Origin of the sequence: Prevotella sp. P5-64 (assembly GCF_002251285.1) — a bacterium.
Classification (GTDB): Bacteria; Bacteroidota; Bacteroidia; order Bacteroidales; family Bacteroidaceae; genus Prevotella.
Window position 1 is genome coordinate 1 of the sequence record NZ_NPJK01000002.1, and the last position, 48664, is coordinate 48664.

Here is a 48664-nt window from a genome sequence, read left to right on the forward strand (position 1 = left end):
GTTTTGCTTGTTTTCTTTTTGCAACACTAAGATAAGTGAAAATTCTGACATGGCAAAATCCTGGGCAACTTTTTGTTGCTCAGGAACTTATAAATAAAGTTAAATTATAGTGTTGCGGAATTAAGGTATATTGTATTTATACAAGACCTTTTAATAGGTAGAAATGAAGAGTTTGATAATGCAGACAAAAAACGCATCAGACTTATTAGACATAAGGACAATAGAAAAGAGAAATTAATTGACGGAAAGAAATATTCCAACTCACTTTTCGATTTGTATCTTAATGAGCATGACGTGTTCCTTAGTTATCAAAGTGAGCAAGTTGAAAAACGTTTCAAGGATGTTGACTATATTGTTTCGTTTATTGGCGAAGAAGGTATATCGTCTCGATTTGTTGGAGTCTTTAAAAATAATGGCGTATTGAAAGAAATAGAAGACTATAATGGAGAAGTGCAAGCCAAGTTTGATTTCTCTGAACTTGATGGCTTCCAACTACTTAAAGAAAGAATCGTAATAGATTGGAATAATCCTGTAAGTTGGCTTCAAGGGTTTAACAATAAAATGAAAGTAATAAGAATCGATCGTGGGCTACAAGAGAATAATATTCCTGTCTTTACCAGTTTTGAGGATGTAGTTCTTAATTATAATCAACTTAAAATGATCTTTAAATCAAACAATAAGGAGTGGAAGGCCAAGTTGGAAAGTTGTAATTGTATCTATCTTATCCTTGACAAATTAACTGGTAAACAATATGTGGGTTCTACATATAATACTAAAGGCATTTGGGGACGTTGGGAGATATATGCTAATACAGGGCATGGGTTTGATAAAGATTTACAAGAGCTTATCAATAACGATGCCACTTATGCGCAAAAGTATTTTCAATGGTGTATATTAGAAACATTGCCATTGAAGATATTGGAAGAGCATGCTATAGATAGGGAGTCGCTCTATAAACGCAAGTTTGGAACACGTGAGTTTGGCTACAATAACAATTAAGCCTATGTCACTCATACAAAAGTATATTTGGGTAATTAAGACCATTCATCGTTCTGGGCGCATTACATTGAAAGATCTCAATGAAAAGTGGCGTCAGAATATAGATCTTAGCCGTGGTGAGAACTTGCCACGGCAAACATTTGATCGTTGGAAAGGCGGTATCCTTGATATGTTCGGCATTGTGATTGATTGTGAGCAACATGGCAGATACCATTATTATATAGCCAATCCCGAAGTATTAAATGAAGGGGAATTGCGTACATGGCTTCTTGAAACCTACGGCACGGCAGAAACATTATCAAGCAGCATATCTATCCATGATAGAATACTGACAGAAGATATTCCTTCAAGCCAAGACTTTCTTGCAACAATACTTGAAGCGATGAAGTCAAATGTAGTTCTACAGATGACGTTTCGTTCTTTTTCGATGCAAGAGGCAAAGACGTTTCTTGTTGAACCGTACTGTGTGAAAATGTCCGCACAGCGTTGGTATATGTTAGCAAGAAATATAGACTATAACTACTTGCGTTTGTATTCTCTTGATAGAATAGAAGGTGTTAACTTAACAGATGCTCATTTTGTTTTGCCAAAAGATTTTTGTGCAAAAGAATATTTTGCAGAATACTTTGGAATTGTATTGGATGAATCTGCTCCGCTTCAGAGAATAGTGTTAAGGGCAGATAAATATCATCAGCACTATATGCGCACATTGCCGTTGCATCACTCGCAAAAAGAAATCAATGCATGTGATGATTATGCCGATTTTGAATTAACATTGCGTCCAACCTACGACTTTTATATGAAACTAATGAGTTTCGGCAATATGATAAAAGTGTTAGAGCCCAAAAGTCTTCAGGAGAAGATATGTATATGGTTGGATAAAACAATAGAGGTTTACAAATAAAGATAGTTCTACAAGTATGGAATCAAGGTTATTTCAAGTCTTAAAGGCTTTCAAAGGCGCTGATGGTTGTGAAGCGAACCTGTTTAAAGAGTTTAAGAAAATAGCTGAAGCTGCATTCTTCTCGGGCTATTTTCTTATTAATGGCGGTTGTAAGGATGCGTATAGACTAAAGTTGACCTGCATCGAATTCTATTACCATGAGGATGATGGCAATATTAAAGATGAAAAAAAATATCTGAAAGGGAAAGATGAATTTGGTTATGCTTTAGGTGCTGTATGTCCAAATCCATCGGGCGTTGATGTTTTGTTTGATGACCCACAAAAGAAATATCATGCGTCTTTCTTGATTAGAGGATATAAAGCTATTGTGCCTGGGGGAAAAGAATGGGAGAATAATGAAAAAAGAAAAGATTGGGCTCCTCATGATCTTTGGTATGATTTATTTGGTGGAGCAAATATGCTAAGCAATGGTAAGTTTTGTATAGAATGGATAGATGAGCCTGATGAAACATCAGGCTATGCAGAACCTATGCAGCGAATCAATATAAACGACAACAGATTATGGGGATTTAAACGAGTTGAAAAGCTATGATAACAGAACAATATAAAGACAAAGTGTTTTTTTCACAGTTGCTACGTACTGATTATCCCAATATCTATAAGGATGTTTGTGAAATTCTGGATGCTAATAACGTAGCGCATGAAACACTTCCTTTAACTAAGGATTATTGGTGTCGTGATTATATGCCGATACCATTTGCATGTGATAGTTTCTCCCAATTTGTCTACAATCCCGACTATCTAAGAGGAAAGGAAAATTATATTACTGACGTAGATAAAGTAATGAAGAAGATTGATAGAACTAATTTAATCGTTAATCATTCTTCTTTGGTTATAGATGGTGGAAATATTGTTGTTGGCGAAATAGAACAACCAAATTTTTACACCACGAAATCTTTTATTGTAATGACAGACAAGGTGATGATAGAAAACGAAGGATTATCTCAAAACGAGATAGAATCTCAAATTCGGGATTCTTTCAAACCTAAAGAATCTAATTCAATTATTGATGATATAATTATAGTATGGCTACCATGGGATAAAAAGGATGTTTGTGGGCATACGGATGGAATATTAAGATTTGTCAGCCCACAAAAAAATGGCAAACCTGTAGTGTTAACTAATCTTTCTGTATATGATGATGGTATTGCGACTCAAATGCGTAATATCTTGATGGAACATTTTTATGTTATAGAGTTGAATCTTTCTGAATATAACGAATTAAGTTGGGCATATATCAACGCTCTTCAGACGCGTGATGTTATTATTGTTCCAGGAATTGGCAATACAAAACTTGATAATGAAGCAATGAGTCATTTTATTGCTTTATATCCAGATTATAGAGGAAGAATTTATCAAGTTCAGATGAAAGAATTTATCGAGAAATGGGGTGGAGCTTTGAATTGTTGTTCATGGACAATTAGTGAAGATATGTCCAAATTGCATCACGATATAGAGAATGACAAAAGATATAATTCTATTATAGAGAAGTATCAGAAAGACTCTAATAGTGTATGCTTTGATGAAATCCGATTCCTTGGTGACTATTATCCTAAAAAACTAGAGAATGATAATAGGGATTTGGATCGTTTGTATTATGGTTTTTAATCTGGGAGCTTTCGGAAGATGTATCGGCATAACATTCGTTGATTCCAAGCATATTGTTTCTTTGATAACAAGCCAAAGGCATTGCAAGGATACTGCATCGAAGACACGAAGCAACTTACATTGTTCTAAGGACAGAATAATCTCTTTCGATGCTTTTTATATAGCCCATGTCTGATGGCATGGGAAGAGAATTCATGTATCTGTCTTCACATGCAACTAATCGCTATTTTATCCCGAATTGGGGTATTCTTATAAAATATGCCGATGGCTTTGATAAACACAGACATAACAAAATATTACTAGTTTAAGAATATTGTGATTTTATACTCTCTCCTCCATGTATTTCTCCGGGTCGCGCAAAAAATCCATAAGATTTATAATATATACGCCGTCTTCATTCATGTAGGTAGGTTGTAGCCCATTTACAATTACGATTCTGCGAAATCCGTCGCGAAGTTTACGTAGTGAGGTCAGTTCTTGATTTCGTTTTTCTTCTGTTTCCATCGCATAGGCCGATTGGATGTATACTCGCTCATAGCCACGGTTGCAGACGAAATCGATTTCCAAAGTCTTGCGCTGACGGGATCCATCCTCGATTTTCACTTCGGTAAACACCTGTCCTACATCCACCTTCATTCCAATAGCACGAAGCTCGTTGTAGAGCATATTCTCCATCATATGCGTTGGTTCTACTTGCCGAAATCCTAATCGGGCATTTCTCAGTCCCAAATCCTCAAAGTAATACTTAAACGGCGAATCTATGTATTTTCTTCCTTTAATGTCATAACGAGTAACACGTTCCAACACGAACGCATCCTCCATATATTCCAAGTAGAGACGTATAGTATCCACCGAAATGCTACTATGCTTTACACTTTTAAAAGTGTCTGCAATCTTTGGAGGATTGGTCAGACCACCCACACATGATGCCATGATGTCCACTAGTTCTGACAAATCGCTATCTTGACGAACTTCATATCGCTCTTTTATGTCACGCAAATAAGTATGCTCCATCTGCTGTTCCAGATAACTCACCTTCTTGTTGACATCGTTTTCTAAAACGACCTGTGGCAATCCTCCATAGAGCATATATTCACGAATCATATCTTGCGAATAGTCATCACGGAAATCTGCTATTTCTCTAAAGGTCAATGGGCGCACGTGTATTTCATCTCCTCGTCCACGAAACTCAGTGATTACATCCTTAGACAGGAATTTTGCATTAGAGCCAGTAACAAACACATCCACATTGCTTATGCTTAGGAATGAGTTCAATACATCCTCAAACTCGCTGACCATCTGTACTTCATCCAGCATAACATAATATTGACCGTCTGGTGAAAGACGGCTATCTATGTATTGAAGTAATGCGTCGGGGTCTCTCAAACTTTTATTCAGTCGGTTCTCCAAATTTACCCCTATGATATGGTCTTCTTTCACTCCTTGTTTTATGAGGTAGTTCTTGAAAAGGGTGAACAACAGGTATGACTTGCCGCATCTGCGCATTCCTGTTATCACTTTTATCAACCCATTCCCACAACTGTGGATAAGTAGATCCAGATATTTATCTCTACGGATTTCCATATTTCTATTCGTTTATTTTGTGTAAATACACATTATTAGCGACCACAAAGTTAGCTTTATTCCTTTGTACACGCAAATTTCAAGGCAAGAAAATGAGTCAATGGTCACATTTTTAACTCTTACAAGGCAGTTTTTCCTTCATATAACGCCGATAGACATTATCAATAGTTGGGGCATCTCTAAGATGTATGCCACCCAAATTGTCAAGAATGTCAATGGCGAAAACTTCACTATGGCGGCACTTGTTATGCAAGTGAATGGCTTCCAATTTCAAGGCAAGGTATATATTGCTTTGGATGAAGGTTCTGACTACTATCGTATCTTTGGAGAGAAGGACGGAACGACTAAAGAATATCATCATAATATAGCTTTTGATGAACTTGGCGATGTACTTGACTCAATGATAGAGACTGGAGGTATGAGCAAAGAAGATACCAAGCAAAGGTAAAAGACTTTGTCTGTAGCCTCTGACATTAAATCTATTGGCGCAAAGTGGCTCAGCAGAAAAAGGTGGGGATTATTTTAATTTTTTAGTTTCTTGTCACAGTTATCGGTGGCCACTTATTGCTGTAACTGCCTGTAAAGTTATGATAAAAAACAATATTCTCCAATTTTTGACCTCACATGAAGGTGAAAATGACGGAATACTGTGGTATAGTCTTAGTTGCTGGTTTTTATCGTTGTCAAAGTTGATGATTGGTATGTCGTGGCGAGCCTTTTAATGGCATTCGCCACGACCATGACATGCATAGCTAATACTTACGACGGCGGTCGAAAATGTCTATCTTTATATCCTTGATGATATAGTCTTTCAAGAGATTGGCCACACCATATGGAGTGATGTCATCGGGCTGGTTATAGCAAAAATCATCGTCATCGACAGTGTATGGAGGTACAAATGTCACTACGATACTTGCTGTATTTACCGCACACGCTGTGTCAGACCTCACGGGGGTGCATTCCATACTGCGTAGCCAGGCTCCGCATAGGTAGGTTTTCCCCTTTGGGTCTATATAGGGGGATGTGCCCTGCGACTCACAATCTTTCAGGGGCATTTCCCATATATACTGATTAATTAGCACCTCAAACTTCTTGCCGATAAAATAGCTGCGCTGGTCGTAGAAATTCTGTTTTAGAAAGGCTATTGTATCTCCTCGAAACTCTTTCAATGGGTGGTAGGTATAACTCTGTGCGCATACCTTAGACAGCCCTGCTATGAAGGCTATGAGCAATAATAACTTTTTCATTCTTGGCATATTTTAGTGATTATGTATTTTGCATTGGCTTTCTTGTAAGCCCCGTATGAAGTATAATGAGTTTCAATATCTCCACCGGCATCTTTCTCATTTTTAATTTTCGTAAGGCAAACACCAGTATCAAAATATTGTAAGATAGCGGCAAGTCGGAATAAGTTTTTATCTTCTCCTTTGTATTTGCTAAATGATTTCTTTTCCGTGTTAAAAAAATAGAGAATGTCTTGCAATGTTTCCTTCTATATTTGTATCTATTGTTGGAATATCTCCCCATGGACTATAAGGTTTTCCCCAATATCCTCCTCTATTGGGGTGTGGGGCTGTAACCTCGTATTCTGGAATTTCGAGTTCCCAGTTATCAGAGCTATCTGCGTCGGCAAATCTGGTCAGAGACGATTTGAGACCCTGATAGAGCCTCTTTGATGAGATTAGAATCCGAAGATAGACATAGCAAAAATACAAATTAAATCTGAGGAACTCATTCCTTTTGGAGGAATATTTTCAATCATGGAGCAATTTGACTCCACATTGTCATCCGTAATCGACTCAACCCTCGGTCTAAGGTGTAGATTGTTCCATCTCATGGCACGTTTTCTCGCCATGACAGAGCTTAAGTAAACTTAGCTCTGCTCATCTGGCTTAACGAAAACGCTTTCGTTTCCATCAGAAGGACACGCTGAAGAGGTTCTTTGAGAGATTTGAACAGAACGGTCTTACTATCAATTATTTCAGAGCTGATTGCGGGTCATATTCCGAGGAAATCATAGTATACTACTTTAATGGGGACGTTTCTCGAATAGCACCCAAAATATGAACCGTCGTATGCGGAACCGCATGTACGGTGGTGTGAGAGGTCGGAAAACGAAAGTAGGAAGAAAACTACTTCGTTTTCCTCCTACTCGATTTATTGTTTCCATTACACTCCCGACGGTGGGGATGATAGATAGGACGGTGGAGATGATAGATAGGACGACGGAGATGACCCCGGCTTACTTGGTGACCACCTTGATGATACACTTGGGTTCACGCCCGGCTTCCTTGGCATACTTGACATAAGTCGCAGTACCCTTGTCCTTGATAATCGTCACCGAATCTATCTTGGAGGATGGCGTCTTCTTCATTTCCGAATAAGGCACTATCTTGCCATTGATGACGCAGAGCACATCCTCCTTCTTGTCTACACTTGTGCTCTGGGTTGTATTCACCGTGACGCTGTTGCCGTCGACTTTCGTTACAGTTGTAACCGTCTTCACGTCACTTATGGTTCTGCCTTTGGTCTTATAGTCAGAAGTGATGATGACGTGAATGTTGCGCACTGGCTCTATCGAGTATTTCACGATGGTCTTGCCATTGAGTTGCCTGCCGTCAAAGTTTTCCACCTGATGTCCATCTATCACATAGACCGGCTTTTTAATCTTCTGCGCACTCATGGTTGCGACAGAGAGTACTGCTACGAGCAGTAAGATAATCGTTCTTTTCATTTTGATATGATTTAGAAGTTTATGGATTGCGATATCAATTCTATGGATGACTCGCCCAAGCCCCGCCTGAGCATATACGAGTTGGAGTTACCGTTGTCTGACACGGTACTGACCTTGAACTCATCGTCGTGAGAAGAGATGACGATATCATCGGGCACCACATCGGCCAGCAGAGCCACCGCCTCCAGCAGTTCTGAGGTACTGATGCGCTCGGTCTGCTTCTCCTGCGGTCTGCCAGCAGACTTGGCGGGTTTGGGAGCCGTCTCTGCGCGAGGTTCTGCTGTCTGGGTCGGCATATCGGGCGTAGTCTCCACTACGCGCTTGACCTCAACCTGCCGCCTAACCTCAGCCACAGGCTTCTGAGCCATCTCCCCGCTATTCCTCATCATGGGGATAGCGATTACCATGACCGCTACGGCACAGGCAGCCACCGCCCAAATCCACAGAGTTGCGCTCTTGCCTTTCTTTCGGGGAACCCGAGCCAGCATGGCGTCCTTTTCATCCTCACTGAAGTCATAGACATCGGTAGAGAAGCTGTCAAACAGCTCCTTAAACACCATCCACTCTTCGGGGATAGCCTCAGCCGTGCAGAAGTAGTCCGACAGCAGCTGTTCTTCCGACTCCGTTGTCAGTCCTTGGACAAACCTTTCAAGAAGTTTTCCTATGTTTTCCTTAGTCTGTATCATAACTCTGTCCCTTTCATTAGTTGTACGAGCGCCATCCGAGCCTTGCTTATCATGCCCCGGACCGACGACTCCGACGTTCCCATTATCTTGGCGATATCCGCATACTGCATATTCTCCACATTGCGCATCCTGAGCATTGCCCGTTGCTTGTCTGTGAGCGCCTGAATATTACGTTGCAGCCGTTGCCGTCCCTCCCGTTCCTCCAGCTGTATCTCCGGATTGGCGTGCGAGGCCACCTCCCATGCCCCATCGATAGAGACAGTCTGCCGCTTGTCGCGCAGCATGTTGAGCGATACGTTCCGGCAAACCACGGCAGCCATATTCCTCATCTTCGAGGCTTCTGCCACACGGTCTCTGACCACCCACAGCTTCACAAGAGTCTCCTGGACGGCATCCTCTGCGTCGTCTGCGTCGTTCAGATAGTGCCTTGCCTGCTTCAGTAGATTGCTGCGCAGACCCTCTACACCATGTATGAACTCTTGTATATCCATCGTCGCTAAGATTTGTTACTACTATAATAACACAAAAAGCCTGGTTTCGCTACCAGAGCAACCAGACTTTTTCTTTATAGTTGTCTACTAAGCCAACCAGATGGTCAAGCATAGCATTATGGATGCAACGATAATCCGTAGAAAACGTCGCAAGATTTGCGACAAAGTTAATAAATAAATGTCGCAACCACAAACAAAAGCAGGGAATTTAGATATAAAAAGACAATAGTACGACTCAGACGATACGCAACCGATGACAGCGCTGCGGGCATTACCATTAGCGGCGCCGTGACCACCATGGGCGGTTCGTAACTTATGACACGAGACCTCGTGCCTTATGATACGTAGGCTCGTAACATATGATAAGTGGACTCGTATCATAAGGCACGAACCGGCAACCGCCATGAACACGCTTATTATCGACGGCTTACACGATATTCAACTACAACCCACAGCGATGCAGCACTACGCTCCATGACGGCATCTGCCTTTCCTACCGCTGCAAAGATGGACTAAGAAAAGGTGATTACGACTTTTTCCGCTGCAAGCATGGACCAAGCAAAGGCGCATACAACACTTATCGCTGCAAACATGGACAAAAAAAGATGCTTGCTGCCCTCTTGGCTGCAAACATCTATGCTAAAGTCTACGCCGCTACCCTGCTCCACAGCCTGCCTGACGGCGGAGAGGGCAGAGACGGTGGTTATCTCTTCATATACTCAGTGGGAGTGGTGCCATACGCCTTGGAGAAGCACTTGGAGAAGTAGCTGCTGTTGGAGAAGCCCACTGTATACATCACCTCCGACACGCTGAACTTGCCCTCCTTGAGCATGAGCGCCGCCTTGTGCATGCGTATGTCGCGGATATACTCCACGGGCGTCTTGCCGGTCATCGCCTTGAGCTTGCGGTAGAGCTGCTTGCCACCCATGCCCACGATTTCCTGCAGGGTGGTGACGTTGAAGTCTGAGTCTATCATGTGGGCTTCTATCGCCTCGGTGATTTCCTTGAGCAGACGCTGGTCCGCGGGGCTCAACTCGGGTTCCTCGATTTCCACCTTTTCTGCCTGGATGCCCAGATAGCTGTTGGTGAGGTCGAGTATCTCATCAAAAGAGCGATGACCCACCGCGCTCTTCAGGTCTTCAGCCAGTCGGTTGAAGAAACTCATACGTGCGTCGACCTGCTCGAGTATCTCCGCCTTCTGGCGGCGCTCCTCTGCCAGTCGCTTTCTGACCCACACAAACTTGAGGCTACCCCAGGCGATGGCGGCAGCCAGCAGGGTGTAGACGAGTTTGGCCCAGAGCGAGAGATACCATGGTGGCAGTATCGATATGTCGAGCCTGTAGACCTCGTCGCCGATATTGCCCTCGCCGTCAACGGCATGCACCGTGAGATGATAGCTGCCATGGGGCAAGCCGTTGTAACTTATGTCCAGATTGTGATGCGTCATATACTGCCAGTCGTGGTCGCTGCCCTCGAGGCGATAGGCATAGACCGCCGAGGGATGGTCTGAGAAGGGCAGGTCGGTAAGCTGCAGCGTGAAGTTGTTCTCGTCGCTCTCTATCACCAGTCTGTCCATGGTGCGCGGAGCCTGCTCGAGGGTCTTCACACGACTGTCGCCGCTGCCGGCTGCCCGACCGTCGGCCATAGCCCCCTGCAGCTGGCGGCCATTGACCATCACGCCAGCGAGCATGAGCCTCCGGGGATGGACGCTCGCTGTGGGCGCGTCGGCATTGAGCGTCACATAGCCGTCATTGCCACCCATCACCACCTGGCGCTGCGTGGGCGAATAGTAGATGGTCATGGGCGTGATGTCCTGGGGTATCTTGAATCTGAAACTCTTGCCGTCGAGGCCGATGACACAGCACTCCTGGCCGCTCACCACCCAGGTGTGCCCGTCGACATCGCTCATACATGCCACCTTGCCGCCTATCTGCCACTCGCGGGGCTTGACGGGCCATGTGGCTTTGCCCTCCATGACATAGCATCTCACCTTGCCATTGCTGCCCATCCACACATTGCCACGGGCATCGGCCATGAGATAGTTGACCACATCGTCCGCGGGCACAGCCTCGACCTTCATGGTCTTGGGATTGATGCGGTCTACGTGGTTGCCGGTCGAAGCCCACACCATACCCTGGGCATCGGTTACCAACTGGCCCACATGCAGCGCCGAGAGGGCATTGGCGCCGTGGTCGGCAAGATGCACATCGGCCACGAGCGTAGCCGTAGCCGACGGCGATGAAGCCGTGGCTGCAGTGACGGTCTGCACGAGCCGCTGGCGGTCTACGACGAAGATGCCGCCCATGTATGACGCCATCCACATGCGTCCCTGCCGGTCTTGGAGTATATCATAAGCCCACGCTGTGGAGTATCTGCGCGTGGGGTCGTAGACGATGAAGTTGCGCATCTGGCCCGAGCGGCTGTCATAGAGGTTGATGCCGTGGTCGGTACACACCCAGACGCCGCCCTCGCGGTCTTGATAGATTTTGCGCACGCGGTTGTGGCTCAGCGGGTGCTGGCTGTTGTTCTGCCGATACCATGCCTTGCCCTGTCTTATCACGCCATTGGTGCCACCCATCCACCATTCGCCGTCGCGCGTCTGGCAGAGAGCGTGCAGACAGTTGCCCTCATTAGACAGGGTAGCCTTGTAGAGCGGAGTATATATATAATAGGTATGGGACGACAGGCGCGACAGCCCGTTGTCGGTTCCTATCCACACATTCTGCCACTTGTCGACATAGCATGCCCACACGATGTTGTTGGGGATAGACGAGGCGTCGTGGGAGTCGTGCTGATAGTGGCTGATGGTACCACTGACAGCCATGGAGAAGAGTCCGTCGTCGGTGCCAATATACAGGGTGCCGTTGGCAGCAAGGGCAAAGCACTTGATGGAGTGACCGTTGAGGGCGTCGATACGGGTAAACGACTTCAACTGCAGGTCGGCGCGGTAGAGGGCGCCCTCGGTGCCTATCCAGTAGCAGCGGCGGTGGGCATCGTAGGCAAGGGCGTTGACCAGTGGCTGGGTGCCCTGGCAGAAGGCTATCTGCCTACGGCCGAGATAGAGTCCGGAGATGGTGCCCTTGAGCAGCCCTCTCCGCGTGGGAAGCAGGGCGTAGACATCGCTGCCATAGCCGTCGCTGCCATGACGCAGGTCGATGACGCGCAGCTCGGTGGGAGTCTTGCGGGTAGTGGTAGTGCCCGCAGCAGTGGCGGTACTGGGTCTATAGGCATAGGTGTCGAGGTCGAAGGCCTGCAGACCGTTGGCGGTGGCAAGATAGAGCATATTGGACTGCTGCGCCAGAGCATTTACGCGCGTATTGGCCACCGTACAGTCGCCGAAGTGGCGATAGCCGTGGTACCCGTCGTAGCTGAAGAGTCCGGCATCGGTACCTATCCACATCAGGCCCTGACTGTCCTGCATGATGGCGTAGATGGTCTGCGCTCCGTCGAGCGTGATGTTGGTAAACCGTTGTGCATGGAGCGCACAACAGATGATGTGCATGAATATAAACATGCCAATATGTCTGATAGTCTGCTTCATATACAACAAAAATACGCATTAAAAAGCACACTGGCAAACATATTGGCAAGAAAAAATCAACCGACTCTCAAAGTAACGGTTTTCTCGATATTGCGGGCAGCGCTTCTGACCCTCACGGTGACCTTGCCCGCCTGCTTCAGGCTCTGGACGATGAGCACCAGCTTGCCCGAGAAGAGCCGCATGCGGGGCTGGGTAAACGACTCGATCGAGGTGGCATCGCCGTTGCATGCCGCCTTGAACTCTCCGGCACCGCTGACCTCGAAGGTGAGCTCGTCGTCGGCAAGCGGACACTCGTTGCCATCGGCATCGAGCATGCTGACCGTGATGAAGGCCAGGTCGTGACCGTCGGCGTTGAGGGAGGCATCATGGTTGTGGTCGCAGCCCTCGACCAAGCACGCCACGGCGGTAGAAACGTGGTCGGGGCAGTCTACCTCGAGGCGTATCTGCGATGGCTCTCCGGCTGTACGGCGACAGTCTTCGCCCACCTTTTCTCCATACTGGTTGTAGGTGACCACGCGTATCTCGCCGGGTTCGTATCTCACGTCGTTCCATCTGAGGCGGTAACGGTCGAGACGGCTTGTCGGGTCCTTGCGCACACGCCCCTGGCTCTTGCCGTTGACGAAGAGCTCGCCCTCGACGCCGTCGGTGTAGCAGTATACGGGTGTCGGCTCTCCCTCACGCCCGCTCCAGTTCCAGTGGGGCAGCAGATGGGTGGTGTGTACACGACCATTCCAGTGGGCACGATACATGTAATAGCGGTCTTTGGGCAGTCCAGCCAGGTCGCAGATACCAAAATAGCTGCTGCGCGAAGGCCAGTAGGTGTCATAGGGCGTGGGCTCGCCCAGATAGTCGTAGCCTGTCCACACAAACTCGCCGATAACCCAGCTGTGGTCATCCTGCATCTGCCAGTCGTCGTCGGGCAGATTGCTCCACGAGCAATACTCGGTGTCGTAACTCGAACACTGGCCGTCGGGATAGGGATTGTTGTTGTGTGCCCCTACCCTTACCGGGAACTTGTATACTCCGCGCGAGCTCACGGTCGATGCCGTCTCAGACCCGAGCAGAAAACCCTGGGGCAACTGTGCCATATTGTTGTAATACTTGTGAACGCGGTAGTTGAAACCCGGCACATCCATCACCTGGGCGAAACCTGAGGCCAAGGATTCTTCGGCCCGGTCCATGCCCTGGGTGACAGGGCGCGAGGGGTCGTACTGGTGGCAGAGGTCCTGCAGACGGCGGGCGATGGCAACGCCCTCTTTGCTCCACTGCTCGGGTATCTCGTTGCCTATACTCCACATGATGATGCTGGGGTGGTTGCGGTGGTGCTTCACCAGATTGGTGATGTCTCTGTCGCCCCACTCCTCGAAGAAACGGGCGTAGCCGTTCTTGCACTTGGGATAGACCCACATGTCGAAGCTCTCGGCCATAACCATCATGCCGAGCGAGTCGCAGAGCTCCATCTGCATGGTAGAAGGCATGTTGTGGGCTGTGCGGATGGCGTCGCAACCCATGGCCTTCATCATCTTAATCTGGCGGATGAGGGCAGCCTTGTTTTCGGCAGCGCCGAGGGGGCCGAGGTCGTGGTGGAGACACACTCCCTTAATCTTACGGCTCACGCCATTGAGCTGGAAGCCGTGTTCGCGGCTCACCGAGATGGTGCGTATACCGGTCTTGACGGTCTGCACATCGACCAGGCGGCGCCCCTCATAGCGGGCGAGGCTGAGCCGATAGAGCGTGGGCGACTCGGGCGACCAGAGTCGGGGCTCGGCCACACGGAGCGTAGTCTGGAACTGGGGGGCGTTGCCCTGCAGCGTGTCGGCAGCCACCACCCTACCCTCGGCATCGGCCAGAGAGACCACGGTGTAGCCACGCTTGCCCATATTGCCTTGAAGCAGAGCGCTCACCTCGACCTGGGCCTCATCGCGGGTGGCACTGAGGGTGCGCACATAGGTGTCCCAGGGAGAGAAGGCGGCATCGCCATAGAGCTCGACATGGACCGGACGGTAGAGACCGCCACCAGGATACCAGCGCGAGCTCTCTTCGCGGTTGTTGAGATGCACCTCGACAAGATTGTCCTTGGAGCCAAACTTGACAAAGGGTGTGATGTCGATGCGGAAGGCATTGTAGCCATAGGCCCAGCGGCCTGCCTCACGCCCGTTGACGCTCACCACGGGTTCGCTCATAGCTCCGTCGAACACCAGTACGGCGCGCTTGTAGCCCTTGGGCAACGCCAGACGCATGCGGTAATATCCCTTACCTATCCAGGGCAGCGCGCCCGAGCGGCCCGACTTCTCGGTCTTCTCGGTCTCGCCGTTCTGCTCGATGGCGACCATCTGCAGGTCCCACTTCTTGTCGAAAGGCCCCGATATAGCCCAATCGTGGGGCACCCGGACGGGTTGCCACGACTGGCCGTCGCGTGAGAAATCCCAGTCGGGGAGGTCGATAACACGGCTTACCTGGGCCCGGCACCCCATAGAGAGGGCCAACATAAGTGTGGAAGCCAGCAGCAGGGCTTTTGCTATTATATTTTTCATTGTTGTCTGTAATTGTTAGTCGGTTGTTGTATTATTCGTATTTCCAGGTCATGGCATTGAGGTCGGCGGTGACGGTCACCTCGTTGCCGTTGACATCGTCCTTGAACCAGATGTTCCAGTTGCCGTCGGCTGTAGACAGCTTGAAGAGGTCTGAAGGGTCCGAACCGTAGTTGGTCTGTTGGTCATCCTTGCTCTCACCCACGTAGACAGTCACCACTACCGAGGCGCCGATGAGGGGGGAACCATTTTGTGCATCTGTCACTTTACCCTGGATGGTTCGAGTCTGTGCCAAGACTGGCAGACAGCCCATGAGCAACAATGCCACGAGAAGATAGCTTCTCTTCAGTTGTCTTAAGATTGCGTACATTTTAGTTACTATGTTAGGTTGTTGGTTTTTAACTGTGGCAAAATTAGCCAATAGGGTAAAAACAACAAGACATATATCAGACAAAGATAAAAATAAAACGGACACAAGTGGTCATTTCGCGCGTTTTTGTCCGTTTTATTGCCAATATGACCGATATGTTGCCAAGAAAGACGGCCTCTTTTATCCACAATCGGACAGATAAACGACTGGGGGTTATCTTTTTTCCGACTTCAAAGTATAAAATGACAAATTCAAGACGCCAATGATATAATTCGTGATGTGCATTACACGTATCGTGCCATGAATGACAAAAATATCATACGAAAAAAAACAGCGCGAAACCAACGCTATTATTGTAATAATGTGTAAATTTGTCGGCAAGCAGCTTACTGCCTACTCAGATAAAGCCATAATCATGACAGACATAAAGGATAAGAAGATTGCCATATTCGGCATCAGCCGGCTGCGCATGGGAACCGACGGCAAGGGCATCACCACCCTGGTCGCAATGATGGGCTGCCCGCTGAAGTGCAGGTATTGCCTCAACGACCGCTGCCACTACGATGTGGGCGGCAACGGCGACGGCAGCGACGGCCACACCCTGACGCCCGGCATACACTGGGTCACGCCACTGGAACTCTACGAGATGATGAAGATGGACAATATCTACTTCCAGACCACGGGCGGAGGCATCTGCTTCGGTGGCGGTGAGCCCACGACGCAGCACGCGTTCATCACAGCCTTCATCCCGCTCTGCCCCAGCCACTGGAGGTTCACGATAGAAAGTTCGCTGAGCTGCACCACCGATGCCATAGAGGCACTGGCGCCCCATATCGACGAGTGGATAGTCGATGTCAAGGATATGAACAGCTATATCTACAGGGAATACACCTCCGCCGAACCGGTAGTCAAGGAGCGGCTCGCCGAACTCATGAAACTGGTGCCCGAAGAGAAGATTAGAGTCAAGGTGCCGCTCATCACAGACTTCAACACCGATGCCGATGTAGAGCGGAGCGTCGACGAGCTACGGGCGATGGGCTTGAGGCATATAGAGAGGACCGAATACATCGTCAAGCCATCCTGATAGCATATATATAATAAGATATAGACAGAGGGAGGATAGCTCCGCATTGACCGGCAGCCCCTCTACACGCAGACCGCCGCTGAAGTTGGCCCTCGGGCTTGTCTTCAGCGGCGGTCTGATAGTATTTTTTGGCGAGAAGGTCATCTCGGCGGGCGTGGAGGCAATCTCGGCGGGCGCGGAGGCAATCTCGGCGGGCGTGGAGGTCATCTCGACGGGTGCGGAGACAATCTCGGCTGGTGCGGAGACATCACCCAGCGAAGCCGCGATGCAGCCCACCCTCGCTTCAGCGCTTCAGCGCCTCGAGGATATGGTCTCTACACTGCTCCATTATCCACTTGGGCGTGCTCGTAGCCCCACATATACCTATGGTCTTGACTCCGTCGAGCCAGTGCAGGTCTATCTCCGACGGCTGCTCGATGTGGTGGCTGTTGGCGTTGACGCGCAGACACTCATTGAAGAGCACCTTGCCGTTGCTGCTCTTGTGGCCGCTCACAAAGAGTATCATGTCGTGGCGGGCGGCAAAGGCGGCAATGTTGGGCATACGGTTGGCAACCTGGCGGCAGATGGTGTCAAAGCTGCGGAAGGTGGCTTGGGGAGAGATATGCGCCTGGATGTAGGCTATGAGGGCATGAAACTCGTCGAGCGACTTGGTTGTCTGCGAGTAGAGGTAAATGTCGCGGTCGAAACAGAGATGGCTGGCGTCGTCAAGGTTCTCTACCACGATGGCGTTGCCATCAGTCTGACCCACGAGACCCAAGACCTCGGCATGGCCGTTCTTGCCAAAGATGACAATCTGTGCCTGGGGATTGTCGTCATACTGGCGCTTGATGCGGCGTTGGAGCTGGAGCACCACAGGACAAGTGGCATCGATGATTTCTATATGGTTGCGCTCGGCGGTGGCATAAGTAGCCGGCGGCTCGCCATGCGCACGCAGCAGCACCTTGACATCGTGGAGCTGAGACAACTGGCTGTGGTCTATAGTCTGCAGTCCCTGCAGATGGAGACGCTCTACCTCCATGCCGTTGTGCACGATATCACCCAGGCAGTAGAGCGTATCGCTGCGTGAGAGTTCTTCTTCGGCTTTGCTGATGGCGGTAGTCACTCCGAAGCAAAATCCGCTACCGCTGTCTATTTCTATCTGTATCATCAGGATAAGGATCTATCGTTTTACATCTACGGCTATCACCACCTTGGCATTGTCGGGGTCGTTGGTAATCATCAGTATGCGTGGCCGAGTACGCACCTTGTGGAGCGCCGATGCCACGGCGGTCACGCGCAGACGAGCCGACGCGCCGGGAGCTATCTTGCGGGTCGAGAGCGACACCTCCAGTCCGGCGGTAAACATCTGTATGTTGCGTATCTCGAGGTCGGTGCGTCCGTTGTTGGTGATGATAATCTCGCCGCGCTTCTTCTTTTTACCGTCAAAGCTGCCCAGGTCGAGGTAGGTGGCAGAGAGGCTCATCTTGGGGGCATACTGACGGGTGGCGTCGGTGATATTCTTAAACGAGGGCAGCAGCACCGCCGACACCTCGATGGCCTTGTCGGCAGAGACGCGCTCACCGGGATTGCTGCCCAGGTAGATGGTGGTCTGGGTGAGTCCGAAGTCGCGCAACTTGTCTGACAGCAGCGTGAGGGTCACCACTCCGGGACGCCCGGCGGCTATCGTCGACGGCGACACTTGTGCCTCGAGGTAGTTGGGCAGGTGCATCACCTGCGGGCTCACTGCCTTGGAGGTGGGGTTGAGGATATTGATGCGGAAGAAGGGTCGCTCGCCACGGTTGACGTCATCATATTCCACGTCGGTCTTGTCGACACGCAGGTCGCCGAGCTCGAGGGGGAAGTCGCCGGTATAGTCGATGACCTCTTCCACGACCACGCCACGCAGGGTGAGATACACGGGCTTATTGCCGCCATCGACATAGAGCGCCAGCTCTTTCTGGAAGTGTCCCAACTGACGGGCGTCATAGACAGCGCTTACCTTGAAGGTCTTGCCGTTGGCTATGGCCTGACTGGGGTAACTTGCCACTGTGCATCCGCAACTGCTGCGCACCTTGGCGATGGTTATGGGACGCCCGCTCTGGTTGCGGGCCTCAAACTGTACGGTCACGGGGCGGCGATACTGCACCTGTCCGCAGTCGATGGTGGGTTGGGCTACTGTTATCTTCTGTGCCATAAGCGCCATCGGCGCCACGCACAGCGTGAAGAGGGTCATCACCAGACGGTGAGAGTGTGAGGATAGGTTCATTATGGTCATATTATGGATTTACGTGGATGATTTCACCGGCAGCACGACCGGCAAAGGATGGACTATAGGCACACTGCACGGTGCACTGACCTGCCCGGTAGTCGCCGGCACGGTCTACATAGTAGGAGGTCTCGATGACATGGGTGCCCTTGCCCATCCGGTCGAAATAATAGGATGTGCGGCTGTCGCGCGGGGCCTCATAACAACCCTGACGATAACCGCTCAACTGGACAACGGGCTCCAGACAGGCTGCGCGCTTGTCGGTGACTTCGACAAAGTCGTAATCGCGGTCGGCGCGGATGATGATACGCACGGTGACCTTGTCGCCCACGCCGAGGTGGGTGCCTCCGACAACCTGGCGCTCGATGCTGAAACCTTCACCAGCCTTCTCTACCTTGTCGGACGGCAGCATCATCGAGGCATAGACGGCACCCCAACTGGTGTGGGGCTGCTGCTTGGTGATGGCTATCGAGTTGACGGCGCCGTCGGCCTGCCAGGTCTGCGCGCCGATCATCGGCACGCTGGTGTCGGCTTCCATCGGCTTGCCGTCGATGGTGATGCGTGTGCCTGTGGCTGGCGCGAGGGCCGAGCCGTTGTCCTTGAGGAAGGCATAGATGGCGTTTACGCTGTTTATCGGTGTGTCCCAAGCCGTCGTACGCTTCTCCTGCAAGAGCCACTGCCGCATCTCGTCGATGCAGACGCTGTCTTGGGGAGCGAGCAGACCCATTGCCTCGATGGTGGCTACCTGTGTGGGGATGCGGTAGCTGCACCAAGAGTAGCCGGCAAGCGGAGTATCGTAGTAGCGACCCATGCCGTCCTTGTAGACGGTAAACTCGCGCGCACTCTTCAGGCACTCCTTGGCCTTGGCATCACGTCCGTAGAGGGCGAGCACCACGGCGCTCTGCGCCTTGTCGGCGATGGTGGCCACGTGCTTCTGCTTCTCCATGATATCGAGCAGATAGTCGATGGTGGGGGTAGCCTTGCGTCCGGCGAGTGCAGAGGCGTAGAGATAGCGTGTCTCGATATAGTCGAGGCGGTCGGTCGTATGGTTCTTGGGGTCACGTTTCTTCATTTCCTCCACGCGCTGTGCCATCACTCTGTCCAGTGCTGTCAGCGCGTTGTCCAGGATATTCTGCGTGGCGGTCTGCTTGCCGACGATGCGGTCGAGCCTTGCCAGCGTCTCTGCCACGGCGGCAGTCATATAGACGTTGCCTCTCATGCCTTTCCACCATGCCAACATACCGTCTTCGTCCTGCAGGTCACCGAGGCGACGCAGGATAGACGACTGCGAAGCAGCCAGCTGGTTGGCATCGAGGTATCGGGCCAGACTACGCATACGCTGGGTGTCGCGGGCGGCATCCATGAGCCACGGGGTTTCAGCCAGAACGGTCTGCTTCAGACTCTCGTTCTTTTCCAGCACGCCTGTGAGCGACTCATCGGGGCGCTGCTGCCAGAGGCTTATAGCCTGGGCGATGGCGGGCGAGCTGCCGATGATGTGCTGGGCTATGGCGTTGGCATAGTAGGCGGTGACGAGGCTCATGGCGTTGTCGCCCGAGGGGTTGGCCATCGACGGCAAAGCCTGTATCATGAGCCATGCGGGGTTGTCGGTATATTCTATAGTGGTATGCGTGCGTGTGGCGCCGGCGGAGTATAGGGATGTCAGGTCTATGGTGTGGGTGCCCGTGCCCGAGAGGGTAAACGGACGGGTGTTGACCACCTGTTCATGGTCGGGCAATACGGGCAGATAGTGCTGTTCGCCATCGGCAAAGTCGCTGCCGGTAGCCATAGCCTTGCACACCACAAGTGTCTCGTCGGTAGAGAGGTCGAAGGCGAAATAGAGGGTAGCCGCAGCCTTGGCGTCGACATCAAAGTTCTGCTGACGCGCCACGAGGGTGCGACTGCCGTCGGCGGTGGTGAGTTCCAGACGCAGTCGGCCGCTCTGGCGCTGGTCCGAGGCATTGGTCACACGCACGGCGATGGTGGCATGGTCACCATTGCGCACAAAGCGGGGCATATTGGGCTGCACCATCACCTTCTTCTGTGCCACGGCGAGGGCTTCGATGGTGGTAGCATTGAGGTTGCGGTCGTGTACGAGGCCCTTGAACTTCCACGTGGTCACCGACTCGGGCAGACGGAAGCTGATGGCGATGTCGCCCTTGGCATCGGTCTGCAGGGAGGGATAGAAGAAGACGGTCTCGTTGAAGTTCTCGCGCAGAGAGGCCCACTCGGGCTCCTTCTCTGTCTCGGTGACCGACGGCTCGGGCATCGCCGCATCAGACGCCAGTTTGTCCTTGACCCTATTGGCACGGGTCGACTCGGCGCTGGCTACTCCCCTCACAAAGAGCTCCCTGCCTGCAGATGCCGAACCGGCATACATGGGGCCTGCGGTGCGATCGAGGAACCGGCAGGGCCACGCCGTAAGTTGCGAGAGCGACAGGTCGGGCTCTACCAGCATCTTGGTCTCGAGATAACTGTACAGACCGATACTTCGGCTGTAGGGTATGCGCCAGTCGGCATTGTAGAGCCGGCTTGCGCCATACTCGTTGTAGAAGCGCCAGTCATGGGCATAAATGGCATCGAGCGAATGGTCGTAGAGCGAGGCTATGAGCTGGGCGTCGGCGGGCTTGCCGTCGGGGCGGCTCACGTGGAGGGTCCACGTTTCCTGCTGTCCAGGCACGAGGCGGTCGCGGAAGGTGGTCCAGCGTGCCACAAGCCGCTTGTCGGGCATAGGCCGCATGATGCGCTGGGTGTGTATGTAGCGGCGGCCGTCCTTGGCCCAAGCATAGGTGAGGGTGAGGGCGTCGCCATAGTCATCGCGGTAGGTGAAGTCGCGCAGATGGAGCTGGCCCTTGAGGTGGAGCGAGCCGCTCTCTATCACGCGGTCGTCGGCAAAGAGTGTGTAGACGACGTACTGTTCGGGGGCAGAAGAGCCAAGTTGCAGCCTTACCTTGTCCTTGCCCTTGAAGCGGGTGCCGCTCACATAGAACCAGTCGGGGGTATCGATGGGGGCACGGCTGTCGGTGGCGCTGAAGAGCACAAACGGGTGTACGAGGGTGTCGCTGTCGCACACGGCGGTGAGCACATGGCGGCCGCTCTTCAGCCCCTTGAGGATGGATCTCAGGTCTACCGCCTCGTTGGCCTTGGCGGTGTAGCTATGCTTGCCGATGGTGTAGCTTACGGTGCCGTCGATATTCTGACCGGCGCTGTTGCGGTAGTCAAAGCGTATGGAGCCGATGCTGTCGCGCTCTATCTGGTCTGCCATGTCGCAGCTGAGCATCGTAGGACGCGTGCCCAGGGCTACAGAGGTCTGGGCGTCGTGGCTCTCGCCGGCGGCATCGGTGACGGTGGCGCTGACATCAAAGGAGTAGAAGACCCGACGGTCGTAATCGGCATCATCGACCGTGAGAGGCAGACGCAGACCGAAGCGGCCCAGACTGTCGGTGACCGTGGTGGGCAACTGCTCGACATGGCTTTCACCGCGACCGAAGCGCCACCACCACAGTCCTATCCGGCGTGTAGACTTGGCTCTCACCTTGGCGTACTGCACAGGCACTCCGGCATAGGTCATCACCCTACCGGTGAGCAGGAGCGTGTCGCCAGCCTCGTAACAGGTGCGTATCGTGTCCCATTCTATCTTGAACGTAGGGCGCTTGTATTCCTCGACCCTGAAACTGGTGCGGAGCGAATAGGGCATGTCGCTGTCTATGTAGTATCTACCGGTGAGGCCGGTGGCGGGCAGCACAAACTGGCTGTGGGCGGTGCCATAGCTGTCGGTGGTCACCTTGCGCTCGGCTATCACCCGGCTGTTGGCGTCGTGCAGACGCAGGGTGAGGCCGCGACCTGTGATGGCGTCGCCTTGGGTAGCGCTGCTCCTGTAGGCTCCCACCACAGCCACCTGTACGGTCTGACCGGGACGATAGATGCTGCGGTCGGTGAAGAAGCTGAACCGCTCTTCTGCCTTGGACTTTAGGTATGAGAGCATCGACCATGTCTGACCAAACGGACTGTTGATGTCCATGCCCGAAGTAGCGCGCATATAGCTGTCTCCCCACTTGCCCGTGCAGAGCGCCTCGCCCTTGCGGTTGACGCGGATGACGGTGTCCTGGTCGCAGCGGCGCATGTCGCGTCTGATGATGATGGATGCCTCAGGCACGGGGTTTCCCGTTGTAGCATTTACCACTACCAGCCTCATATTGGCAGTGCCCTTCGCCGACTGGCTCTGCACCATCAGGAGCAGGTCGCTTACGGAGAGAAGGGCATACTGGGGCTTCACGCCCTTGACATCGGCCTGCACCTCGACCAGATAACTGCCCAAGGGCAGCGGGGCGAGCGTGGCAGAGTCGGAGAGCAGCTTGTAGTCGGCATGGCCGATATATTTGCGCACCACCGTCTGCACGGGTGTCTTGCCTGCATCTTGTCTGAGCGTCTCCACCAGTTTGTCTGTCTGTTGCAGAGTCTCGCTACTGATGTCGGCATAGGGCTTGCTGAGCCGATAGACATTGAGGGTGAGCTGGCGGATATTGCGTATCGAGTTGATATGTATCTTGCGCTCCTTGCCGGGCAGCATCTGCCGCTCCTGGAGACTGATGTTGAACTGGGGCGCGGTGAGGTCGGTGCGCCTGTTGCGCAGGATATTCATGCGGGGCCATGCTCCCCACTTGGCTATAGCCCAGTCTATGTATCTTATGCGGCGCTCTACGATGTCTTTAGCATCTTCATCCATAGCCTCATAGTGGTCTATGGCCAGCTCGCCACACTCGTCGAGGTCTTGGTATACATTGATAAGCGAGTCTATGGCGTGCTGGTAGTGCTGCTTGCCGCTGCGGGTGTAGAGCCAGTCGCTGTGGTTCTCGCGCAGGTCGAGGCAGGCGGCCAGACAGGCGGCGCGGCGGTTGCCGTGGGCTTCGTAGTAGCGGTTGAGCAGCCCATACTCCTTGGCCTCACCAGCCACAACGTGGAGCAGGTCGCCTCCGAACGCCTTGCTCATATCCCGACGCTCCACGGCGGGCTCGTAGGTCTTGGCCTGGGTCTTGGCGAGCAGGTCGGGGTCCTTGAGAGCTCGGGCAAAGCAGTCGCGGCTCTTCTGCTGATAGGCTTTGCGGTTTATGCCTCTCTGCTGCATGGCGTAGAGCTTGCCCAGGGCGGTGGCATAGACGGCGCGCAGCACGGGCGACTTGGCGCGCTGCTCTTCGGCAGCCATCTGCGCAGCCACGGCGTCGAGCGAGTCGGGCGATATCTGGATGGTCAACCCTCCACGGGCTATCTGTGCCTTGACCAGATGGCCGTAGGCTTTCTCGGCAGTGGCGCGCACGATAATCTTGTCGAGCACAGCGATGGCAGTGCGTGGCTGCCATGCGGCGGCAGCCTTGTCGTAGCGCTGCCAGAGCGAGGTGTAGGTGTCGGAAGCCGATGCCTGCACCACGGCGATGAGCATCAGAGTGAATAATATGACCGATTTCTTCATTATTGTCAGTTCTGTAGTTACTATATCGCAAAATTAGTAAAAATAGGTGGTCACTACAAGAATATTTATATAAATGTCATTAAAAAAGCTCATTGTTTGTCATTTTGTCTTGACCGCTGCCCCACCCGACTCTATCTGGCTCGCGGGCGCAGCCATCCACAGGCTGGGACTGGTCTGAGAGCACGCCGCGACGATGCGTAAAACAATCCCCGCAGCCGACTGCCGACTGCGGGGATTTTGCGATATGGGCTATACTCACTGCCCTACTTGGCGGCACGGTACTGATACCGTCCTCCGGTGATGTCCTGAAGACTGAGGTGGCGATAGAGGATGTCGTACATCTCGGTGGGCTGACTGCCCAGACGGAAGTGGACGCCATGGTCTTCATAGATGAAGCAGATATCGCCATTGCCGTCGAGCGCCATGGATGAATAGGCAGAATAGCCATCGGTAATCTCGTGGCGCTGCCATCCTTCAGCCCAGCGGTCGGGCGTGGCCCAACTGTCGGCTGTGTCGAAGGCTTTCCAGTAGATGGAGACATGGCTGCGGCGCTCAAGGTTGGTGGGATGGTTGCCAGGGGTGCCACGGGGCACCGACTGGAGAGCCACATAGACCTTACGGCCGTCGGCATCGAGGGCTGGGATGAAGAGTATCTCGCCATTGCAGTTGTTGTTGATGGTGGCTGTACCGCCGTCGTGCTTCTCCGAGGCTACAGGCTCTGCCCAACTGCCGTCCTGGCATTGGCGGTCGGCGTAGGTGAAGATGTTGAACCATCGGCCGTCCTGACCGCTGCGACGACAACTGAGCAGCACGCGGCCGTCGGGCAGCTCTTCTATCTTGGCTTCATCTCCCTGGGGGGCTGGACGGGCGTCGGCACCGCCGAGGGGTACCCATGTGTGGCCGAAGTCATCGGAGTAGACGACCAGACTGCCCTCATTGGTCACCACGGCTGAGTAGAGACGGTAGTAGGTGCCATGCTTGACGAGTCGGCTCTGGCAGATGCGGCCGCTGGTGAAGAAGAGGCGGAAGATATTGCCATGACCGCGATAGAGGTCATAAATCTGCGAGGTCACATCGCCACCGTTCCAGGTGTAGCCGTCGTCGAGGCTGTAGTAGCGGCCTACCTTGAGTACCTTGGAGTAGTCGCCGGGTACATCTACACGCGACCTGCCGTAGCCCACTTCGCCCGAGCCGGTCATAATGAGCATGCGGCCCGTCTCGCGGTCGCGCACCACGGCGGCATCGCCATGGCTCTGGTCGAAGTTGCCGCTGCCAAATCCCATGACGGCGCAGCGGGGAGCGGTCCAGGTCTGTCCGCCGTCGTTGCAGTGGCGTACCTCGATGCTGATGTTGCCCACCGAACCTACATCGCCCCAACTGGTGGCGTCGGTCACGCCCGAGCGGTTGTCGGAGAAGGCTATGACGTGGTTGTCATACGCCACGATGGCGGGAATGCGGTAATACTTGTGACTGGCGGTGTCGGTCTTCCACAGCGTGGTCTGTGCGCACGCGGCAGTGGCGACGACGACCATGCCAAAGGTTGTAAGGATTGTCTTCATAATTAGTCTTTACTATATTTGTGATTATTGTTCTGGGTGCAGGGGGCTGCCCGATGCCGGCAGCGGGTTCAACTGAGGCTGTCGAAGTAACGCACCACGGGCAGCAGGAACGGCGAGAGATACTGGACGACCCTGTCGCCACGGTAGGCGATGCGCCCGCTGCTCCACGCCACATAGACGCGGCGGCGTGCACGGGTGAGGGCTACATAGAGCTTGCGGCGGTCTTCGGCGCATTGGGCTTCGTCGTCGCGGGTGAAGTAGTTGGGGTAACGGCCGTCGACGACATCAAAGACGATGACATTGTCAAACTCGAGGCCCTTGGCCTTGTGGATGGTGGAGACGAAGATGCGCTCGTCGAGGACATCGGAGCCGCAGAGGTCTGACTCTTTGAGGGTGTTGGTCTCCATGAGGTGGCGCTGCAGCTGCTCGGCAAGCGACGGCGCGAGGCTGCTGTCGACGATGTCGTGGGCGATATAGCTGAGCACATAGTCTATCTTGTGGGGTTGGGCATGGTCGCCGCCCATCTGGCGCAGGTAGTCGTAGACGGCACGCATCTGGCCGACCATGGCAGGACTGTCGCCAGCCGGCGCGTGGTCATAGAGCTGCTCACGGGCACGGACATAGAGGTCGCGGTAGTTGCGGCGCAGCATGTCGGCTGCCCTGCGGGTGGCGGCACGGTCAAGAAACTCCTGCTGCTCGGGGATGACCTCGCGGCAACGACGGTAGAGGTGGGCCATGACGCGGCAGGTGTCTTCGACATCGACATCTGCAAGGTGGGCATTGTCTTCGCTGAGTCCGAAGAGATGCTGGCGGCGGAAGAAGTCAAGCCGGTAGCTCACCAGCTCGGGATGGAGCAGGCGCAGGAGCTTGAGGGTGTCGATGCAGCGGTCGTGAGCAGGAAGGGCGACATCGGGGAGATAGCGGCTGAGGTTGTGGACGAGGATTTGGTAGTCGTACTCGACATTGTGACCCACCAGACGGCAGTCGCCGATGTAGTCGACAAACTGGCGCAGTGCCTCGGCATGGCTGACGAGGGTGGCGTGGCGCCGCTCTTCGATGATGGGGTTGGGGATGTCGCCGAGCATCTCGGGGATGGGGCGCTCGGTCTGGATATGCACCACAAAGGAGGAGCCCTGGACCATGCGGCCATGCTGCATCTTGACAGCGGCTATCTGCAGGATGTCGTCGTCGAAGACGCTGAGTCCGGTGGTCTCGGTATCGAAGACTACCACGGGAGCGTCGGCGTCGACGGCAGCCACAAAGTCCTGCACGTAGGTGGTGGAGTCGTAGAGCAGAAAATCGGAGGGCAGGAGGGCGCGGTTGAGCATCTTGCGCATAAACTCGCGGGCAGAGGCGGGAGCGGCAAAGACGCCCAATCCATAGAGCAAGCGTGCCCATGCCATGAAGTTGGTCTCCGAGGCAAGCACATTGAGATGGGCGAGCATGGTCTTGACCTGGACTGAGGCAAAAATATCTGTTCCCGACACCTGGAAGAAGGGCATATCGAGGGCATGGAGTGCCTCGCCCACCTTGTCGGCATCATAGTTGGAGTTGACCACGATGGCGGTGGTCTCACGGTTGTCGGCAAGGGCGAGCTTGCGGGCAAGGGCAGCCACATCGTGATACTCGCTGTCGATGAGGGGCGACTCGATGAGCCGCATCTCGGCACAGTCGGCGGCGTCGCTGGGCTGGGCTGTGGGCAGCAGAGCGCGGTCTACGCCCAAGACTTCGGCAGCATAGTGATTGGTCATGGCAAGGAGCGACGCCGGCGAACGGTGGTTGATGTTGAGGTGGTAGATATGGTCGCCACAGCGCTGGCGCAGCAGGGCAAGGGTGTCGCTCTTGGCGCCCATAAAGGAGAAGATGGCCTGCTGGGCATCGCCGAGATACATCACCATGCCCTCGCCACGGGTGACGGCGGTATCGGTGATGAGGTCGATGATGGCCATCTGCATGGCGTTGAGGTCCTGAACCTCGTCGACCTGTATCCAGCGGTAGCGGGGATAGTCGTTGTCGACAGTGAGGGCGTCGTAGGTGAGCAGGAGCAGGTCTTCGAAGTCGATGAGCTTGTTCTGACGGCAGTAGGCGGTGTAGGCGTGGGCATAGCGCATCTTGCGCAGGGTATTGGTGGCAAGGGCTTGGGTACCCACATCGAAGGCGTCGCCATGGATGACGTCGCGGTAGTCGTCGGTATGGTCGTAGATATGTATCATGGCGTCGGGGGTAAACTCGCGACGCTCGGCACGGCAGATGGCTTTGAGAGCGCGCACATCGTCGGCACTGACACAGTCGGGATGGAGCCTCAGCCCACGCGGATGATGATGGATAATCTGGTGCATGAAGTGGGCAAACTGGATAATCTCAGCATACTCGCGACGGCGGTTGTGGCGCTGCTTGATGGCACTTTCTTCCTCGTTCTGGTAACGGGCAAGGATGCTCAGGGCATCGTCATCGTCGATGACCGAGGTCTCTGCCTCGACAAGGTGGTGCTCGAAGAGGAAACGGGAACAGAATCTATGGATATTGCCGACATAGAGCTGGCCGAGGTCGGCACCCTCGATATACTGGGCGATGCGCTCGCGCATGCCGCGGGCAGCGCGGTTGGTAAAGGTGAGGCAGAGCATGTCGCCATAGGCTATGCCCTGGTCGTGGGCACGGCGGATGCGCTCGGTAAGTATCTGGGTCTTGCCGCAGCCAGGGGGCGCCAGCACCAGGTGGTAACCTCCTAACGGGGTTTCTATCACGCGCAGCTGACTTGCGTCGGGCTGCCAGGCAGGGGACATAGATTGTGTCATAGTTGTATGAATCTGCAAAAAAATATCCATAACCGCCACATGCGCTGTGACTATGACGGTCATGGATAAGGATTATATCAGGTTAAGGGGTGTGATGGGCAGCGGAGAGGGCGAAGGGGCGACGCCAACATCAGTACGTGTCGGGCGAGTTGCCATAAGGGATACGACGCGGAGCCTTGAGGGCTACTCTCGTGGTGGTCTCCATTTTTAAGCCGTCACGCCCTTGAAAGCTCATCGTAGTGAGCTTTCCCTCTATGAGCAGTTGCAGCCAGGCTGCTGCCTTTGAGGATATGCGGTGCTCTTCCATATAGTAGTGGGTGGCCTGTTCGGGATGGTTCTTGTTTTTATACTCCCAAGCCTCACCGTTGGCAAGTTGGTCGCGGTCGCATATATAGACCGTGCTGAATTCACGGCCGTCGGCGAGGGTGTGGTTGATGAGTTTGAGGACATCTATGCCATCCACAAAACACTTGATATATTTGTCGGTCGCCATGAGCTGCTTGTATGCCGAGCTGTAAGGTCTGAAGTCGCGGGGGACCCAGAAGATGTCTGTCACCTTGTTCGGACCATGAGCATAGCTGCTGGTGCATATCACAATGTAGTTGCCATCGCCAGCATCGAGCTGTTTGATAATGCGGTCTTTCATCCAGGAGATGTACAACCGCTGCTGGTCGGTCATTTCCTGGGCAGATGGTGTCGAGGGAGTGGTCTTCTGAACCGGCTTGGGGGTAGCTACTGGCGCCGGAGCCGCTTGGGGGGCTGGCTTGGGGGTAGCCACGGGCGCCGGAGTAGCGGGCGTGGTAGGCGTAGAGGGCTGATAGCCTATCCGCTGCTTAATCTCTTCGACGGTGGTATCATAACTGATGTAGGAGCCGTCGTCACCACGCTTCAGCGAGAAGTCGAGGATGGTAGAACCGGGCGTGTTGAGGGCTTCGCCATTGGCGGTATTGGTCACGAGGACATTGAGATAATAGTGGTGGTCGCCCTCGGGCCAATTGCCTGTGTCGTAGTTGACAAAGAGGGTGTAGTCCAGATAGGTGTCGATGTCGTGGCTGGGCATCAGGGCACCGTCGCAGCGGTAGATGACCACGGGGTCGTCGCCCGCCACATCACTGTCGAGGGTAACCTCGCCGGTGAGGCTCACGCTGCGGCGCTTCATGCCGCTCACGGTAAGATAGAGGTGGACCTTCATGCCTCGCTGGCCGTCCAGGATGACATCGTGCTCTACCCAGGCACGGGAAATCTTGGCATAGCGCCGGGCCGCAGCGCTGGTGCTCATGGTCACAAGCAGGGCGACCATGAGCAGCATGCCAGTGCGGACGGCAAAGGATAAGGAAGAGGTGTTCATATCGTCAACGATTGAAGCCTGCCCCGCATCAGGCCTTCTTGGTGGTGCGGGTGGCTATGATGAAATAGGTAATGAGCAAGAGGTAAGCAGCCAGAGAGAGGAGCTCGCTCAGGTGGTTGGCCCACCAGGCGTCGTAGTTGAACTCGATGCCGCCAAACTTGAGCAGAGCGCTCACTACGCCCATCAGGGCACCGCCGGCGATAAATCCGCTGGCAAGCAGGGTACCCTTCTCGCCACGGGCCTTGTTGACCTCAGCATCCTGCGAACGGGTGGTGACAAACCAGTTGACGGCGCCACCCACGAGGAGGGGGATATTGAGTTCCATAGGGATAAACATACCCAGGGCAAAGGCAAGGGCTGAAATCTTGCAACGGTCGAGAACGAGGGCGATGACGGCGCCGATGCCGTAGAGCAACCAGGGCGCCCCCTGACCGTTCATGAGCGGAGCGATGACGGCTGCCATGGCGTTGGCCTGGGGTGCGGCGAGCTTGCCGCTCTGGAAGCCGTAGGTCTTGTTGAGCACGATCATCACGCCGGCTACAGTGGCTGCCGACACGATGGTGCCGAGGAATTTCCAGGTCTCCTGCTTCTTGGGAGTGGTACCCAACCAGTAACCGATCTTGAGGTCGGTGACAAAACTGCCTGCCATAGAGAGGGCGGTACATACCACGGCACCCATAAGGAGGGCTGCGAGCATACCGGCATTGCCCTTGAGACCCACAGCCACCATCACTACCGAGGCGAGGATGAGGGTCATGAGCGTCATGCCCGATACGGGATTGCTACCGACGATGGCTATGGCATTGGCAGCCACAGTGGTGAAGAGGAAGGCTATCACGGCAACCAACAGGATGGCTACCACGGCATGGGTGAGGTTGAAGTCCATCACGCCGGCATAGAAGAAGGCGAAGGTAACCATAAGGGTGAGCACCGAGCCGATGGCGATAATCTTGAACGAGATGTCGCGCTGGGTGCGCACTACCTCTTCGGCGCCAGCGCCCTTGCCCTTCATCTCGCGGGCGGCAAGGCCGACGGCACTCTTGATGATGCCCCAGCTCTTGATGATGCCTATCACGCCAGCCATGGCGATGCCACCGATACCGATGGAACGGCCGTAGGCCTTGAAGATGGCTTCGGGTGTCATTTCACCCACAGGAGTGACAATATTGGGGTCCCACTGGTTGAGGACGGTGTCGGGGAAAAGCAAGGCCATACCCGGAACGATAAGCCACCACACGGCAAGCGAACCGAAGCAGATGATGGCGGCATAGCGCAGACCGATGATGTAGCCCAGACCGAGGACGGCAGCACCGGTGTTGACCTTGAAGACGAGCTTGGCATGGTCGGCAAGCTGCTGACCCCATGTCACTACACGCGAGGTGAAGTTCTCGTTCCACAGACCAAAGGTGGCGACGATGAAGTCGTAGAGTCCACCGATGAGACCAGCCACGAGCAGGGGCTTGGCCTGGCTGCCTCCCTTGGCACCCGACACGAGCACCTGGGTGGTGGCAGTGGCTTCGGGGAAGGGATATTTGCCGTGCATATCCTTGACGAAATACTTGCGGAAAGGTATGAGGAAGAGAATGCCGAGGATACCCCCCAGCGACGAGGCGATGAATACGCGCAGGAAGTCGGCCTGGAGGTCAAGCATATAGATGGCGGGCATCACAAAGATGGCTCCGGCTACCACAGCGCCCGAACAGGCTCCGATGCTCTGGATGATAACATTCTCGCCCATGGCGTTGCGGCGCTTGGTGGCCGACGATAAGCCGATGGCGATGATGGCGATAGGGATGGCGGCCTCGAATACCTGACCAACCTTCAATCCCAGATAGGCGGCAGCAGCCGAGAACAGCACTACCATCAACAATCCCCACGTCACACTCCATGCTGTGACTTCGGGAATGGTCTTTTCAGGACCCATAATGGGCTTGTACTCCTCGCCGTCGTGAAGTTCACGAAAAGCGTTGTCGGGCAGCTGCACCGCGTCTTTCTCTTTTTCTGTCATTGTAGTATATATTAGTAATGTTTTAACTGATACAAAGGTAGTGCAAGTCGAAGACAATGCAAAGAAAAAGCATAAGATTTTTCATTTTGCATTGTTGAGACGCCGCCTAACTTATCAAAAGGTAGTGCAAACCGAGCGAAATGCAAAACAATCTATTGTTTTTATTTCCGAGGTGCAGCCTACCTTCACGGCGTCAGCCGTAGAGTTAATGGAAACTGAAGAGAATACAAAACAATCTTCTGTTTTTTATATTTCCACTCACTTCCCCTGCCCTACCTTCATCATGAAGGGCGTGGCGGGCAGTCCTGTCGAACCAAAGAGGTTGGCGTCTTCGGGATTGTTTTCCCAGCCGTAGGTCACCGTGGTCACTGCGAGGTTGGGAGTGGTGAGCAGGCGCACGCTGTCGGTGCCTGCTATCTCGGCCTTGACACAGTGGCGCTTGCCCTGGGCGTCGATGACAGCAAATCCGCAGAGATAGCCATAGCGGTCATGACACTGCAGACCCTGGGCCACATGGCTGAAGGTGACCAGGATGGTGCCGTCGCCCTGGCGGCTAACGCCGGTGGCACGAGGACTCTGGCAGACGAGGTCGCTATGGCCATAGTCGTTGTGCAGGGCATGGAGGGCAAGGCGGCGGGCTACGGTATGCTTGTCGAGGGGATGTTCGTCGGTGGGATTGCCCACGTCGATAGTCACCGCCTGCCCCGTATGGGCAAGGGAGAGGGCCGAAGTCTGTGCATCGCGCAGTCCGGCAAGGTCGTTCTTGGGCGTGGCGATGAAGTTGGGCAACTGCACCCAGTAGAATGGCAGCTCCGGACGCTGACGAGCCTGTCGCCAGCCGTCAATCATGGCTGGGAAGAGGTCGCGGTATTCGCTGGGGCGCTCGGTATTGGCTTCGCCCTGATACCAGACGATGCCCTTGACGGGATAGGGAGCCACGGGGGCGACCATACCATTATATATACGTGAGGGGAAGTCGTTGGAGAAGTAGCTGCGGAAACCGCTGTTGTCCTTCTCTACCGACACGCAGTAGCTCCATGGATGATTGAGGATAGAGAGACGACGGCTGCCCACCTGGACATAGAAGAGGCTGGCTGAGCCATAGCATCCGCCACCGTCGTGGTCGTCGATAATCTTGACCGTCAGCTCATTGTCGCCGGCATGGAGCACACCGGCAGGTATCTGGTAACGACGCTTGACGGCATAGCCACGGGTGGCACCCACACGGTGGCCGTTGACCCAGGTCACATCGGCATCGTCGATGAAACCGAGGGAGAGCAGAGCCTCGCGGCCGGCGAGGGAGTCGGGCACGGTGAACTTAGCAGTGGTCCAGACCACGCCGTCCATCCGGGCGAGAGGCGCGTCGGCCCACAGACCGGGCATAGCGAGGGGCTGCCAGTGACTCTTGTCGTAAGAGGGGGCATACCAGCCTGCGGCTTCGCCACGGTCGGCAGCCACCTCACGCTCGAAGCGGGCGTCGTTGGCAAGGCCACGCAGCTCGTTGGCACGGAAGGCGTCGGAGCGGAGCTGCTCCATGAGCTGGGTATACTTGGGGAAACGGTCTATCGACCCCATGGTCATCCAGCTCTCAATCTGGGTGCCGCCCCAACTGGCGTTGACGATGCCCACGGGACAGCCGAGCGCCGCATTGAGCTCTTTGGCGAAGAGGTAGCCCACAGCGGTGAAGCAGTCGGCAGCCTCGGGGGTGGTCACAGCCCAGTGGCCGCTCACATCGTCGGCAGGACGGCTCGCCAGGGCGTGGTTGATTTCAAAGAGGCGTATGCTGGCATTAGTGGCATGGCTAATCTCGTCGTCGGCACGGTCGATGCTGCGCAGACGGAAGTCCATATTGGACTGGCCACTGGTCATCCACACCTCGCCAGCGAGGATGTCGGTCACGGAGAGGCTCTCCTTGCCGGCTGAGACAGTGAGGGTGTGAGGTCCGGCGGCGCTGATGGCGGGGAGATAGAGACTCCAGCGGCCGTCCTTGCCGGTGCGCACGGTAGCCTTGTGTCCAGCGAGGGTGGCTGTAACCTTCTGACCCGGGGCAGCCCATCCCCAAACGTGTACGGGCTCGCCGCGCTGAATCACCATGTGGTCTGAAATGATGGCGGGCAAACGGAGTTGCGCCATAGCGCCCAAGGCAAAAGCCATGAGCAGGAGTGTCAATGTGTAGATTCTTTGTTTCATGACAGTGGATAAGTTTAACAACTCAATAAGTAGGTTTATGGTCATTGTGACTACAAATTTACACATTTTTGACGGTTAAAACGCCATCCCCCGCCATGTTTTTGCATATTGGGATGAAATTGGTAGGCAACGGGAGGATGGTTGCGTCGCAGGAGATATCACTGCGGGGCGCGGAAGGGAAGACGGGGAGCGAGGAGACCACACCGCCAACCTCGTATCATAAGGCACGAACTCTCGTAACATAAGGCACGTGGCCACGTAACATAAGGCACGAGCCCACGTATCATAAGATACGAGCCAGCCGACATGGTCACGGCGGTGGCAAAGTGAAGCTCCACCCCAGTCTTCATCAAGGGGAAGGAGCGCAACCCAATCTCCTCGAACACAACGAGAATGAATTCACACCCCATGGTGAAGGTTTGGGAGATGGGCTCAATTCTCTCCCTTTGTAGAGAGCCAGAGAGGGGCTTCTTGGGTACACTCCGTAAGCAGCAGCAACTCTGTAGGAGTTGCCAGGGGTGCGTCCCGTCCACCATAGGCCCCATCCTAACCTTCCCCACGGGGAAGGAAAAAAGCCCAAAAGAAGGCCCCATCCCAGCCTTCCCCAAGGGGAAGGTGTGCGCCACAACCTCCTCAAACACAAGAAGAACGAATTCCCGCCCCTTGGGGAGGGTTAGGGAGGGGCTTACAATCAGCTATTTTTTTACCGCCAACGGCGGCCTTTTTTTACGGCCAAAGGCCGCTTTTTGAACCATGCCGGCTGTTGTCGTCATGCAAAGCATGGCGTTGGGGATGGTGGCGACAACAAGGAGGAAAACTCGTTTTCCGACTGCCGTCACCGACAGCCACAAAAAGGCGAAGCCGACAACAGCCGCCATGGCTTTTTGTGTTGATATCGTCCACAAATAGAAGCAGCTAATAATGGATTACCCCCGCGAATGACCCCCTCGCAAGCAGCAGCAACTCTGAAGGAGTTGCGTTTCTCGAGCCCAGGGTTGCGGGCGAAGTCCGCTACCCTGGGTAAGCACCCCACTAACCTGGCAACTCTGTAGGAGTTGCGCTTAGCCGTAGGCGTTACCCGCAGCAGGATGATGGGCAGGAATGGGTAGACGGATAATATCAGATTGAGAATAACGCCTTCGGCTAATCGCAACTCTTACAGAGTAGCTACACCTTATTATATATATACCCAGGGTAGAGGCGCTACGCACCTCAACCCTGGGCTTTGTAATCGCAACTCCTACAGAGTTGCCAGGGGTGCGTACCATCAACCACAAGCCCCATCCTAACCTTCCCCAAGGGGAAGGAAAAAGCCAAAACAAAGGCCCCATTCCAGCCTTATTCAAGAAAAGGAGCGTAACCATAACCTACTTAAACACAACGGGAATGGATTTCCATCCCTTGGTGAGAGCTGGGGAGGGGCTCACAATGCACCTCCCTCCCCCACACCAATAAAAAAAACGTGGCAGGGAACTCAATCCTTGCCACGCTGTATGAAATAGGGCGGTATGGGCGTTACCAATACTGTCTGGTTACTTCTTGTGCTTCTTGTAATACTCCAGTCCGAGCTTGACGTTCTTGGTGAGCGCATTGGAACTGAAGGTGGCGCCGCTGACGCCATCGACCTCGGCCTTCTGGGCCTTGGCCACTGTGAGCCCCTCAAACTGCTGGAGCACAGCCTTGGCACGGGCGAAGAACTTGGGAGTCTCTCTGTTGGGCAGAGCCTCTACCTTGACCACCTTGTTTTTCTCGATATGTATCAACACGGGAGTGGCGCCCTTGAAGCCACGCACCTGCGCACCCAACTGGGTGGTGTTGACGATGGTGGTGTTGCCCTTACGGGTCATGATCTCATCGGCAGGACGCGCACTGATGAGCAGCGCCACTACCACTGCCGCCATCACGGAGGCAAGCATAAGATAAGTTTTGCGATTCATTATGATTCGTTTTCTGTTGCTTGCTGTTTATACCAGATGACTGATAATCTCCTCACGGTCGCCAGCGAGCATGTCGATAACGGGTATCTCGGGCATGGTGTAGCAACCGGGCTGCAGACGCATTGCGGCGCGAGCCACATTGACAAGCACCTGGGCGGTGAGGGCAGGATTGTTGATGCTCATATTGAACTCGAAACGCTGGTTGGGGGTCTTGCCGCTCACACCCTTGCGCACGAGGTTGACACCATGGCCCATATCGCGCACATCATCGACAGAGGCTACGGCGAAGACATGGGTCTCGTCGTTGGCGAAATAGGGGTCGGCCTTGATCTCAGCGGTAACCTGCTCGAGGGTGGCTCCGTCTTCGAGCTCTACATAGACCATACGACGATGGATGCCTTCGCCGAGGGGAATGGTGACAGAGAGGGCATTGCGTACACCCTCCTTGCTGCGCACGCAGACAGAGTGACCCATACTCATGCCGGGACCGAAGTTGGTATAGCTGAGTCCTTTGGGGGCGAGGCTCTCCATGAGCACGCGCACTACGGAATCTGAACCGGGGTCCCATCCGGCAGCGATGACGCTGACACGACCTGCCTTCTTGCAGTTTTCCATCTGCTTGCGGCGATAGTCGAGGATGCTGGTGTGGATATCAAAGCTGTCGACGGTATTGATGCCCATAGCCACTATCTTGGCTGAATAGTCGGGGCAAGAACGTGTAGGCGTGGCGAGAATAGCCACATCTACATCGTGGAGCAGTGAGATATCATCTACTACCTCGTAAGGAGTAAGTTCCAATGGGCAGTCTGTGTTGCCTTGACGACGCACGATGCCAGCTATCTCGAAATCCTTGGCGGCTTCGAGGGCCTGCACGGCGTAATGACCGATATTGCCGTAACCTACTACGGCGGCTCTAATCTTTTTCATTGTCAGTATAATGTTAAATTTGTTGTTTGCGATGGCAAAATTACTCCATTTCTGCGTAAAAACCGCCATCTTAACAGTATTTATTACTAACAAATGATAAATCGACAGCGCGACAGCCATCAAAAAAGTCCCGATGACGTTCATGGTCATCGGGACTCTTTAGTTATTGTTAAAATTAAATTTCAAAAGTACTACTATTCGGCTGCATTATCATAACCAAAGGCATCAATCTCGTTGATGGCGCTACCGTTACGGCGGCTGTTCTTTATGACGAAGCAGAAGTAGCGGAAGTTCTTCATCTCACCAAAATTCCAGGTTGCCGAAGCTGAGCCATTCCAGAACACCATAGTGGTATGCTTGTAGACTGCATGCTGGAAAGCAGGCGTATTGGCGTAGTCGGCACCGGCGTTGATGTCAAACTTCTCGTTACCACAATAGAGCTCTACGTTATAGAGTGTACGGCCGTTATACCAATTACCAGTATTCTGATAGAGTACAATCTTATTGACGAAAGTGGTCTCATTGCCCAGGTCAACGAGGAAAATCTTGGGATAAGTGGGATTGTTCCACCACCAGCCGTTAGCGAAGTTGCCACTGTTTATGCCGTCGATAGCCAGCTCTGGTGGATAGCCATTGCTATATCCAGGAGCCTCTACAGACCAGTTGGTATGGGTAAGTTTGCCGGCAATAGGCGTGGGCGACTTGCTCCAACTGTTCCAGATAGTGTCCAGTCCGGCAACAGGGCAGTAGCCCGAGGCATACTCATAACGAGTACCCACCTTGGCATTTTCTAACACCACGCTGGCTACATTGCTGGGCACAGGGTCTGTAACCACCCACTCGCCATCGTTGTTGAGATAGCGGAACTTGGTAGCCACCATCTCATTGGTGCCAAAGTCAAGGGTTATATTGGCGTTGGTACCGCTGGGAATCTCAGCCGACTTGATGGTGCGTTCTGCGTGTGTTGCGAGCCAGATGTCGCCATAAGGCGAAGCGGTATTCTCAGACTGCATAGACTGGTTGCCCTCCTTGTCGTAGTTGACGATGTTGAAGGTATAGCTCTGCTCTTTGAGCTGGTCTATTTCCAGTCTGATACTGTCCTGCCCGGCATAGTCGGCATAGTTCAGTTCCTTTGTCTGGTCACCGTTGTCCCATGTAATGACGGCCTTGGTCACCGAGGGGTCTTTGGGCGTAGCCCATCTGAGCTGTACACGCTTGTAACCCAGCTTGGCGTTAAGACCATTGGCTTTCTCCGGATAGACGTTGCCGCCAGGTACTACCCACTGCTTGTAGATGTCGTCCTGGTCCTTGCAGGAAGTGAACGAGCCTACAAGCGCGGCAATCAATGTTATATATAATATTCTTTTCATTGTCGTATGCTATTTAGGAAGATTACTGTTTTAATAAATCTGACCATAAGGACTTACCTCGCCGATGAACCATCCGCCTGAGGTCTGCTTGTACTGCCATGACTCGAAGGTGTTAACCACCACGATGCGCAGATAGCGTATCTTGTCAAAGGCACGGGGTGTGAGCGGGTTGGTGTTGTCGCACTCATACTCAGTGCTGTTCAGATAGTACTCGCGATCCTCAGAGGTCCAGCCGTCTACGGTGCCGTCAGGAGCATAACCCGATGGCTTGTACTGCTCGCCCTTGGCAATCATGAACCACCCACGGCTGAAGCCATGGCGCGACTGGTAGTCGGCATCGTCCTTGTTAGCAGGATTGTTTATAAGGTCCTGGCGTGGGTCTACATCAGTACCCCAGAACTCCCACTCGCGTACATTACCACTCTGGAAAGGCATGTAGTCCCAGCGGGGCTTGGTGGCGATACGGCTGATAGAAGCCTCCTGGCCGAGGTCAATGGTAAGCCATGTGGGAATGGGGTTACCCTTGGCTGCAAGGAAGAACTTGCCGGTACCATTGTACACACCGTCGAAGAGGGCGTCTACGCCACCGCCACCGGTATCGTTGACAAAGTTGTCTGCACCGGGCTGCAGTTTTTTGAGGTCCACAGGATACGTGCCTACAGGATAGTGCTTGCAGAGTTTCTTGTTGAGAGCTACCTCCTCCTTGGGAGTCAGTTTGATGAGCTGTGTCTCAGAAACATTTCCGAAATCATCACGGAAGTGGAACGCGAAAACGGTAGGAACTGCTTCCAGGCCACGGCGGGTCAAGACAACAGAGTTGCTCTCGGTGAAGAAGGTAGACACGTCCTTCCACTTACGCTGGTCGTAGGCCAGGTCTTGGTCAGGGTTGGTCTGGTCGCACTGTACTACGAGGGCCAGTTTGGCCAGGGTAGGATTATCAGTGATACGTATCTTGATGCCACCGAAACTCTCGAAAGCCTCGAACTTTGCGGTCTTGACGGGAGCTACCAGCGGAGTTATTTTCACGGTCTGTCCCTCTGACTTGTCATCGTTGGCATTGAATGAGCGGATTACCACGTCGTGCTCGTTCTCGTCGGCATAACCTTCTACGACCAGTGTGTCAAGATAGCGCGATATGCGCGACTCTACGGTTGCCCCGTTGCGCTGGTAGGTTGCTACCACGCCCTTGAGGTTGGGGTCGTCTGGGATGGCCACCTTGATGACGGCACCGCCAGGAACCGATTTGATGCCCACAATGGTGGGCTCCTGCGGAATGGCTATTTCGCCTTTCTGGTCTATTCTGTTGCCGTCACCACAGCTAACCAGGGTGATGACAGCCATCAGTAATAAACTGAGTGATATTAGTATCTTTTTCATAATTGTATGCTATTTATTAGTTTACCAACCTGTGTTCTGGATAAGATTAGGATTGTGTTCCATAATCGATGTGCTGATGGGCCAGAAGTAGTCGCGGAGCAAGAAAGGCTGCTCGAACACGAGGGTCTTCTTGTAGTATTCAGTAGGATCCGAGGCGTTCAGGTTGAAGCCGTAGATATTCTTGCTATACTCTGCGGGGGCCTCTTTCCAGCGGCGCAAATCCCAGAAACGCTGGCTCTCGAATGCCATTTCGTTCATGCGGTCCTGGTGTATGATGGCGCGCATACCGGCCTGTGTGCTGTAGTAGCCGGGGTTGGTGCTGTAGCTGTCCCAGGCAGTCTTCACGTCAGGAATATGGGCACGCTCACGGATGTCGTTGAGACACTTGAACATCTCGGCGCTGTTAGGACCATTGGGGCCTTCCACCTCGTTGATGGCCTCGGCGTAGAGCAGGTAGAGGTCAGTGAGACGGATGATAGGATAGGGGAAGAAAGTCGTAGAGACATTCGTTCCGGCATTACCCGATACACGGTTCTGGTAAGGAATGGTACGCTTGGGGAAGTAGCCGGTTACAGGGCCCTGGTTGCCACCGAGCTTGTTGGCATACTTACCATTGCGGCACTCTACATCGAAAATGTCCTCGGGCGAGAGCTGGCCAGGAGCCTTTTGCAGGGTGGCCTCGGGCAACTGACCGAGCCATTTACCACCATCGAAGCCTAAGTAGGCATAGAAACGGGGTTCGCGGTCGAAGTTGAGCTTAACGGTCTCGTAGCCTTTCTCTATATAGTATTTGTGGGCCTCGTCGCCACGTACAATATCAAGCTCGTTCCAGCCGTTCTGGCGATCCCTGTCAACCGTGATTGGCACTCCGTGCTTGGTGTAGAACTCCTCGGCTATCTTCAGAGGCACACCAACGCAGCGGTAACCAGTGATGGGGCCACTCATTCCGAGTGTCTTGGCCTGGAGGTCTACCGTGGCGAGCATCTGCCAATACTGGCGCTCGCTGCTTCCCCATGAGAGCTGGGTGTTGCCCCAGATGAGTTCTGTGTTCCAGGGCTGACAGAGTGTACCACGCAGTATGAGATCGGTCTTCAGCGTGTCGTTGTCGCCCAGACGCAGGGTAATGTCCTGGCCTGTGTACAACTTGATGTTAACCTTCTCGCACTCATCGATGGCATCCTTACAAGCCTGCATGGCATACTTCCAACGCTCCAACTTCTGCTCCTCGGTCTTAGCCGGGAAGAGCTGTACGCCGCGCTTGTCAACGAGGTTCTTCTGATCCTCGTTGCCATTAAACAGGGGGCTGGCAGCATAGCAGGCCACACGGGCCTTCATGGCAGCAGCGGCAGCCTTGGTGACATAGCCATACTCACTCTCGTCAAACGACTCAGACAGATAGGGGATGGCCTTGTCTATCTCGTCCAGGACAAAGTTGAAACAGCTGTCGATGGGGTCGCGGTAAACACGGACCTCTTCTACGCTGGCATCCATGGGCAGACTGTGCTTGGTGATAGGGATGGCACCCCACTTGCGGATAAGGCAGAAGTGGTAGTAAGCCTTGAGGAACCGTCCCTCGGCCTTCCACTGCGCCTTCTCCTCATCGGTCATGTCAGGCACTTTGTCCACGTTGTCTATCAGGTTGTCGCAGTCGCGAATGGCCGTAAAGTAATGATCCCAGTCATTGCCATATACATTGGACTTGCTCTGCAGACCACGGGCTATCATGGTCATGGTCTGGCCGATGTACTTTTGGGTGGTACGGGGATAGAGATCCCACAACTCGTCACCACCGAGCAGAGCCGGGTCGCCACTTCCGAAACCGTCTTTCTGCATATATGAATAGCAGGTACCACGATAACGGATGGCTGTGGAGCGAAGGTTGAAGGCGTCGTCCAGTGTGGGGTCGCCGCCATCGGGCACTACATCAAGGTAATCGTTGCACGATGCAAGGCTCATCAGGGCTACACCGGCAATCAGTACCGAAGTCTTGATTTTGTTAAATATCTTCAACATAATATGGTCTGTTTTATTGGAAGGTAACGTTTAAGCCGATATTGATAGTACGCTGCAGCGGATAGTTCAAGGCTGAGGCTCCCTGCTCGGGGTCCCACATCTTGAAGCTGCTCCAGTTGAGCAGGTTGGTACCCGATACGTAGAAGCGCAGACTGTCCATGTGCCACTTCTTGGTGAGATTGCGTGGAATGGTGTAACCTAACTCCATCTGCTTCAGGCGCAGGAACGAGCCGTCGCGCATCCACCAAGTACTGGTCGGCGTGTTGTTGTTGTTAAGATAGGTGCTCAGGCGGGGCCAGAAGGCATACAGGTTGCGGTTGTCCTCGCTCCAGTGGTCGTCGGCGATAGACTTGAGCAACTGGGTGTGCTGGTAGAATGGGGCCATACCGCCAGTGTTGTTCTTGCTGTAGCCACTGGCGTTGATCCAGAACGACTCGTTGGCCAGGCCCTGGAAGAATACCGAGCAGTCGAAGCCCTTGTAGCCTACCGACACACCGAAACCATAGATAAACTCTGGTGAGGTGGGGTTACCAATGGGCACCATATCGGCCTCGTTGATGATACCATCTTTGTTTACGTCGGTGTACTTGATGTCACCACCGCCGTACTGCGAACCAAAACCGGCCTGCGACGGGCTGTTAGCGGCCTCCTCGTCGTCTACGAACAGACGCTCGGCTATGTAACCCCATTTCTGTTTGATAGAGTAGCCCTTGTGCTGGCGATAAGACTCGGCATAGGTGGGCTCCTCGTAAACCTCGTACTTGCTGCGGGCAAAAGTGAAGTTACCGCGGGCCGATGTCCAGAGATCCTTGTTCCAGTTTTTCTTGTATTCGAGCTGGATGTCTACACCGTGTGCAGAGGCCTCGCCGATGTTGGCGCTGATAGCGGTCTGCAGACCCATAGTCGACGGAATGTCTGCACGGCTCATATATATATCGGTACGCTTCTCGTTGTAGTATTCGGCTATAATGTCCAAGTCCTTGTACAGCTGGAGTTCCACTCCGAAGTTCTGCTTCTTGGAGCGTTCCCATGTAATGGCTGCGTTGGCATAACGCTTAAAGGTGATGCCGTTATAGGCGGTCTGCAGGTTGTTGCCGAAGTGCGATGCGGCCGAGCCAGAGTTCATATTCATCTCAGAGAGATAGAAGAAGCGGTTGGTTGCCTTTCCGATGTTGTCGTTACCTACGAGACCGTAAGAGTAGCGCAGCTTCAGCTTGGTGATAATCTTCTCCAATGGCTTGAAGAACTTCTCGTTAGACATCATCCAGCCGAAACTCATTGAGGGGAAGAAACCCCAGCGGTGCTCCTTAGAGAAACGCTCAGAACCGTTGTAACCGAAGTTGAACTCGGCAAAGTAGCGGTCGTCATAGCCGTAAGTCAATCGGCCTGCCAGGCTCACGTTACGCGAGGGCAGCGAGAGCTGCAGGCTGCCGGCGTTGGCATTGCGCTGCTCGCGGGTGGTGAATACCAACAGGGCACCCAGGGAGTGAACGTCAAAGTGCTGGTTCCAGTACAGGCGGCTTTCCCAGTACATGGTGTTGGTCACGTTCTTCTTTCCTTCTTCATAGGTCAGATAGTCTGTACCATCCTCATTGATACGGTTAATATGGTACTCGCCTGTGTACGAGTCGTAGCTGCCCAGCTGATACCAGTAAGGTTTGAAGTAACGCTTGGTGGTAAAGTCAGAAAGGCGCGTAAGGTTAAAGAGGGTGGTGAACTTCAGGCCCTTGGTGATGAAACTCAGATCCTGGTCCAGCTGTACGGCGGCTATCATCTGCGAGCGCTGGTAGTCTTTGTAGCCGCGAACCATCTCGGCGTATGGGTTGATGTATCCGCCCGTCTCGTAGTTACCGAACATGATGTGCTTGATGCCTATATGGTCATTGTCCATGGGATAGTAGGCGGGGAATAATACGGGGTCGGCGTGCATTACATTGACAAACATCTCGTTACCCGAAGACATCGGGCCGGTGTAGTCGTCAAAGTTGCCGGTAAGGCGCAGGCCCACCTTGGTGGTCTTGGTAACATTGACATCCACGTTGGCACGCATGGTGTAGACCTTGCTGTCAATGTTGTTGTTGAAGCTGTTGCGGTGGTCCACCTTCAGGATACCGCTATCCTGGGTGAAGGCTCCCGATATATAATAGGTAGCCACCTTACCACCACCTCGGATAGACACATCGGCACGGGTGCTCTGTGCGGTGTTCTTGAACAGCATGTTGTACCAGTCGTTGGCAGGGTAGATGATGCGGTTGGCACCAGGCTTGCCCGTGTTCTCTATCTTGTCCTGGCTGTAGATGAGGTCGTCAATGTTGCTGGGATTGCGCGACAGCAGGGCCTCGTTGTAACACTGCATGTAGGTTACGGGGTCGGCTATCTCCACCTTCTTGGTAGGACTTGAGATAGAGTGCTCTATACGTCCGAAAATCTTGGCGGGACCCTCCTCACCACGCTTGGTGGTAACCAGGATGACACCGTTGGCACCGCGGGCTCCGTAGAGGGCTGCGGCCGACGCATCCTTGAGGATAGAGAAACTCTCGATGTCATCGGGACGCAGACGGTTAAGGTCTGTTGTGGTCAGCTCGATGTTGTCGATCAAGATAAGAGGGTTGGAGCCACCCTCGCCGAACGTGGTGACGCCACGAACGAAGAAGTCGGTGTTGTCCTGGCCCGGCTCACCCGAGCGGGTGTAGGCTATCATACCAGCGATGTTACCGGCAAACGACTGGGTAAAGCTGCTCGATGGTACGCGCAGGTCCTTGGCGTTGACCGTGGTAATAGACGCGGTGATACTCTCCTTCTTCTGCTTACCGTAGGCTACGACCGTTACCTCGTCAAGCTCGTTACCCTTGGGGGCAAGCTCTACATTGATAACTGTCTGGTTTCCCACGGTAACGACTTTGTCCTCCATACCTACGTAGGAGAACACAAGTTTGTCGGTTGGCTTGACTTTGATTTCATAGCCACCATCAACGTCGGTCATAACACCCTTTGTGGATTTCTGGACTACTACGCTTGCGCCCGGCAAGGGTTCGCCAGTACCTTTCTCAGAGACTTTTCCCTTGACCGTTATCTCTTGTGCCAAAAGAGACAAAGGCATGAAAAGCAAGAAAAAGAGTAATGTTAAACTACATTTTTTACTCATATTTTATCAATTATTAAGATGATGCTGATGCAAATTTACAATTAATTATGAGACCCAAAAACTTTTTAAGGTGAAAATTGCGTTACAGCAGGTAATTTTTAGCGCAAAATTTGCGCAATTCCAGAACCACGGGGACTAATCAGAAAATAATTGCGTTTCCCCCTATACCTATTTATATATATAAGGGGACATAGTAGAGGGTTGAAAGGTTGGTAACGCCTACGGCTAATCGCAACTCTTACAGAGTAGCTATATTAGTTGATCGCTTACCCAGGGTAGCGTGCTTCGCCCGCAACCCTGGGCTGAGGAAACGCAACTCCTACAGAGTTGCCAGGGATGCGCACCGCCTACGATGGTATAACCATACATGGTTGTTGGTGTGCATATCATCGACAACAACCAAATTATATATAACCCTTGGCGGGCGCATCATCAACGATGAATTATGGCCCGCAAGCAGCAGCAACTCTGTAGGAGTTGCGATTTCATAGCCCAGGGTTGAGGTGCGCAGCGCCTCTACCCTGGGTAAGAACACCACCCTACTTAGCTACTCTGTAAGAGTTGCGGTTAGCCGAAGGCGTTACCACGGCAGGAAACAAGGTTTCAATTGCGGGATTAAACCATTATTAGCTGCCTCAATCAGGGGGTGATATAAACACAAAAAGCCATGCCAACTGTTGTCGGCTTCGCCTTTTTGTGGCTGACGGTGACGCCAGTCGGAAAACTCGTTTTCCTCATTGTCGTCGCCGCCATCCCCAACGCCATGCTTCGCATGACGACAACAGCCGGCATGGTTCAAAAAGCGGCCGGTGGCCGTAAAAAAAGTCCGCCTTTGGCGGTAAAAAAACAGCTGATTGTGTTATTCCATCTGTTTGACACCTGCCGATATAAAATAAGGTAATCTTTTTTTGTACCGGCGTTAGCCGGACTTTTTTACCGCCAACGGCGGACTTTTTGTATTTGCGGCTTTTCAGCCTGCCACAAGGCAGGCGCGGATGGGGGTGGCGGGGAATATCCGAGAGCATGCTCTCGAGATATTTCCCGACACACACGGACGCAAAGGGCGAAGCCCTGAAAAGCCACAAATCTTTTTGTAGTTTCTTGCGATAGCATATTCAAGGATATGGAACCACACGCGACATATAACACATACGGCTAAGCGCAACACGCTATCACCTCCGCTCACATCCTGCTACCTTCCCCCTCTCCCGCCAATCACTGCGGATTGCAGAGGACTTCGCAGACGCGGTCCTGGAAGTGGCGGGCATCGCTGGCGCGCATCACTCCCTGGTTGAGTATGGCGAAACAGAGCTGGTGACCGTTGGCGGCAGTGCAGTAGCCTGCCAACGAGATGACACCGGTGAGGGTGCCGGTCTTTGCCTTGACGTTATCCTTGGTGAAGGTTCCGTGCATACGCTTTTCCAGAGTGCCATCTACTCCTGCCTTAGGCAACGAAGGGAGCAGATGAATATAGATATTCTGATAACGATAGGCATAGCGGAGCAGACGCACCTCGAGTTCGGCGGTGACATAGTTGTAGAGCGACAGACCCGAACCATCGGCAATGCGGTAGCGCTGGCCGTGGAGCCCCACCTTGTCTATAAGGCGACGGATATACTGGCGGGCGTGACGGGCTGAAGCCGGACGGGCGCCACCCGAGGCAGCGAGCTGATAGAAGAGCGACTCGGCATAGAGATTGTCGCTCTCTTTCATCATACGCATGAGTATCTGGTCGATGGTGTGATAACGGGCGCAGATGCAGAAGGCTGTGTCGGGCTTGACGGCGGTAGAGGCAAAAGCCTGGACCACAAGCCCCGACTCGCGCAGTTCACGCTCAAAGCGCTCCATAAACTGGTCCTTGCGGCCATAGATGAGGGGCGTGAGCACGGGGTTGTCGTCGTCCCAGCACCATCCCTCGCCCAGCAGGTCGTAGTCCTTCATGCTCTTGTCGGCATAGAGGTGGCCGCGGATAGTGTCGACGCCCATCTTACGGATGCTCTCGACAAAGGCTGACATATCATCGGCATTGAAGAGGGGGTCCATGCCACCCACGCAGTAGATGTCGCCCTCGAGGGTACGGTTGGCGATATGCCCGGTATAGCACAGCTCGGTCTTGGTCTGATACGAACCGCCGAGACGGTCGATGGCGGCAATGGCGGTGAGCAGCTTCATGGTCGACGCCGGACGCATCATCTGCCGCTCGTTGTGACGGTAGATGACAGAGTCGGCTGTGAGGTCATAGACCATGAGCCCTACCTGAGAGGTCTGGAACATATCGGCCTCGAGGAGACGGTCGATGCCATGTACGGCAGACTGTGGCCACTTCAGCGAGAGCGAGTCGCGCACGAGGGTGTCGGCAGGCAGAGTCCCCCCCACTGTCTCGTCCTCGCCCGCTACGTCCTGGGCCTGTACGGGAACTGCGGTCAGCCACATCAGCAGCCAACCTAATATATATAAATAGGTATGCGTCATTGTTTAACAGTTATTCTCTTTGTCATTTCATCTACAAACAGCTGTTCCATCTGTGGTTTCAGACTCAGCGACCTGCCCTTGCCATACTCTACGAGTACATAGCCGACCAGCCCGAAGCAGTTTGTCATCGTCTGGCAGCGGCTTACATCGGCATAGGCAATGCTGCGGGTACGCGAGAAGCGACCACCGCTCACCACGAGGGCCTCGGGGGTGAAGGAATAGGTGGTATGGAGCACGCGCTCGACCATCAGCACCCACACGGCTGCCACAGGCAGCGCCACCACCACCCTCTGCATCCAGAAGAAGTAGAAGGAGAGCAAAGCCATGAGCACGATGGCACTCACATCGATGGCCGTAACCCTGTAATGGAATATCCTGTTCATAATAACTGTATGCAAAATTACGAATTTAATTGCCAAAAGAGTTATGATTATTATAATTTTTAGTAAATTTGCACCGAAATAAGATAAATATGGTTTACAAGTACGATTTTCTCATTATCGGCTCAGGCGTAGCCGGAATGAGTTATGCGCTTAAGGTAGCGAGAGCACATAAAGGTAAGGTCTGCATGATATGCAAGACATCGCTCAACGAAGCTAACACCTACTTTGCCCAAGGCGGAGTGGCGTCGGTAACCAATCTGCTGAAAGACAATTTCAAAAAGCATATCGAGGACACCATGATAGCCGGTGACTACATCAGCGACCCCAAGGCCGTAGAGCAGGTAGTGACGATGGCGCCCGAGCAGATCAAGGAGCTCGTCAACTGGGGTGTCAACTTCGACCGCAAGGACAACGGCGAGTTCGACCTGCACCGCGAGGGAGGCCACTCCGAGTTCCGCATCCTGCACCATGCCGACGACACCGGTGCCGAGATACAGCGCGGTCTGATGGAAGCCGTGCGCAGCAACCCCGACATCGATATCAAGGAAAACCATTTTGCCGTAGAGATTATTACCCAGCACCACCTCGGTGCGCGCGTCACCCGACGCACTCCCTATATCAACTGCTATGGAGCCTACGTGCTCGACCCCGACACCCAGAAGGTAGACACCTATCTGAGCAAGGTCACCGTGATGTGTACCGGTGGCTGCGGAGCCGTCTACCAGACCACCACCAACCCCGTGATTGCCACGGGCGACGGCGAGGCTATGGTCTACCGCGCCAAGGGCACCGTACAGGACATGGAGTTTGTACAGTTCCACCCCACCTCGCTCTACCAC

The 48664-nt window shown here is 53.5% G+C and carries 34 protein-coding genes and 2 pseudogenes; 10 read left to right on the forward strand and 26 right to left on the reverse strand.

The genetic code is table 11. The features are described from left to right. Positions 1-273 precede the first annotated feature (273 nt). From CIK87_RS00045 to CIK87_RS14775, 5 genes and pseudogenes are all read left to right on the forward strand, one after another. Positions 274-999: a GIY-YIG nuclease family protein gene (locus CIK87_RS00045; protein WP_094384393.1), complete on the forward strand. Its 726-nt coding sequence runs from the start codon at positions 274-276 to the stop codon at positions 997-999. Between the two features lie 4 nt (positions 1000-1003). Next, entirely contained in the window at positions 1004-1903 is a 900-nt protein-coding gene (locus tag CIK87_RS00050; protein WP_094384395.1) for a YafY family protein, read from the forward strand. A gap of 16 nt (positions 1904-1919) precedes the next feature. Beyond that, a complete protein-coding gene (locus CIK87_RS00055; protein WP_094384397.1) occupies positions 1920-2495 on the forward strand; it encodes a hypothetical protein in 576 nt (191 codons plus the stop codon). Further along, positions 2492-3571 carry an agmatine deiminase family protein gene (locus CIK87_RS00060; RefSeq protein ID WP_094384399.1) on the forward strand — a complete coding sequence of 360 codons (1080 nt, stop codon included), beginning with the start codon at positions 2492-2494 and terminating at the stop codon, positions 3569-3571. Before CIK87_RS00055 ends, CIK87_RS00060 begins: the two co-directional genes overlap by 4 nt. Positions 3572-3619: 48 nt before the next feature. Further along, positions 3620-3700 (forward strand): annotated as a pseudogene (locus CIK87_RS14775) (IS982 family transposase); the annotation flags it as partial. A 192-nt stretch (positions 3701-3892) separates the two neighbouring features. Here the strand turns inward: CIK87_RS14775 and CIK87_RS00065 are convergent. Beyond that, the gene (locus CIK87_RS00065) at positions 3893-5155 is read right to left on the reverse strand and encodes an ATP-binding protein (RefSeq protein WP_094384401.1); all 1263 of its coding nucleotides are present in this window, start codon (positions 5153-5155) and stop codon (positions 3893-3895) included. A gap of 100 nt (positions 5156-5255) precedes the next feature. Here CIK87_RS00065 and CIK87_RS00070 point away from each other — a divergent pair, with 100 nt between their 5' ends. Then, positions 5256-5603, forward strand: coding sequence for a hypothetical protein (locus CIK87_RS00070; RefSeq protein WP_094384403.1), 348 nt, complete (start codon positions 5256-5258; stop codon positions 5601-5603). A gap of 304 nt (positions 5604-5907) precedes the next feature. Here CIK87_RS00070 and CIK87_RS00075 read toward each other — a convergent pair whose 3' ends face one another. Continuing rightward, positions 5908-6402 carry a hypothetical protein gene (locus CIK87_RS00075; protein WP_094384405.1) on the reverse strand — a complete coding sequence of 165 codons (495 nt, stop codon included), beginning with the start codon at positions 6400-6402 and terminating at the stop codon, positions 5908-5910. Further along, positions 6399-6638 carry a hypothetical protein gene (locus CIK87_RS00080; protein ID WP_094384407.1) on the reverse strand — a complete coding sequence of 80 codons (240 nt, stop codon included), beginning with the start codon at positions 6636-6638 and terminating at the stop codon, positions 6399-6401. The genes CIK87_RS00075 and CIK87_RS00080 overlap by 4 nt, the downstream gene beginning before the upstream one ends. Positions 6639-6855: 217 nt before the next feature. Here CIK87_RS00080 and CIK87_RS14780 point away from each other — a divergent pair. Continuing rightward, positions 6856-7174: pseudogene (locus tag CIK87_RS14780) on the forward strand (IS1380 family transposase); the annotation flags it as partial. Between the two features lie 223 nt (positions 7175-7397). Here CIK87_RS14780 and CIK87_RS00090 read toward each other — a convergent pair. From CIK87_RS00090 to CIK87_RS00115, 6 genes are all read right to left on the reverse strand, one after another. Next, positions 7398-7889: a hypothetical protein gene (locus CIK87_RS00090; protein WP_144008039.1), complete on the reverse strand. Its 492-nt coding sequence runs from the start codon at positions 7887-7889 to the stop codon at positions 7398-7400. Between the two features lie 11 nt (positions 7890-7900). Beyond that, positions 7901-8575 carry a hypothetical protein gene (locus tag CIK87_RS00095; protein WP_094384411.1) on the reverse strand — a complete coding sequence of 225 codons (675 nt, stop codon included), beginning with the start codon at positions 8573-8575 and terminating at the stop codon, positions 7901-7903. Next, the gene (locus CIK87_RS00100; RefSeq protein WP_094384413.1) at positions 8572-9066 is read right to left on the reverse strand and encodes an RNA polymerase sigma factor; all 495 of its coding nucleotides are present in this window, start codon (positions 9064-9066) and stop codon (positions 8572-8574) included. The genes CIK87_RS00095 and CIK87_RS00100 overlap by 4 nt, the downstream gene beginning before the upstream one ends. Positions 9067-9769: 703 nt before the next feature. Continuing rightward, positions 9770-12607, reverse strand: a complete 2838-nt coding sequence (locus tag CIK87_RS00105) for a two-component regulator propeller domain-containing protein (protein ID WP_094384415.1) — start codon at positions 12605-12607, stop codon at positions 9770-9772. Positions 12608-12663: 56 nt separating this feature from the next. Beyond that, a complete protein-coding gene (locus CIK87_RS00110; RefSeq protein WP_173823462.1) occupies positions 12664-15141 on the reverse strand; it encodes a glycoside hydrolase family 2 TIM barrel-domain containing protein in 2478 nt (825 codons plus the stop codon). A gap of 31 nt (positions 15142-15172) precedes the next feature. Beyond that, positions 15173-15508, reverse strand: coding sequence for a hypothetical protein (locus CIK87_RS00115; RefSeq protein WP_144008040.1), 336 nt, complete (start codon positions 15506-15508; stop codon positions 15173-15175). Positions 15509-15869: 361 nt separating this feature from the next. Between CIK87_RS00115 and CIK87_RS00120 the strand changes: the two genes are divergently transcribed. After that, complete coding sequence (locus CIK87_RS00120) at positions 15870-16592, forward strand: radical SAM protein (protein WP_158216163.1); 723 nt, start codon at positions 15870-15872, stop codon at positions 16590-16592. A 283-nt stretch (positions 16593-16875) separates the two neighbouring features. On the opposite strand, the gene CIK87_RS00125 is transcribed toward CIK87_RS00120, so the two are convergent. The 15 genes from CIK87_RS00125 to CIK87_RS00200 form a co-directional block, all read right to left on the reverse strand. Next, on the reverse strand, positions 16876-17739 hold the full coding sequence (locus tag CIK87_RS00125) for a 4-hydroxy-3-methylbut-2-enyl diphosphate reductase (protein WP_022311286.1): 864 nt from the start codon (positions 17737-17739) through the stop codon (positions 16876-16878). A 12-nt stretch (positions 17740-17751) separates the two neighbouring features. Further along, complete coding sequence (locus tag CIK87_RS00130; RefSeq protein WP_254046007.1) at positions 17752-18846, reverse strand: DUF1573 domain-containing protein; 1095 nt, start codon at positions 18844-18846, stop codon at positions 17752-17754. Position 18847: 1 nt separating this feature from the next. Further along, a complete protein-coding gene (locus CIK87_RS00135) occupies positions 18848-24301 on the reverse strand; it encodes an alpha-2-macroglobulin family protein (RefSeq protein ID WP_094384423.1) in 5454 nt (1817 codons plus the stop codon). Between the two features lie 263 nt (positions 24302-24564). After that, positions 24565-25860 carry a sialidase family protein gene (locus CIK87_RS00140; RefSeq protein ID WP_144008041.1) on the reverse strand — a complete coding sequence of 432 codons (1296 nt, stop codon included), beginning with the start codon at positions 25858-25860 and terminating at the stop codon, positions 24565-24567. A 68-nt stretch (positions 25861-25928) separates the two neighbouring features. After that, positions 25929-28655 (reverse strand): 3'-5' exonuclease, encoded by a 2727-nt coding sequence (locus CIK87_RS00145; RefSeq protein ID WP_094384428.1) that lies wholly within the window; start codon positions 28653-28655, stop codon positions 25929-25931. Positions 28656-28785: 130 nt separating this feature from the next. Further along, on the reverse strand, positions 28786-30003 hold the full coding sequence (locus tag CIK87_RS00150; RefSeq protein WP_144008042.1) for a hypothetical protein: 1218 nt from the start codon (positions 30001-30003) through the stop codon (positions 28786-28788). Positions 30004-30031: 28 nt separating this feature from the next. Further along, a complete protein-coding gene (locus CIK87_RS00155; RefSeq protein WP_094384432.1) occupies positions 30032-32011 on the reverse strand; it encodes an OPT family oligopeptide transporter in 1980 nt (659 codons plus the stop codon). A gap of 258 nt (positions 32012-32269) precedes the next feature. Continuing rightward, positions 32270-34201 carry a sialate O-acetylesterase gene (locus CIK87_RS00160; protein ID WP_158216164.1) on the reverse strand — a complete coding sequence of 644 codons (1932 nt, stop codon included), beginning with the start codon at positions 34199-34201 and terminating at the stop codon, positions 32270-32272. A 695-nt stretch (positions 34202-34896) separates the two neighbouring features. Beyond that, positions 34897-35079: a hypothetical protein gene (locus CIK87_RS00170; protein ID WP_094384438.1), complete on the reverse strand. Its 183-nt coding sequence runs from the start codon at positions 35077-35079 to the stop codon at positions 34897-34899. A gap of 654 nt (positions 35080-35733) precedes the next feature. After that, positions 35734-36138 carry an FMN-binding protein gene (locus CIK87_RS00175; protein WP_094384440.1) on the reverse strand — a complete coding sequence of 135 codons (405 nt, stop codon included), beginning with the start codon at positions 36136-36138 and terminating at the stop codon, positions 35734-35736. A 27-nt stretch (positions 36139-36165) separates the two neighbouring features. Beyond that, positions 36166-37065 (reverse strand): diaminopimelate dehydrogenase, encoded by a 900-nt coding sequence (locus CIK87_RS00180; RefSeq protein ID WP_094384442.1) that lies wholly within the window; start codon positions 37063-37065, stop codon positions 36166-36168. Between the two features lie 194 nt (positions 37066-37259). Further along, a complete protein-coding gene (locus CIK87_RS00185) occupies positions 37260-38435 on the reverse strand; it encodes a DUF4998 domain-containing protein (protein ID WP_094384444.1) in 1176 nt (391 codons plus the stop codon). A gap of 30 nt (positions 38436-38465) precedes the next feature. Next, complete coding sequence (locus tag CIK87_RS00190; RefSeq protein ID WP_094384446.1) at positions 38466-39812, reverse strand: DUF5000 domain-containing lipoprotein; 1347 nt, start codon at positions 39810-39812, stop codon at positions 38466-38468. Positions 39813-39833: 21 nt separating this feature from the next. After that, the gene (locus CIK87_RS00195; RefSeq protein WP_094384448.1) at positions 39834-41825 is read right to left on the reverse strand and encodes a RagB/SusD family nutrient uptake outer membrane protein; all 1992 of its coding nucleotides are present in this window, start codon (positions 41823-41825) and stop codon (positions 39834-39836) included. Between the two features lie 13 nt (positions 41826-41838). After that, on the reverse strand, positions 41839-44910 hold the full coding sequence (locus CIK87_RS00200) for a TonB-dependent receptor (RefSeq protein WP_254046475.1): 3072 nt from the start codon (positions 44908-44910) through the stop codon (positions 41839-41841). 727 nt (positions 44911-45637) lie between these two features. On the opposite strand from CIK87_RS00200, the gene CIK87_RS00205 reads away from it, so the two are divergent. Continuing rightward, positions 45638-45871, forward strand: coding sequence for a hypothetical protein (locus CIK87_RS00205; RefSeq protein ID WP_094384452.1), 234 nt, complete (start codon positions 45638-45640; stop codon positions 45869-45871). A 314-nt stretch (positions 45872-46185) separates the two neighbouring features. Here the strand turns inward: CIK87_RS00205 and dacB are convergent, their stop codons facing one another. Together dacB and CIK87_RS00215 are read right to left on the reverse strand one after the other, a co-directional pair. Next, positions 46186-47442, reverse strand: a complete 1257-nt coding sequence (gene dacB, locus CIK87_RS00210; protein ID WP_094384454.1) for a D-alanyl-D-alanine carboxypeptidase/D-alanyl-D-alanine-endopeptidase — start codon at positions 47440-47442, stop codon at positions 46186-46188. Beyond that, positions 47439-47825, reverse strand: coding sequence for a hypothetical protein (locus CIK87_RS00215; RefSeq protein WP_094384456.1), 387 nt, complete (start codon positions 47823-47825; stop codon positions 47439-47441). Before CIK87_RS00215 ends, dacB begins: the two co-directional genes overlap by 4 nt. An 89-nt stretch (positions 47826-47914) precedes the next feature. On the opposite strand from CIK87_RS00215, the gene CIK87_RS00220 reads away from it, so the two are divergent. Continuing rightward, positions 47915-48664: FAD-binding protein (locus CIK87_RS00220; RefSeq protein ID WP_144008043.1), on the forward strand; the 750-nt coding region annotated here is incomplete at its 3' end.

Excerpts from the sequence above, each read along its gene's own strand:
- CIK87_RS00140 (WP_144008041.1), bottom strand. The coding sequence starts at position 25,860 with ATGAAGACAATCCTTACAACCTTTGGCATGGTCGTCGTCGCCACTGCC.
- dacB (WP_094384454.1), bottom strand. The coding sequence starts at position 47,442 with ATGACGCATACCTATTTATATATATTAGGTTGGCTGCTGATGTGGCTG.
- CIK87_RS00055 (WP_094384397.1), top strand. The coding sequence starts at position 1,920 with ATGGAATCAAGGTTATTTCAAGTCTTAAAGGCTTTCAAAGGCGCTGAT.
- CIK87_RS00060 (WP_094384399.1), top strand. The coding sequence starts at position 2,492 with ATGATAACAGAACAATATAAAGACAAAGTGTTTTTTTCACAGTTGCTA.
- CIK87_RS00180 (WP_094384442.1), bottom strand. The coding sequence starts at position 37,065 with ATGAAAAAGATTAGAGCCGCCGTAGTAGGTTACGGCAATATCGGTCAT.
- CIK87_RS00125 (WP_022311286.1), bottom strand. The coding sequence starts at position 17,739 with ATGATACAGATAGAAATAGACAGCGGTAGCGGATTTTGCTTCGGAGTG.
- CIK87_RS00065 (WP_094384401.1), bottom strand. The coding sequence starts at position 5,155 with ATGGAAATCCGTAGAGATAAATATCTGGATCTACTTATCCACAGTTGT.
- CIK87_RS00195 (WP_094384448.1), bottom strand. The coding sequence starts at position 41,825 with ATGTTGAAGATATTTAACAAAATCAAGACTTCGGTACTGATTGCCGGT.
- CIK87_RS00215 (WP_094384456.1), bottom strand. The coding sequence starts at position 47,825 with ATGAACAGGATATTCCATTACAGGGTTACGGCCATCGATGTGAGTGCC.
- CIK87_RS00115 (WP_144008040.1), bottom strand. The coding sequence starts at position 15,508 with ATGTACGCAATCTTAAGACAACTGAAGAGAAGCTATCTTCTCGTGGCA.
- CIK87_RS00105 (WP_094384415.1), bottom strand. The coding sequence starts at position 12,607 with ATGAAGCAGACTATCAGACATATTGGCATGTTTATATTCATGCACATC.
- CIK87_RS00170 (WP_094384438.1), bottom strand. The coding sequence starts at position 35,079 with ATGGCGGCTGTTGTCGGCTTCGCCTTTTTGTGGCTGTCGGTGACGGCA.
- CIK87_RS00100 (WP_094384413.1), bottom strand. The coding sequence starts at position 9,066 with ATGGATATACAAGAGTTCATACATGGTGTAGAGGGTCTGCGCAGCAAT.
- CIK87_RS00175 (WP_094384440.1), bottom strand. The coding sequence starts at position 36,138 with ATGAATCGCAAAACTTATCTTATGCTTGCCTCCGTGATGGCGGCAGTG.
- CIK87_RS00110 (WP_173823462.1), bottom strand. The coding sequence starts at position 15,141 with ATGAAAAATATAATAGCAAAAGCCCTGCTGCTGGCTTCCACACTTATG.
- CIK87_RS00075 (WP_094384405.1), bottom strand. The coding sequence starts at position 6,402 with ATGAAAAAGTTATTATTGCTCATAGCCTTCATAGCAGGGCTGTCTAAG.
- CIK87_RS00095 (WP_094384411.1), bottom strand. The coding sequence starts at position 8,575 with ATGATACAGACTAAGGAAAACATAGGAAAACTTCTTGAAAGGTTTGTC.
- CIK87_RS00155 (WP_094384432.1), bottom strand. The coding sequence starts at position 32,011 with ATGACAGAAAAAGAGAAAGACGCGGTGCAGCTGCCCGACAACGCTTTT.
- CIK87_RS00090 (WP_144008039.1), bottom strand. The coding sequence starts at position 7,889 with ATGAAAAGAACGATTATCTTACTGCTCGTAGCAGTACTCTCTGTCGCA.
- CIK87_RS00070 (WP_094384403.1), top strand. The coding sequence starts at position 5,256 with ATGGTCACATTTTTAACTCTTACAAGGCAGTTTTTCCTTCATATAACG.
- CIK87_RS00150 (WP_144008042.1), bottom strand. The coding sequence starts at position 30,003 with ATGAACACCTCTTCCTTATCCTTTGCCGTCCGCACTGGCATGCTGCTC.
- CIK87_RS00050 (WP_094384395.1), top strand. The coding sequence starts at position 1,004 with ATGTCACTCATACAAAAGTATATTTGGGTAATTAAGACCATTCATCGT.
- CIK87_RS00160 (WP_158216164.1), bottom strand. The coding sequence starts at position 34,201 with ATGAAACAAAGAATCTACACATTGACACTCCTGCTCATGGCTTTTGCC.
- CIK87_RS00135 (WP_094384423.1), bottom strand. The coding sequence starts at position 24,301 with ATGAAGAAATCGGTCATATTATTCACTCTGATGCTCATCGCCGTGGTG.
- CIK87_RS00120 (WP_158216163.1), top strand. The coding sequence starts at position 15,870 with ATGTGTAAATTTGTCGGCAAGCAGCTTACTGCCTACTCAGATAAAGCC.
- CIK87_RS00185 (WP_094384444.1), bottom strand. The coding sequence starts at position 38,435 with ATGAAAAGAATATTATATATAACATTGATTGCCGCGCTTGTAGGCTCG.
- CIK87_RS00190 (WP_094384446.1), bottom strand. The coding sequence starts at position 39,812 with ATGAAAAAGATACTAATATCACTCAGTTTATTACTGATGGCTGTCATC.
- CIK87_RS00130 (WP_254046007.1), bottom strand. The coding sequence starts at position 18,846 with ATGACCATAATGAACCTATCCTCACACTCTCACCGTCTGGTGATGACC.
- CIK87_RS00205 (WP_094384452.1), top strand. The coding sequence starts at position 45,638 with ATGCCAACTGTTGTCGGCTTCGCCTTTTTGTGGCTGACGGTGACGCCA.
- CIK87_RS00145 (WP_094384428.1), bottom strand. The coding sequence starts at position 28,655 with ATGACACAATCTATGTCCCCTGCCTGGCAGCCCGACGCAAGTCAGCTG.